This window comes from Leisingera aquimarina DSM 24565 (assembly GCF_000473165.1).
GTDB lineage: Bacteria > Pseudomonadota > Alphaproteobacteria > Rhodobacterales > Rhodobacteraceae > Leisingera > Leisingera aquimarina.
In genome coordinates this window covers 2,016,819-2,073,684 of record NZ_KI421504.1, presented here as the reverse complement: position 1 = coordinate 2,073,684, position 56,866 = coordinate 2,016,819, and the positions used below count along the sequence as shown (strand labels likewise).

The following is a 56,866-nucleotide window of genomic DNA, read 5'->3' as shown; positions in this document are numbered from 1 at the left end:
GGACCTCAGGCGGACTGGGCCTGAGGCGCATCCTCTGCCGGGGGCCAGACTTCGCTGCCATCATTGAAATCCTCCCAGCGGGTGCCGTCAAAGCCGACGTCATCAGCATCCGCCACCGGCTGCGGCGGATCCGCTGGCGCCGGCACTGCGGCAGCAGGCTGATCCGCCCAGGAGTCCGCCGGGCGAGCCGGTTGCGCCGCCGGCGGGCCGTCGCGCAGGACAAACTGGCCGACCACCTGGTTCAGCCCCACGGTCTCATTGGTCATGGCGCGGATCGCGGATCCGGATTCCTCGACCATTGAGGCATTCTGCTGGGTTACCGAATCCAGCTGGGAAACGCCGATGTTGATCTCGTTCAGCCCCTGTGCCTGTTCGGCGGACTCACTGGAGATACCCGAAACCAGATCAGCAATATTGGTCACCTGGCTGACGACGGTCGTCAGCGCCTTGCCCGCGCCGTCCACCTTCTGCACCCCGTCCTGCACATGCGCCGTGCTGGCACTGATCAGCGTCTTGATTTCATTGGCCGCATCCGAGGACCGCTGTGCCAGCGCCCGCACTTCGGAGGCCACCACCGCAAAGCCGCGTCCGACCTCGCCTGCCCGCGCGGCCTCAACCCCGGCATTCAGCGCCAGCAGATTGGTCTGGAAGGCAATGTCGTCAATCACACCGATGATCTGCGATATCTGGTTCGAAGAATTTTCAATCTCATTCATTGCAGCAATTGCGCCTTCGACCACGCGGCCGCTGTTTTCGACATCCGAGCGCGCGGTTTCCACCGCGGATTGCACCTCCTGCGCATTGCGCGCCGAAGAATTGACACTCGCGGTCATTTCTTCCAGCGCTGCTGCGGTTTCTTCCAGCGTGGCGGCCTGGCTTTCGGTGCGGCCCGAAAGCTCCTCAGAGGCGGTCTGAATTTCATCGGACTGCCGCTGAATGCGGGCGCCTGCCTGAACCACGTCGGCCATCAGCTCATTCAGCTTGTCGACGGTCTCATTAAAGTTCACCCGCAGCGGATCGTAATCGGCGCTGAATTGTTCAGTGATCCGGTCGCTGAGATCGCCGTCGGACAACCGCTTGAGACCACTGCGCAACCGGTCGATGACCTGTTCGCTTTCTTCGCGCCGGGCGTTCTGTTCGTCCAGCGCAGCAATAACCCGGCCCGACACAGCGTCGATGTCCTTGGCAATTTCACCGAAATCATCCGCGCGCATCCGGTCGGCAACCTTAAGCCCCAGATCACCTTCTGCCACTTCCCGCAGAACCCCGCGCAGCCGGCCAATCGGGCGCTCAATCGTCAGGGTCACCTGCCGCGCGTTCCAGGCAATCACCAGCAGCCCCGCTGCGGAAAACCCGATCAGCAGGTAAAGCAGCTGCATGTCATGGGCCCGCGCCTGCTGCGCCGTTTTCTCAGCAAATGTCTTTATGTCCTTGCCCAGCGGCGCCAACAGCTGATTGAGAACCTCATATTGTTCTTGCAGCTTGGGCAGCGCTGCCTCAGCTGCGGCAGGATCAGTATAGGCCAGGCCTTCAACGGCCTGAGCCGCTTGAATGAAGATTTCCGCCGACGGAGCAAGCTCTGCCACTTTCTGACGGATTGAATCGGACATTTCGACCTTTTGCAAGGCCGCCACCGCATCCCGGAGGCTTTGAATGTCGCGGACAAGCTTGTCCTGCAAGCGTTCCTTTTTGGCGGCCGGCCCGTCCGGTCCAACAAGCAGCGCGTGCATCGTGCCAGCCTCGATCGCATCGTGCATCTTGTCGGCCATCAGCTCATGGCGGACGACCGCCGTGGCACTGATTTGCCGTTCAAGTTCAAGTTCGCTTTGCCACAGGCTGTAGACGGACATCGCCGCAAGCACCAGGACAGAAACAGTCGAAACCACACCGGAAATGACCAGCCGTGTTTTTATCGGAAGATTACGGAACATCACTAACACACCATTGAGTTGCCTGAGACTCACCTTATGAGGGAGTTCTTAAGAAAACATTGGACCTTCAGAATTGCAAAAGCGCAGGGTGTGCCAGGCAGAGTGCACAAGCGTCGCGGCGGGGGGCGGCGCAGCGGGTTTCCCGGCCGCTGGCGGATACTACCGCACTGCCGCACTGGCCTTCCGGCGCCGCCTCTGCCATAGCTGGGCCAGCAGAATATTCACGCGCGAGAAGGCCCGGCCATGACCCAAATCATCAACTCCCTGTCCGAAGTCTCCGGCCGTTACAAGGCGCTGTTTGTCGATCTCTGGGGCTGCGTGCATAACGGGATCACCGCCTTTCCTGACGCCGTAGCAGCGTTGCAGGCCTACCGGAAGCAGGGCGGCATCGTGGTGCTGGTGACCAATTCACCGAAACCGCGCGCAGGCGTGGCGGCGCAGCTGGGACAGTTCAACGTGCCGGATGATGCCTATGACACCATCTCGACCAGCGGCGACAGCGCCCGGGCGGCGATGTTCACCGGCGCGGTTGGCACATCGGTCTATTTCATGGGGGAATGGGAGCGGGATGCAGGGTTCTTTGAGCCGCTGCATGTGATCCATGAACCGGTGGAAATCACCCGGGTGCCGCTCAAAGAGGCCGAGGGCATTGTCTGCTGCGGTCCGTTTGACACCATGGCAGACCCGGAGGTGAACCAGGCGGATTTCCTTTACGCCAAGCAGATGGGCATGAAGCTGTTGTGCGCCAACCCGGATATCGTGGTGGACCGCGGCGAAAAGCGGGAATGGTGTGCCGGTGCCTTGGCGCGGCTCTATACAGAGATGGGCGGCGAGAGCCTGTATTTCGGCAAGCCGCATCCGCCGATCTATGATCTGGCGCGGCGGCGTCTGACCGAGTTGGGCCATGACTTTGCTGATTCCGAGATCCTAGCGATCGGCGACGGGCCGCATACGGATATTGCCGGCGCCATGGGCGAAAGCATCGATTCCCTGTTCATCACCGGCGGGCTTGCGGCCAGAGAAACAAAGACATCAGTCCAGCCGGACGCGGACGCGCTGCAGACCTATCTGGCGCATGAACAGTCCGCACCCACATATGCCATTGGCTTCCTTCGGTAAAACTGCCTGCGTCAACCACCTGCCCAGTACGGAACACGCTCTGCTCTGAGCAAACCTCGCTCAAACCGGCAGGGTTTTCTTGTGTCAGAAACTTCTTGATTTTCTGCATCTGCAAAGTAATAAAGTTGCGCAAGCGGCCAATCCGGCGCGCAAAAGTTACAACGCCAAGCGGTCACACCACACGATCGGGCCAGGTGATCAGGCCCGAAGATCAGGACCAGGCGAATGGAGGATGAGATGTTGGACAACATGCCGCGCGGAACCATCTGCATTGAAGACATCGAAATGGGCATGGTGCGTTACCTGCGCAAGGTCATCACCGATGAGGACATCGAGAAGTTCGCCGAGGTCTCGACCGACCGCAATCCGGTGCATCTGGATGATGAATACGCCCAAGACACCATTTTCGAGGGCCGGATTGCCCATGGGATGCTGACTGCGGGACTGATTTCGGCGGTGATCGGCGAACAGCTGCCCGGCCATGGCACCATCTATATGAGCCAGTCGCTGAAGTTCCTGGCCCCGGTGCGCCCCGGTGATCTGGTGCTGGCGGAGGTCGAGGTGACCGACATCGTGATCGACAAACGCCGGGTGAAACTGGAGTGCCGCTGCATCGTCGGCGGCAAGAAGGTGCTGGTGGGCGAGGCCATGGTGATGGCACCGTCGCGCAAATTCGACTGAGTCCACCTCTCTTTGTCAACAGGTTCAGCCGCCGGGGGCCGTTGCCCTTGGCGGTTTTGCTTATCTGGACTTGTTCATTTCGTTCGTTCCGTTCGGTACTGCGCTGAACCCCGTTTAGGGTGGCGCCGCCGCCGGGTGGGGGTGGACAGACCCTCTCTCGAGGCCTGCTCGAACAGGATATCCTGAACGACTCCATTTTTATCAGGGCCGGTCTCCAGGTGTTACGCGGGCAGCCACACTGAAGTGGCCCCAGGAAACCGGACAGTTGGCTAAAGTGTATCCCAAACCTTTGAAGGGATACGAAAATGGCGCAGCGGCGGAACTTTACAGATCAGTTTAAAGCCAAGGTTGCGCTTGAGGCGCTGCGCGGTGACAAGACCGTTCAGGAGATCGCAGCGAAGCATCAGCTGCACCCGAACCAGGTCAGCACCTGGAAGCGGCAGGCCATTGATGGGATGGCGGACGTGTTCTCCGGTGGTAAGCAAAGCGGCCCAACGGAAGCGGAGGTCAAAGAACTGCATGCCAAGATCGGGAGGTTGGCAGTCGAGAATGATTTTTTGTCAGAAGGGCTCAAAAGGTGAGCCCCGGCAAGAAGCGCGCCATGATCCGTCGCGATCACCCGAAGCTCAGCATCAGCCAGCAGTGCAAGCTGGTTCAGCTCAGCCGCTCCGGGTTCTATTACACGCCGACCGGGATCAACCCTGACACGCTTGCGATGATGAATGAGATCGATCGCGTGTTCACGAAGTATCCGTTCTTCGGGTCGCGCCAGATCGCGGCATATCTGCGCCGGGAAGGCAAAACTGTTGGGCGCCATCGCGTGCGCCGCCTGATGGCCAGGATGGGTCTTGAGGCGATTTACAAGCGGCCGCGAACCAGCCAGCCGCATCCGCAACACCCGATCTTTCCGTATTTGCTGAGAAAGAAAAAGATCGACCGGCCCAACCAGGTCTGGTGCGCCGACATCACCTTCATCCCGGTGAAGCGCGGCTTCCTCTATCTGGTCGCAATCATGGATTGGGCCACGCGCAAGGTGCTAAGCTGGCGGCTGTCGAACACGATGCACGCGGACTTCTGCGTTGACGCTTTGAAGGAGGCCATCGCCAAATTCGGTCCGCCCGAGATCATGAATACCGATCATGGCTCCCAGCTCACCGGATTGGCTTGGATCACTTCACTGACCGAGGCCGGGGTGCGTATCTCGATGGATGGCCGCGGACGGTACATGGACAACATCTTCATCGAACGCCTGTGGCGGTCCCTGAAACAGGAAGCGGCCTATCTCGAGGAAATCCAGGACGGCTTTCAGGCCCGGCGGGTCATCAGCAACTGGATGGCATTTTACAACACCGAACGGCCCCATTCTTCCCTTGAGCGCAGAACGCCGAAGGAGGCATATTGGCGCGGTCGAGATCAGAAATTGGCGGCATGAAAACTAACCGGGATACACCTTAGATCAGCCGCTGACCTGTCCAGAAAACCGGGACCACTTCAGACAGATGCCTGCGCATCGTATCATGGCCCCGCGCGCGGGAACGTGGCGGGTGATCTCGACCGTCTGGCAGTCTGGCAAAGCGGGGTGAAGATTGTATGAAGGGGGCGAACGGTGGGGGCGCAACGGGGGAAATAGTATAGGCGCAACGGTATTATTTTGCTTACCTCTCCTGCCCGTACGCTACCTCTCGCGTGCCATTTTCATCCCTTCCGAAGTCAGCACGAAGTTGAACCGTTTTCGTGCATACACGCCATGTTTAAAGTAGAACGATTGCGGCAGTTCGAACTCTGGATTGGCGCCCCTCCTGCGGTAATCCCCCCGTTTTTGCGGGGGCTTGGTCGTAGAATTTACGCGGCCATCTTCAGTTTCTGTGCAGGTGTCATCCCGCCGTTGCCCATGTTCGGGCGTTCATGGCTGTAGGACCAGAGCCACCCGGTGGCAATCTGCTGGACCTCTTCGATGCTTTCGAAAATGTATAAGTCCGGATGGAGTGGATGGCTCCTGCTCCCCCGGCGTCGCAATGCGCCATAATGCAGTTGTCATGGCCTGCCAGGAGAGGAGCCACCCTATGACAGTTAAAACAGTCGGCCTGGATTTGGCCAAGGATGTGTTTCAGGTTCACGGAATTTCCGAGAATGGACGCGTGATTTTCAAGAAGACAATTAGGCGGGCGAAGCTGCTGACATTTTTCGAAACCCTGCCGCGCTGCACCGTTGGCATGGAAGCGTGCGGATCGGCACATTACTGGGGCCGTGAGCTGCGCAAGCTCGGGCACGATGTCCGCCTGATGCCAGCGTTCTATGTCAAACCTTATGTGAAGCGCGGCAAGACCGATGCGGTTGATGCTGAGACGATCTGCGAAGCAGTCCGGCGGCCATCAATGCGGTTTGTTGAGATAAAGTCGAAGGACCAACAGGCATTCCTTACCGTGCATCGCACCCGCGACCTCGTGGTCCGGCAGAGAACTCAGGTTGTAAACACGATCCTTAGCATCCTGCGAGAATTTGGGCATGTTCTGCCGGCAGGCGTAGAAGCCGTGAACCGCTTTTCGCAAAGCCATATGGATGGGGATCAATTGGACATGCCCGAGTTAGCCAACGGTATTCTGGGAACGCTGTGCTATCAGCTGCTGGGGCTCAATGCGCGGATCGACGGATACACCCAGCTCATCAAACGACATGCGTTGCTTGACGCAAACTGCCGCCGCCTGACGCGCATACCGGGTGTCGGGCCAATTACAGCGTCAGCCATGGTCGCGACAATTGGCGACGGGCACCAGTTCAGAACTGGTCGGGATCTTGCTGCATGGCTGGGCTTGACCCCGCGCAACAAGTCCAGCGGTGGCAAAGAGAAGCTCGGCAAGATCACGAAAATGGGCGACAGGTACCTCCGCAAGTTGCTGGTCGTTGGTATGACGTCGCGCGCCTTGCAAGCCAAAACCCATCCCGAGCGCGCCGACCGGTGGACCGCTAATATCCTCGTACAAAAACCATTCCGGCTGGCGACCATTGCGATGGCCAACAAGTCAGCGCGGGTTATCTGGGCAATTCTGACAAAAAAACAGAACTACCGGCAGCCCGTCGCATAACGCGGCAGCGCCGCCACGAGATGCAAGACGAAAGAAGTGATGACGCGGAACAAGTCAACCAAGAGCCAGGACACTCCGGCGAATGGCGTGAACCTCAGAGTTCGTTAACCCGATTGGAACCTCGCTTGCGGAACACATCAGGGCCAGCAGTATTTTGAAAATGCTGCGCAAACAGGCCGGACAGACGACTGTACTGACAGACCACCGTTGAAGTCACAATAAACTCTTGCAATGCAGGAGCCATCCGCAGAAGCCATTCGTGCCGGACCGTCCGGTTGCAGCGCTCGACATAGGCGTTCTGCTGGGGCTTTCCGGGCTGGATGCAGGCCAGGGTGATGCCCCGGTTCTCGGCCCATTCCATGAGGGTGCCACTGACGTATTCCGGGCTGTTGCCGGCTCGAATTGTCCCAGGGGCACCACGCCATTCGATGATCTGGTTCAGGGCTCGAACAACCCGTTCCGCAGGCAGTGAAAAGCCGATCTCAATGCCCAACCCTTCGCGGTTGAAGTCGTCCAGAACGTTCAGCAGCCGGAATTGCCCTCCACCCCCCAGCCTGTCGGCCATGAAGCCCATCGACCGGACCTCATTCGGGGCCTCAGGCACAGCCAGTTCGTCCGGCTTTTCCCGCTTCAGACGCTTGCGCGGCTTGATCCGCAGGTTCAGCTCCAGCTCGCGGTAGATCCGGTAAACCCGCTTGTGGTTCCACCTATGACCCTGCACGTTGCGCAGATACAGGAAACACAGGCCAAAGCCCCAAGTCTTCCTTGCAGCCGTCAGTCCAAGAAGCAGGTCGGCGATTTGCTCGTTCTCCTCGTCCAGTTCCGGGCTGTACCGATAGCACGTCTCACTGACATCGAACGCCCGGCATGCCAGCGCAATGCTGACGCCCTTCATCGCCACCGCTTTCACGGCCAACTCTCGGCGTTGACCCTCTCGGGACATTGCTTCGCAATGCCCTGCCGGGCAATGGATGGCCGGATCGTTCGATCCTTCTCTCGAACCAGTGGCGTTCAGGATCTTACTTATCCGAGCGCCTCCTTCCAGGTCGTTCTGCATGCTGACGTCAGCGTACATGCGCTTCAGCCGCCGGTTCTCCTCGGCCATCGCCGCTCGCCATTGCCCTCGGATCAATGGCGGACAAAGGCTCGCTCTCACTGATGAGACTGGCGTCCATGCCGCCGTACTTCGCTCGCCACTTGTACAGCGTGGCGCTGGTTCGGCGGGGAATTGATCCACTGGATCAATTCCTATTCCACCTCACTCCCGTGCTCGCGGCACAGCTCGGCGGCAGGCACACCGCCCTCCATCTGGCGCAGCACACCCATGATCTGGGCTTCTGTGAATCGGGTCTTCTTCATCGGAATCTCCTCGTTCATCCTGCCGAGAAAATTCTACTTCCGCATCCCCTTAAAATCGGGGGATGACCCTGCCATCAATCGTCTTTGCCGACTTCGGCCGGTATTTGGGATTATACACACCTGACACAGCAAGTTTTCCATCGACACTGATCCAGCCCCCGTTTAACCGGACACCTAAGCGGTTTCGGTTTTGGCTCTAATGAACTCGCGGGGCGAGCGCCATTTCAAGCCGGAATGCGGATGGTTTTTGAACCGCCCCGGGTTTGCCAGAGGCTGATTTCAGTTAGTTACGCGGCAATGTCCTCAGTTTCCAGGGCGGCGTAGAAATTGGCCTCTGCTTCTGCCGGCGGAATGTTCCCGATAGGCTCGAGCAGGCGGCGGCTGTTGAACCAGTCCACCCATTCGAGTGTTGCGTATTCCGCTGCCTCGAAGTTGCTCCAAGGGCCGCGGCGGTGAACGGCCTCGGCCTTGAACAAGCCGTTGATCGTCTCGGCCAAGGCATTGTCGCAACTGTCTCCGGCGCTGCCGGCAGAGGGCTCGATACCAGCTTCTCCCAACCGCTCTGTGTATTTGATCGACAGGTATTGGCTGACCCACTGCGTGACAGGCGATGCGAGCATCGCCGAGAACGGCGGCCGGAGTGGTGAACAAGCCCCATCGCCTTTGCGGGCCGCCGCTCGTGAACAGCCTGCTCCAGAGCATCGAGAACGAACCCGGCATGCGCCGGGGTGCTGACACGACCCATTGACCGGCAGGCGATTTGGCCATGCCAGATCTGCCGGGAGGGGGCCGGCGATCTTGCGGGCATAGGCATCAATGAGCGAGCCTTTGTCCGCCATTGGTCCGAGCGGCAATGGCGAATGCAGATCGGCTCGCCCCCATGCTCCGCGCGATGCATGCCGGTAAATGACACCATCACTTCGACCGGCGGCCGAGCGCCGCCATCGCAAAATACGCGGAGGCTTTGCGGAGGATCTCGTTCGCCCGGCGCTGCTCGCGGTTCTCCCGCTCCAGCGCCTTCATCTTGCCGGCTGCATCTGTTGGCACGCCCGCCCGCTTGCCGCTGTCGGCTTCTGCCTTCTTAACCCACTCATTCAGCTTATGCGCCGAACAGCCGGTCTTTGCGGAGCTCGACATGATCGCCTGCCAACGGGAACTGTGCTGGCCGTTCGCCATTGGGCGCGAACCAATGGCGCCTCAATGGCTCACTTGTCCAGCACCAGCCGCACCGCACGCTCGCGGACCTCAGGAGAATACTTGTTTGTTGTCTTGCTCATTGTGGCTTCATCCTAATCAGGAGGTGAAGCCTCCGGCAAACCCGGGGCGGTTCACTTCGTTATAGTCTTCGATCCATTTTCCTATCAATGACAGAACAGTTTCAGCGTTAGGCAGTGGATTGACCCGGACGTAGTCTCGCTTCAACGTAGCGATCATACCAACGGTAGAAAGCCGTGCGCGGAATGCCCTGCATGTCGAGGGTCATTCTGGTGGGCAGATGTGATCCCTCAACCGTGCGGATGATCTCCAGTTTTTCGGACGCTGGGTATCTCATTCCTCGAACTCCCCAGCCCCGGTCATGCTATTTTCAGCAAACGGTTTTCCAGGGTGAGGTCAGCCACGCATTCTTTCAAAGCCAACGCCTCGGAGCGCAACTCCTTCACTTCAGCTGAAGTCGCCTGACGCGCCGTATCGCCAGAAAGCCGCCGTTTCCCGGCTTCCAGGAAGTCTTTCGGCCAACTGTAATACAGGCTTGCAGAGATGCCCTCGCGGCGGCACAGCGCCGAAATGCTTTCCTCGCCACGCAGACCTGCCAAAACCACGCGGATCTTTTCTTCCGCAGAATAGGTCTGGCGGGTTTTTGCGGCGGATGTTTGTGACAAGCTTGTCAGCGCTGTCCTTCGATGTTCCGGGCTTCTTATTCATCTTCGCTCCTTGAAAGCTACGATGAACCAGAACCCCTCCGGTGTTCAAATCCTCAAATCCGTCCCAAAGGTGCTGACGTCAGACAGCCGCTACTGCAAACACGCTTCTCATCGGCCCGCTCCTATGCACACGATAACACTACCAGATGAAGTGCTGCTACGTCCCAGATCAATCTCAGAGCATGCTGCTTAGGTGGCAGTCCGGCGTTTTCACGGACCGGGCTTTTCGTTGATAAAAATTTCGAAATGGCGCCTGTCCGTGCGGTTGAGCGGACAGGCGCTTGCCCGGCGCCCGCGGTTAGCGTCCAGGCGGGGTCACCCTCGCTCCTTCCCGGCCCTGCCACTGGCCGCTTGAACCGCCCGGCGCATGGCGCTACGGATGCGCCATGCGTATCGTCAGAGATTATGAATTCGTCGAAGACCAGGACCGGGGCGCCACCGTCGCCATCGGCAATTTCGACGGCGTGCACCAAGGCCATCAGTCGGTGATCGAACTGGCCCGCAGCGCAGCCCCCGGAGCGCCGCTGGGGGTGATGACGTTTGAGCCGCATCCGCGCGAGTATTTTGCGCCCGATGCGCCGCCGTTCCGGCTGATGCGGGCCGAGACCCGCGCCCACCGGCTGGAGAAGCTGGGGGTGACGCATCTCTACGAGCTGAATTTCAACACCGCATTGTCGAGCCTGACGCCGGAGGAATTTGCCCGCGACGTGATTGCCGGGGGGCTGGGGCTGGCGCATGTGGTGGTGGGCGCTGATTTCTGCTTTGGCAAAAGGCGCGCGGGCAATGCCGAAGACCTGCAGCGGTTTGGCGCGCAGTATGGTTTTGGCGTCACCATTGCGCCCTTGATGGAATATTCCGAACATGCTGTGTCCTCGACCGCGATCCGCAATGCACTGAGCGAAGGCCGCCCTGCGGATGCCAAGGAAATGCTGGGGCACTGGCACCGCATTGAGGGCGTAGTGATCGGCGGCGAGCAACGCGGGCGCGAGTTGGGTTTTCCCACCGCGAATATGTCAATCGAGGGGCTGCACCAGCCGCGGTTCGGGGTCTATGCGGTGCTGGTGGACGTGCTGGACGGGCCGCATGCGGGCAGTTATCTGGGGGCCGCCTCGATCGGGGTCAGGCCGATGTTTGACGGTGTAGTGCCGAATATCGAAACCTTCCTGTTTGATTTTTCCGGCGATCTCTATGGCGCAACGCTGTCGGTTGCGCTGGTGGCCTTCCTGCGGCCGGAGCTGAAGTTTGACGGGCTGGAGGCGCTGATCGAACAGATGGATGCGGATTGCAGCCGGTCCCGCGAACTGCTGGTGGCGCTATGAGACCTGGCAAGGACGTGATCGACCGGTCGGGTCTGGCCAAGCGGTTCTGGGAGAAGAAGCCGCTTGCGAAGCTGAACCAAAAGGAATGGGAAGCGCTGTGCGACGGCTGCGGCAAATGCTGCCTGAACAAGCTGGAGGACGAGGAGACCGGCGCGGTTGCCCTGACCCGTGTCGCCTGCCGCCTGCTGGATGATGACAGCTGCAGCTGCGCGCAGTATCCGATCCGCCATCAGTTTGTGCCCGAATGCATCGTGCTGAAGCCGGAGAACCTGGATACCCACGCCTATTGGATGCCGGAAACCTGCGCCTACCGGCTGTTGTGGCAGGGCAAACCCTTGCCGGAATGGCACCCGCTGGAGACCGGCACACCGGACAGCGTGCATGAGGCCGGGGTGTCGGTGCGCGGCTGGACCGTATCCGAATTCGAAATCTCTGAAGACGAGTGGGAAGATCACATCATCGAAGAGCCTTTGGGCTGACAGCGGCTTGGGATGGGGCGCATCCCGGGCAGGAGTTGCAGCGCATCCCGCTCAGAAACAAGGATCAAGCCTAATGCACTTTGCCTCTGATAATTCCGGCCCGGTGCCGCGGCAAATCCTGGATGCGCTGGCCAGGGCCAACCAGGGCTATGCCATGGGCTATGGCGCGGATGCGGAAATGGTCGAAGCGGCGGCGAAAATCCGCGATATTTTTGAAGCGCCTGAGGCCGAGGTCTATCTGGTGGCCACCGGCACGGCGGCCAATGTGCTGGCATTGTCGACCCTGGCGCAGCCCTGGCAGACGGTGTTTTGCACCCGTCCCGCGCATATCCTGCAGGATGAATGCAACGGGCCGGAGTTCTTCACAGGTGGCGCCAAGCTGACACCGGTGACGGATGCGGACAAGATGACGCCGGACACTTTGCGCGCAGCGATTGAGGGTGAGGAAGTCCGCGGTGTCCACGGGCCGCAGCGGGGGCCGGTGTCGCTGTCGCAGGTCACCGAACTCGGCACGGTTTATTCGGTACCGGAAATTGAAGCGCTGGGGGCCGTGGCCAGCGACTACGCGCTGCCGGTCCACATGGACGGCGCCCGGTTCACCAATGCGCTGATCTCTCTGGGCTGCACGCCGGCCGAGATGACCTGGAAGGCCGGCGTGTCGGCGCTCTCTTTTGGCGGCACCAAGAACGGCTGCCTGGGGGTTGAGGCAGTGATTTTCTTCGATCCCGGCCACGCGCAGGAATTCGAGTACCGCCGCAAGCGCGGCGCGCATCTGTTTTCCAAGCACCGTTACCTGTCGGCGCAGATGCTGGCCTATCTGACCAATGACCTGTGGCTGGAAAACGCCAGTGCGGCCAATAGCAACTGCGCGATGCTGGCCGAAGGGCTGCAAGCGGCGGGCGCCCGGTTCACCCATCCAGCCCAGGCCAACATGATTTTTGCCGCCCTGCCCCGCAGCACCCATCAGCGGCTGTTTGCCGCGGGCGCGGTCTATCATCTGTGGGATGGGCCGTTGCATGGGCCGGAAGATGAGCTGGTCACCGCCCGGTTTGTCTGCGACTGGTCGGTTCCGCAAGAGAATATCCGGGCCTTTCTGTCGCTGCTTTGAGGTCATAAGGCGGCTTTACCCCAGCCCTGACAGATCGGGCGCCGCCCGTTCGGGCCTGAAAGGTCCCTCGGGCCCGTTCCCGGACGGCCCTCACCCCCGAGTATTTGAACCCAGAAAGAAGCAGCAGGTGCGGTTTCAGCCGCCGCCTTGCGCCCAGAGCAACGCGTCCTCCAGCCGGTCATCGCCCCAGAAAATCTCGCCGCTAACGGCAAAGCTGGGGGCGCCGAAGATGCCTAGCGCCATAGCCTCCTCTGTCGCCTCTGCCAGCGCCCGGATGACCGGCTCCGATTGCGCCGCCGCGATCGCGCGGGCCGGATCCTGACCGGACGCCTCCAGACTGGCGGTCAGGTTCGGGTCTTCGCCGGCGGGCTGCCCGGCCTCAAACCAGCAGCGGTAAGCGGCCTGGGTATAGGCTTGGCCCCAGCCTTCGGCCGCGCCCAGGGCGGCCACTTGATTGGCCAGCACCAAGTCCGGCAGCGGGTAAGGCGCCGGCAGCCTGGGATGAAATCCGTAGTGCTGCGCGCGGCGTTCGATGTCGCGCCACATGTAGGCGGTCTTTTCCGGCTTGTCCTTGAAGGGGACGTTGTTCTGCACCGTCATGACGTGGCGGACGTTGAAGGGGCGCCAGCGCACGAGCACGCCGGCCCGGGCGGCCGCATCCGTGATCCGCATCACTGTGAGGTAGCTGTAAGTGCTGCCGATCGAATACCAGAATTCCAGTTCAGGCATGTAACCCTCCCGCCAATTAACCAACTGGCACTCAGTATAGGACCGGACCTCGCAGAACGAAAAGGGCGGCGCAGGCGGACGCGTCAGAACTTGCCGTTATCATTTTTCCATTCACTGCGCGGCGGGATGGTCTCAACCGTGTCCCAGTGTTCAGCGATCCTGCCGGACTCAATACGGTAAAGGTCATAGAAGCTGGTATGGGCGCCGTTCAACCGGCCCTCGCTGGCACAAAGCACAAAATTGCCCTCGGCCAGAACCCGGTGGAGGTGCTGGTACCGGATACAGGGTTTGCCGTTTTCCACAGCTTGCAGCGCGTCTCGCAAGGCCGGCAAGCCGTCCGGCAGGTCCGGGCTATGCTGGATAAGATCTGCAGCGGCATACTGCGGCAGCAAATCCAGCTGCCGCTTGATCAGCACCTGTTCAGTGAAATTCCGGGCCAAGGCGCGGGTGCTTTCTGTCTGGTTCAGACCGGTGATTTCGGTGGTGCCGTCCTGCATGCCCCGCCCCGACGGGTTCGGCCCGCGCAGAGGCTGGATATTGTCCCAATGCTCCACCGCCCGGCCGTCCTCAAAACGGAAGACTTCAAACGCCGCCCGCAGCGAGGAGAAGTCGTATTCGACATGCGCAAAGACGAAATCGCCATCTTCGAACACTCGTTTGAAAGCCACCTTGGGAGAGGTTCTGGCAAGGCGCGCGAACAATTCCGCCAGACCTTCGCTGCCCTCGTGGGTCTGCGGGTTGTGCTGGATATATTTCGCCTCGTTAACGACGGCGGCAGCGGCGGGGTCGCCGGTTTCAAGCCCTTTGAGGAGCGTTTTCAGCAGGTTCTTTTTCGATGCCATCCGTGTCTTCCCTTCGGTTGCTTTCCCGGTTGCTGCCTTCTGCCTAGTTTTGCAACAGCGGTATAAGCGGATCAGCCCGGCTGCCAGAACTGCCGCAGCAGCTGCGCCGTTTTCTGCGGATGCGTCACCGGCAGCATATGGCCCGCGCCGGGCACCGATACGGCACGGGCATTGGCCATCCGACGGCTGAACCCCCGGACAATTTCCCCGATCACGTCCGGGCTTTCACTGCCGTGAAGCAGCAGCACAGGCATCGCAACAGGATCCAGCGCGCCGGGGGCCAGGGTGCCGTTTTCGTCGTCAAAAAGCACCGGGTGGCAGGCCGGAACCACAGGGATTGCACGTATCATCGCAGCGCGGGCCGGTTCGGGCAAGTCGGGCCAATTCGGCTCTCCCGGCCCCCACATCCGGTTGAACAGCCGCGCCATCAGCGCGAGATCCCCGGCTGCCCAGGCCGCATCAATGGGCCGGTTGGCGGCTTCCAGGCCGGCGAATGCCGCCGGGGCATCGGATTTTGCCACGGCAAACAGCACCGGTTCGATCAGCGTCAGGCTGCGCACCAGATGCGGCCTGGCCATCGCCATGCGCAGGGCCACGGTGGCGCCGAAGGAATGCCCGATCAGATCCGCCGGTTCGCGCAGCAAGGCAAGGCCTGCGTCAGCGTTCAGCAGCTGATAGTTGCCCGTGCCGTCCCAGTCCGGGCTGCGCCCATGGCTGAGCATGTCGAAAGCGGTGAGGGTGATGTCCTCCGCCATATCCCCCGCCAAGCGGCGCCAGGCGCCGGAATGGGCCAGCGAGCAATGCACCGCCAGCACGTCGCGCGGCCCTTGGCCGAAGTTGCGCGAGAAGATCCCCTCGGGCCGTCCGGTCTGCCTGCCTGTCACGCGGCCTGCCCCGCCAGATGCGCGTCCAGGTCTTCCAGCCGGTCCTGTCCCCAGAACTTTGCCCCGTCCGCGGTCAGCCAGAACGGCGCCCCGAATACACCGGCATTGACTGCGTCCTCGAGGTTTTGCGCATAGGTCTCTGCGCCGGCCAAAAGGCCGCTGTCCGCCAGCGCGGGGTCGAAGCCGGCGCCGTCGAGACAGGTCCGGATCACCGCGTCCTCGGCAATGTTCTTCTCCTCGGCCCAGCAGGCGCGCAGGATGGAATGCACCAGCTGCCCCATGTCGCCGCCGCCAGCGGCTTGCGCCGCAATGATGGCGTATGAGGAGGGTGCAGCGTTGGCGGGCCAATGCGCCGGTTTCAGATTGACGGGCATGCCCAGCTTGACCGCCTGCCGCTCCAGCTCAACCAGACGGTATTCCTGGCGCGCGGGATGGCGCGCGCCCGGAGGTGTGCCGCCGGTGCGGGCAAACAGCGCCAGGATGTCCAGTGGCTTGCAGGTTACCTCCGCCCCGTGGCGGGCGGCAATTTCCCAAGGCCTTGTGCCGGCCAGATAGGCAAAGGGCGACAAGGTTGAGAAGTAGAAATCGAACGCTGCCATAGGCTGTATCTCCCGCTTAGAACTTTGCGCGAGGGTAAGTGCATGATAAGCGGGGTTCAATATCACGAATCTGACACATTGCCATTGCTGCCTGGGGATATCAGCCAATGCCGACTTTGAACGAACCCAAGCTTATCGCTGGGAACGCCAACCTCCCTCTTGCCCAGACCATCGCCCGCCGAATGAGCATGCACCGCGGTGTTGACCAGGGGCTGGTGGATGCCCGCGTCGAGCGGTTCAATGACGGCGAGATCTTCGTCGAAGTCTATGAGAACGTCCGCGGCGAGGACATGTTCATCATCCAGCCGACCTCCAACCCGGCCAATGACAACCTGATGGAGCTGCTGATCATCGCTGATGCACTGCGCCGGTCCTCGGCCCAGCGTATCACCGCGGTGATCCCCTACTTCGGCTATGCCCGCCAGGACCGCCGCACCAAGGCGCGCACGCCGATCTCGGCCAAGCTGGTGGCAAACATGCTGACCGGTGCCGGCATCGAGCGGGTGCTGACCATGGATCTGCACGCCGCGCAGATCCAGGGCTTCTTTGATATCCCGGTGGACAACCTTTACGCTTCGCCGATCTTTGCACTCGATGTGAAGAACCAGTTCAAGAACAGCATGGACGAGCTGATGGTGGTGTCTCCGGATGTGGGTGGTGTGGCCCGCGCCCGCGAGCTGGCCAAGCGCATCAACGCGCCGCTGTCGATCGTCGACAAGCGCCGCGAAAAGGCCGGCGAAGTGGCCGAGATGACCGTAATCGGCGATGTGAAAGACAAGATCTGCCTGATCATCGACGACATGTGCGACACTGCCGGCACCCTGTGCAAGGCGGCGCAAGTGCTGCTGGACAACGGCGCCAAGGAAGTTCACGCCTATATCACCCACGGCGTGATGAGCGGCCCGGCGGTTGAGCGCGTCACCAATTCGGTGATGAAATCGCTGGTGCTGACCGATTCCATCCAGCCGACCGAGGCCGTGGCCGCCGCGCCCAATATCCGCATCCTGCCGACCGCGCCGCTGTTCACCCAGGCGATCCTAAACATCTGGCACGGCACATCCGTGTCGTCGCTGTTCGAGGACAAGACCCTGGTGCCGATTTACGAGAGCCTGACGTCCAACGGCGGCTGAGGCTGCTGTTTTTCCGGATGTTCAAAAGCCCCGCCCTTGTGCGGGGCTTTTTCTGTTTCACAGGGCAGCGCGGCGGCGGGCCGTGTTCAGGCTGATCAGAAGCGCCACGCCAGCCATCAGCGCCAGACCTGCCGCTGCGGCGCCGAACGTGGCGCCATAGCCCCATTGGCTGATGGCCGGTGTACTGACGAAGGGCGACAGAAATTGACCGCAGAACACCAATGCTGTCAGGATTGCGCCCGCCGTTCCGCGCCGCCCGGACGGGGCCAGCGCCAGCGTAATGGCGACAAAACCGGGCGAGACCGTGGCATAGCCAACGCCAACCGCCATGGCACCCGCCAAAGACAGCGCCGCGCTGCCCTCCTGCGCCAGAACCGCAAAGCCAAGCGCCAGCGCGCCATAGCCCATGGCAAAGATGGCCGCATGCGGCAGCGCGCCCTTGAAGCGGGCATAAAGCAGCGCGGTTATGCCGCCGCAAAGCGACAGCAGACCCAGCCCGGCCCCGGTCATCAGCGCACTGTTGAGCCCCTGGGACGCAAAGAAGAACGGCAGCTGGGTCGGCATCATAAAGAACAGCCCATTGGTCAGCATCTGCAGGGCGGAGACCGCGATCACCAGCCCCAGCCAGGACAGTTGCCCAGCCCCGTCCGGCTGTGCCTGCCCGGCGCGGCCGCGGGCCGGTTCGGGCGCGTAGCGCCAGGTGGCGTAAAGGCAAAAGACAGCCAGCCCGTAAATCAGAAACGGCAGCCGCGGTGACAGGGTGGCGGCCAGCCCGGCCAGCCCGATGAAGATCAGCCCTCCGAAATTGCGCGCCGAGATCTGCAGCCCGGTCAGTGCCTGACGCCGCGCGCCGGTGAAATAGTCGCCAATCAACGCGGTTTGCGCCGTCATGATCAGCGCCACCGCTACCCCGAGGCCAAAGCGGCTGGCCAGCATGATGTGCAGGCCCGGCAGGTAAAACCCGGCGGTGCCGCACAGCATGAACAGCCAGATCCCTGCCAGCAGCACACCGCGCCGCCCGGCGCGGTCCGTCAGCCAGCCCGCCAGCGGGGCCGTCAGCATCACCCCCAAGGATGGTGCAGTCACCAGCAGCCGCACCAGAAGGCCCGCATCGGACACGCCTGCGAATTCCTGTTCCAACCCGGCCAGCGCCGGGCTGATGGTGGCATTGGCCATCACCGTAAGGCTGGCGGCCATCAATAGCGCAATGGCTTTTAGGTCCTGCCAGAGAGATGTTTTTTCCGTGTTCATCCGGGAATGTCCTTGTTCAATCTGTTCCGGAGTGGCAGCCTGCCAATTAAAGCCAGCTTGAGGTCAAGGATGAAACTTCTGGATATTGGCGAGGTCGCGGAACGCTCGGGCGTGGCGGCCTCGGCGCTGCGGTATTATGAGGAAGTCGGGCTGATCACTTCGATCGGACGCAGGGGGCTGCGGCGGCAGTTCGGCCGGGAGACCCTGCTGCAGCTGTCGCTGATCACGATGGGCAAGGCCGCAGGATTTTCGCTGCGGGAGATTGCGGGGATGTTTGGCAAGGACGGCCAGCCGGATCTGCCGCGCGGCCAGTTGCACGCCCGCGCCGATGCGCTGGAGGCGCAGATCCGCGAGCTGACAACGCTGCGCGATGCGCTGCGGCATGTGGCGGACTGCCCGGCGCCCAGCCATCTGGAATGCCCCAAGTTTCAAAAGCTGCTGCGGGCCGGAACCCTGACCGCCAAAGTCTAGCGCCGCGCCTTATTCGACGTCCCAGTCGTCGACATGGGGCAGCTCGCCGATTGCCAGCCAGCCGGCGCGCAGGCGGGCGGCGCGGCTGTCGGCCCAAGTGCGGAAGACGATCTCAAACCCTTCAACAGTGACGTTTTCCGCCACCAGTTCCGCCCGGATCGCGGCGGAGGTGTCCATATCCCAGAGCGACACCGACACATGCACCGATGGCGGGCTGGCAAATACTGCGCTGAAGTCCACCGACCGGCGCCGCTCGCGCGGGCCGGAGCCGGTCCACATTTCACCGTTGTCTTCGAAATCCGAAAAGACTTCGATATCCCCCTGATCGACCCCTGTACGGGGGTTGCGCAGTCTTTTCATTCCGGTTCCCAAACGGTTAGTCAAAATTGAGATTAAGCCATCCATCAGGATTATCCAGAAACCTGAAACAAAGACCCTGCGGATGTTGCCTTTAGGCAAGGCAGTGCCGGCTTGGCAAGTTGCAGTTGCCGGATACCTTGCAGGCGATCCCTGCCTTCCCAACAGGGAGAAATCCCCTTCATAGCCCAACATTTCCCTGATCGGGGATATTTCCCCGATTGTCGCAAACGCTGTGCATTCCGGCGCGGCAGCGGCGAGTCCCCGCGGCCGATTTCTGGTGTGTATCCGCATCCGCCTTTGACAGGCGATTTGATCCAAGGGAGGAGATACCCGTGTCACCAAATGATCCGAATATCGTGAAGCCAGGCCTGGCGATGGCGCTTTTACCCATCGTGCTGACACTGGGTGTTCTGGGCGTCCAGCTGTTCTATTTTGGGGATTTCACCCCGCATATCCCACTGGCCATCGGCATCGCCATCACCGCGCTGGTGGGGCTGAAGCTGGGCCACAAGTGGGACAACATCGAGGAAGGCGTGTTCCACGTCATCAACATCTCGCTGCCGTCGGTGTCGATCCTGATCACCGTCGGCATGATTGTCGGCATCTGGATTGCCAGCGGCACGGTGCCGACGCTGATCTACTACGGCCTCAAGATCCTGTCGCCCGAGTTGTTCCTGGCGGCCGGCATGGTGCTGTGCTCGATCGTGTCGGTGTCGCTGGGCACCTCCTGGGGCACCGTGGGCACCGTCGGCCTGGCACTTATGGGGATCGGTGCGGGCTTTGGCATTCCGATGTACTGGACCGCGGGCGCCGTGGTTTCGGGCGCGTTCTTCGGCGACAAGATCTCGCCGCTGTCGGACACCACCAATCTGGCCCCTGCCGTCACCGGCACCAACCTGTTCGACCACATCCGCAACATGCTTCCGACCACCGTGCCGTCGATGCTGATTGCGCTGGTGATCTATCTGGTTGTGGGCTTCACCCTGATCGATACCTCGCAGGTGTCGTTCGAGCGGATCAACGCAATTACCGAGGCGCTGGACGGCGCATTCTGGATCTCCCCGCTGATGCTGCTGCCAGCGCTGCTGGTGATTGCGCTAGCGGTAATGAAACAGCCGCCGATCCCGTCGCTGTTTGCCGGTGCTGTCGTGGGCGGCATCATGGCGATGCTGTGCCAGGGCGCGGGCCTGCATGAGACCTTCACCTTTGCCAACAGCGGCTATGCGATTGAGACCGGTGTGCCCGAAATCGACCCGCTGCTGAACCGCGGCGGCATCCAGTCGATGATGTGGACCATTTCGCTGGTGCTGCTGGCGCTGGGGTTCGGCGGCGCGCTGGAGCGGACCGGCTGTCTGCAGGCCATCATCGAAGTGATCATTGCGCGGGTGAAGTCCTTTGCCGGCATCCAGACCTCGGCAATCCTGACCTCAATTGCGACCAATACCGTGGCGGGTGATCCCTACCTGTCGATTGCCCTGCCCGGCCGGATGTATGCGCCTGTGTATCGCGGCATGAAGTATTCGCCGCTGAACCTGTCGCGCGCGATTGAGGAAGGCGGCACGCTGGTCTCGCCGCTGATCCCCTGGAACGCGGGCGGCGCCTTTGTGATCTCGGCGCTGGCGCTGGGGATTGCTGACGGCAACTTCGAGAACCTGCTGTACATCCCGCTGGCCTTTGCCTGCTGGCTGTCGCCGCTCATCGGCATTTTCTATGCGATGACCGGGCTGTTTTCACCCAAGGCCAGCGATGAGGAAGTCACTGCCTGGGAAGACAGCGGCGAACCGGTGGCCAAGCTGACCGCCTGATAGAACAGCGCGCCGCGGACAAAAACCTGCGGCGCGCATTTTGCAGTAAACATCCCATCTGGTAGGGTAACGATATGAATCTCCGCAGCTTTGTCCCGAAGGGTGCGGCCAGTTTCCGGGTTGATTACGATGGGCCGCCCAAAGACATCTATTTTGTGCTTCTGCCGAAGCTGACCATGCTGGCCTTCAGCGCGGCGGTGGAGCCCTTGCGGGTTGCCAATCAGGTGACCGGCAAGGAGCTGTACCGCTGGTTCCTGATGAGCGAGGACAGCGCTCCGGTGGCCTGTTCCAACGGCATCGGCATCAATTCCGACCTGCCGCTGGAGGACCTGCCGCGCGGCAGTTTTGCCTTTGTCTGTTCCGGCATCGAACCCTCGGACAGTGCCAATCCCCGCACCCTCGCCTGGATCCGGCGCCAGAACGCCCATGGCGGCCGGTTCGGCGGCATCTGCACCGGTGCCTTTGCGCTGGCACAGGCCGGCGTCCTGCAGGATCAGCGCTTTACCTTGCATTGGGAAAACCAGCCGTCGTTCACGGAGTATTTTCCGGGGCTGGAGCCCTCTGCCAACCTTTATGAGATCGACAACGGGCTGATGACCTGCGGCGGCGGCAATGCGGCCACTGATATGATGCTGGAGATGATCGAGACCGAGCATGGCAAGGACCTGGCGGTCATTGTTTCGGACATGTGCATCCACTTCCGCTCCAACAACCGTGAGGCGCTGCAGAAATCGGCCTATTCCGTTGCCCTCAGCAGCCGCAATCAGCACCTCATCAACGCGATGCAATTCATGCATGACACCATCGAGGAGCCGGTGGAAATCGGCGTGGTGGCAGACCGGGCACAGATCTCGCGGCGCCAGCTGGAACGGCTGTTCCAGCGCTATGTCGGCACTTCGCCGGTGCAGTTCTATATCGAGCTGCGGGTGGGCCGGGCGCTGGCGCTGCTGAATGAAACCAACATGACAGTCGCCGAGATTTCCGCCGCCACCGGGTTCAGCAGCGCCACGCAGCTGTCGATCCGCTTCAAGAAACGCTACGGCCAGTCGCCTGCATCCTTCCGCAAAAGCTGGACTGAGGCGGCGGCAGAGGAGTAACCCCGAGCGCCGGTTACTTCTCCTCGGATGCGAGCGCTTTGCTGAGTTCGGTGATCTTTTCCAAACGGGCGGATATCCGGTCCTGGAACTGCCCCAGTTCATCAATGATCGAGTTCAGCGACTCTCCGACGTTGCCCAGCCGGGCGCATTCGATCTTGCACAGCACCCGGGTGGTCGTCAGCGCCATGAAATGGCGGTGCAGGGTCAGGCAGGCCTTCAGAATGCGGTCGGCCTCGAACCGGACGTCGTGCAGGCTGGCCTTGGCCTTGGTGAACTGGTCTTCGGTAAGCTGTGCCAGAATGGCCTGTTCATGATTGATATCAATGGCTGCGGCGCCGTCTTCCTGGTTGAGCTGATGGCCGCATTCGGTGAGGATGCGCGCCAGCCCTTCGACAAAAATGGCTGCTGTCACGGTACCCTTGATGGCCCGGAAATTGCTGTTTTTGCCCCAGACGTGGGCCTCGAACCAGTTGGACATATCACGCGACATGGAATTGTAATTTTCGGACAGAACAGTAACCGGCCCGCCGGCCGGTTCGATCCTTGAGGCGATGACGCGCAGGTTATGAGGGATGGTGCGCATGGATTCGAATTCCTGCACCAGCGCCTCGGTCTCCTGCACCAGATCCCCGGCTGCGGCATGCATCGCCCGGCGTTCCGCCAGACGGCTGTCCGCGGAGCGCTTCAGGCCAGCATCGCGGGCCATGAGCTCTTCTGCCAGGGCATGGCCGGCAAAATCGTTGTAGGTGGCAAAGCCAAGCCCTTGCAGTCGTGCCAACAGCAGCGCGGTGCTATCGTTGGGATCAAGCCCTTCGTCGCGTTCGGCCTGGAGCAGAAGGGCATATTCCTGCTCGACCGTCTTGAGCAGCGGGCTGGTCGGTTTAATCCTCGCTGACAGATAACCGCCCTCACAGGGGGTGACGACCGCAAAGACCCAGTAATAACTGCCATCGCAGGCCCGGTTCTTGACATAGGCGCCGACGGTGCCGCCGTCTTTGATCGTCTCCCACAGCAGCTGGAACACGGCGCGCGGCATGTCCGGGTGGCGGATCACCTTGTGCGGTGCTCCCAGCAAATCCTCCATCGCGTATTTGGCGACACGGCTGAACACAGCATTGCCGGCCTGGATCACACCGCGGGAGTCGGTGCGGGAAAAAAACACTTCGTCGAGGGCAAAAGGCGATTCCCTGCCCGTTGATCGGGCAGCCAGCGTGCGGTCTTCAAAGGACACGTGTGAATTCCTGTCAGTGAGTGTAAAGGGCCGCCTTCTGTTTAAGCGGCACAGCTTTTCAAATTGCTAATGCGGCGGCCCAAGAGAGCGGATTTCCAAACTGCCGGCGGAGTCGGCCGGCAGCCCCCCGAATGCTTCGGGATCACGCCGCAGTGCCCTGCGCCAAGGGCTCTGTCTGGTCCTGCGACTGGATCTGCCCGGTGCCCTCCAGCGTCAGGCCCAGGCTTTCGAACAGCGGCAGGCGGCGGGCCGCGAAGTTGCCGGCTCTGGCCCCTAGCAGGGCAAGGTTTTCTTCCTCTGTCTCCAGCACCCGGCCTTCGTGCTGCAGCCGCTGGCCCTGCGGCGCCAGAATGCGCCAGGCCAGTGCGGCCCAGTCCGCGGGTGTCTCCTGGCCTTCGCTGCGGGCCAGCAGGAACAGCTGTTCGAACCGGTCGGCCTCAACCCCGCCGCCGGTGACAGGCGAGGCCAGGAAGCGCAGGGTATCGCTGTCCTCGGCCCGCTTGCAGACCGCCAGGTTAAAGGCGCGGCAAACAGCCGCCCGTTGCGCCAGCCCGTCCTGCGGCAGGCAGGGGGTGATGCAGCCGGTACCGGCAAGCGTCGTCAGCATCCGGGCGATGCTGCCCCAGTCCATGGCGCCGAACACCCCCTGATCGAGCAAGCTGCGCACTGTTGAGGGTCCTTCGGCCAGAGATTTCAGGACAGGCGCGTACTGTTCCTGCTCCAGAGGCACCTCCCTGCCGCGGTGCTGGAATTTCAAGGTTCCGCCGCTGTAGGGACGGGTCAGAGCAAAAGAGGTCGCAAACCAGGCGCCGATTTCACCGCGGGAGGTATGCGCCAGCTTGCCCTTCACAAAAATATCGGTGCGGAAATGCTCGTTCAGCAGCACATCGCGCAGGCCTTCGCGGCGGTCGGGATCACCCTCGCTGTCCAGCAGGGCCTGCTGTTCCGGTGTGAAGCGGACGCAGTCCAGGTTATCCAGCGGATGCACGGAGCCTGCAAAATTCAACTTGGCGCCGCCCAGTTCACCCGCCAGGTCCTCGAAATAGAACGGAGTCCAGTCCTTGTTGAAATACTCATGCGCCAGATAGTTGGCCGGCATTGATTTCATATGATCCAGACGCTTGGCCGCCGCCGGGTTCTTACCGAAATACGCCGCACCCGTTGCGCCCAGCTGGTGCGCAAACGCCATAGCGTCGCCAATCCGGTCTGTCAACGGCCCGCTGCCCTGTTCTGCCCGGCTGGCAAGAAGACGGCGCAGGGGCATGGCAGCAGCCCAGCCGGGCTGGGTGTTATAGCTGACATAGACCAGGCCGCCCGGCCGCAGCCGCTGCGAAATGAACCGGGTGATATACTGTCGGTTTTCCTCGGACACCCAGCTGAAAACACCATGCAGGGCGATAATGTCAAAGGTTTCAGGCAGACCTGGCGCGGTGCCGAAATCCCCAAAGGAGCGCTCGTGGAAATGCATGTTTTCCAGCGTCGCTTCCTGCGCCAGCTCCCGGGCTCCGGCGATATGCGACGGGCTGAAGTCCATCGCATGGAAATCGATATGCGGGTTTGCTGCCGCCAGAAGATTGGCCGAAAACCCCTGGCCGCAACCCAGTTCGCAATAGGTGATGCCGTTGCCCTCCAGCCCGTGCCGGTGGCCCTGGCTCATCGCGCCGAAGCCCAGCAAGGCGGGCGTCAGCTGGCTGTGGAAATCATGGGTGTAGTCGATGCCGGCAACATAGCCGGAGGTCCAATCGGTCACGGGGAATCCTGCTGGTTAGGAACATGTCATGCAGGGCAATTTTTCTAAAATTTGTGAGAATAGCGTTAATGCCAGAGAAATTGGCACGGTCAGCGAAGGAAGGCAGTACCGTGCGTGAAGAGATACCAGTTGGTCCGCAGTTCAGCCGCGCACTTCAACCCGAGCCAAGGTCAGGTTTGAGGCCAACCTGTGAATTGGCTTTTTTTGCTGCGTTCGCGCAGCGGAAGATTTGTTGCAGAAGCACAATATTCGGCGCGGCTAAGTGACAATGAAGCAAGCCTTTCATTTGAGATGCAGCAAGGTTTCGTGCGTAATCTCACGAATCGCGGACGCAAGCAGATGTACGGGTAGTGTTTCAACGTCAGAAAAGTGCTGATGTTTGGGTATGGAGGGCGGCATGGAGGGCAAAGTGGTCCCAAAGTGGTCCCTATGTGTAGTGGTTCGGATGTGATCTGACAGTTGGCCGTTTTTCCGGCGGCGTCTGTCAGGTCCAGTTCAGTTCACGAACTTTTCCTTCCAGATCTGCTTGCCCTCAATCATGGTCTGGAACGGCGTTTTGCCGCAACACATTTTGCCCTGATGAGTGCGTTGGTGGTTGTAGTGATGCAGCCATTCGCCGAGGTCCGTTTGCAGCGCACCGATGCTGTCGTAGAGCTTTTTGCGGAACGCGACCTGATAGAACTCCTGCAAAATGGTCTTGTGGAACCGCTCGCAGATGCCGTTCGCCCTACAATCGATCCACTGGATCGATTGCTTTACGGTCTCACTCTGGGGCGATTTCACCTTGGTCTTGGAGTGGTCGATGTCATTGATGGCCAGGAGGAGCTGGCAGTCGTGCTTGTCGGCCCGGCCGCAGTATTCCGTGCCCCGGTCCGTCATGATCCGCAGCACCGGCAGGTCGTGTTCATCGTGGAATGGCAGGGCGCGATCATTGAGCAGATCAGCGGCAGTGATCGGGGTTTTGGTCGTATAGAGCTTGGCATGGGCGACCTTGCAATAGGTGTCGACATAGGTCTGCTGGTAGACCCGCCCGCCGCCCTTCAGCGTGCCGACATAGAACGTATCCTGTGACCCCAGATAACCGGGGTGAGCGGTCTCGATCTCGCCGCAGTCGTCCGGTTTCTTCTTTTCCAAGGCCTGCACCTGAGCCTTGGTCAGGATGCCCCCTTCTTCGGCAACCTTGGCTTCCAGAGCTTTCAGGCGAGCCTTGAAGTTCGTCAGATCATGTCGCAGCCAGATCGACCGGACGCCGGATGGCGAGACAAAGATGCCCAGTTTGCGCAGCTCGTTGGAGCTGCGGGCTTGGCCACAGGCCGGGAAATCGGTGGCGGATTTGATGACCGCCTGTTCGGTCGCCTTGTCAACCCGATTGGCCAAGTTGGGCTTGCGCCGGGTGCGCTCAAACAGGGCTTCGACGCCCCCGTCCTAGACCGCTGATTTATAGCGATAGAACGTGTCACGGCTGCAGCCCATCACCTGGCAGGCTTTGCTGACATTGCCCAGTTCCTCGGCCAAGTTCAGCAGACCGGTTTTGTGTTTGATGATCTTATCGGTAGAGTTCAGCATTGTGGTTGCCTCGTTTTGCGGTTGGGTTTGCACCACCATAAAAACGGCCAGCCATCATCTCCTTCAAGAGATGCGCCACCCCCAGTTCAGCGTGCTGAGAAGGGGGCGGTGTCAGATCACATCGAGACTAATTCGCCTTATGCAGCTCGTTTTTGACCAGCGCTGCCAGACCGTCATGCCCCTTGCGGAGCGAGCCTTACCTGCCCATTGCCCCGGGCGGTGCAAATCTGTTCTTCTAACTGGTGAATGCCCGTTACGAAAAGGGGGCAATGATCCTGGCATCCAACCGAGGCTTTGCCGGATGAGTTGATGCCTTCGGCGACCCCGTCGTGGCCACAGCGCTATTGGATCGGCTGTTGCATCACGCCTCCGTCATCCAGATCGAAGGCGCCAGCTACCGCCTGCGCGGCCACATCGATCTGATACCCGAACACACCCGCAAAAATGCCCCCATCACACCGCCGCCACGGTAATCCCCCATTTTTGCGGGGGCTTGGTCATAGAATTTTACGCGGCCAATCTTAGTTTCTGTGCAGGTGTCATCCCGCCGTTGCCCATGTTGGGGCGTTCGTTGTTGCAGGACCACAGCCACCCGGTGGCAATCTGCTGCACCTCCTCGATGCTTTCGAAGATGTAGAGGCCAAGCCATTCGTGCCGGACCGTCCGGTTGCAGCGCTCGACATAGGCGTTCTGCTGGGGCTTGCCAGGCTGGATATAGGCCAGGGTGATGCCCCTGTTCTCAGCCCACTCCATGAGCGTTCCGCTGACATGCTCCGGGCCGTTATCGACTCGAATTGCCCTGGGTGCGCCGCGCCATTCGATGATCTGGTTCAGCGCGCGTACAACCCGCTCAGCCGGTAGCGAGAAGTCCACCTCTATGCCCAGCACGTCTCGCTGATGCCGAACGCCCGGCACGCCAGCGCGATGCTGACCCCCTTCATCGCCACCGCTTTCACGGCCAACTCTCGGCGCTGAGCTGGCCGTATCATTTTTTTCCAAGAGCCTCCTTCAGCAAGTCGTTCTGCATGCTGACGTCGGCGGACATGCGCTTCAGCCGGCGGTTCTCCTCGGCCATTGCCTTCATCTCGCTGATAAGGCTGGCAGCCATGCCACCATACTTGGCGCGCCATTTATAGACGGTGGCGCTGCTCATGCCGTACTCCCGGCACAGCCCGGACACCGGCCCCCCATGCTCCATCTGCCGCAGGATGCCCATGATCTGGGCCTCAGTGAAACGTGTCTTCTTCATCGGAAACTCCTCAGTCATCCTGCCGAGAAAATTCCACTTCCGCATCCCCCTAAGATCGGGGGATTACCCCCACCGCCAAACGGCGCGGTCGTCCACCAAAAAACGGAGCTGCAAGTCACTGAACCGGCTGACAACCAAAACCGCAAAACTGGGGAACTATAGCCTGCCTGTTTTTGGGAAATGTGAGATGCCATTGATAAGTGATACGCATCCCGAAGCTTCGTATCCGGTTCTTGACTCCACCTTCATGATAGCTGCTTGATCTGCGAGTCCGTTTCCACGTGTAGATCCCGTTGTGCGGACAGCCGCAAGACCGCGCATTAAAGGATGTCCAGGTTAAAATGTCATTCCACCGCGCAGCTCTCCGTTGCAGGCACACCTCTCCGAACAGCCTTCCCCACAAAAAAACCGACCCCCAATGGGAGCCGGTTTCAAAATCGTCCAATCCGCAGATGGATCAGAGGGACATATGGGTGCCTAGGGCTTCCATGTCGGCGAGCAGCTTGGCCGCGTCCTCGACCAGGCCGTGCGGCTGGTCTTCCTCTTTTGCGGTCTTGTACATCTCGCGGGCGTCCTCGATCAGCGTGTTCATCTGATCACGGGTCATTTCAGCCATCGGGATCGCACGCTCGGCCAGAACCGACAGGCTGTCGCCGCCGATTTCAGCAAAGCCACCGGTAACCACATACTCCGCGTTGCCTTCCGGGCTTTCGACCTTCAGCACGCCAGGGCGCAGGGTGGTGATGGTGGGCGCGTGGGCCGGCATTGCCGTCATGTCGCCTTCCGCACCGGGGATCTGGACCGCGCTGGCCTGCAGCGAAGCAAGGCTCCGCTCCGGGCTCACGAGGTCGAATTGCATCGTTTGTGCCATTGGGGCCTCCGTTCAGGGTCTCCCCTGCACCGGCAAGGCGCAGAGGAATATCCAGTCTTAGGCGGCTTCCGCAGCCATCTTCTCGGCTTTGGCGATCACTTCGTCGATGCCGCCAACCATGTAGAAGGCGCCTTCGGGCAGGTGGTCGTATTCGCCGGCCACAACAGCCTTGAACGACGAGATGGTGTCTTCCAACGGAACCTGCACACCGTCCGAGCCGGTGAAGACTTTTGCCACGTCGAACGGCTGGGACAGGAAACGCTGGATTTTACGCGCACGCGCAACGGTCAGCTTGTCCTCTTCCGACAGTTCGTCCATGCCGAGGATCGCGATGATGTCCTGCAGCGACTTGTAGCGCTGAAGGATCTGCTGAACGTCGGAAGCCACTGCATAGTGCTCTTCGCCAACGATCTGCGGGTCCATCAGGCGCGACGAGGAGTCGAGCGGGTCCACAGCGGGGTAGATGCCGAGTTCCGAGATCGCACGGTTGAGAACGGTGGTCGCGTCCAGGTGGGCAAAGGTGGTTGCCGGAGCCGGGTCGGTAAGGTCGTCCGCAGGCACGTAGACGGCCTGGATCGAGGTGATCGAACCGTTCTTGGTGGAGGTGATGCGTTCCTGCATGGCGCCCATGTCGGTTGCCAGGGTCGGCTGGTAGCCCACAGCCGAAGGAATACGGCCGAGCAGAGCGGACACTTCGGAACCGGCCTGAGTAAAGCGGAAGATGTTGTCCACGAAGAACAGAACGTCGGTGCCGGACTGGTCGCGGAACTGTTCGGCCAGGGTCAGGCCGGTCAGCGCAACACGAGCACGCGCACCCGGAGGCTCGTTCATCTGACCGTAAACCAGGGCAACCTGCGATTCTTCCAGGTTATCCGGCTTGATCACGTTGGATTCGATCATTTCCCAGTACAGGTCGTTGCCTTCACGGGTCCGTTCGCCAACACCCGCAAACACCGAATAGCCCGAGTGCACTTTGGCGATGTTGTTGATCAGTTCCATGATCAGAACGGTTTTACCCACGCCGGCGCCGCCGAACAGGCCGATCTTGCCGCCTTTGGAGTAAGGCGCCAGCAGGTCGATAACCTTGATGCCGGTCACCAGGACTTCCGACTCGGTCGACTGTTCGTTGAATTCCGGTGCGGGCTGGTGGATCGCCCGGGTCTCGGTTGCGTTCACCGGGCCCTTTTCGTCGACGGGCTCGCCCACGACGTTCAGGATGCGGCCCAGGGTGGCGTTGCCGACCGGGATCGAGATCGGCGCGCCGGTGTCTTCCACGGCCTGACCGCGGACCAGGCCCTCGGTCGCATCCATCGCGATGCAGCGGACGGTGTTTTCGCCCAGGTGCTGGGACACTTCCAGAACCAGGTTCTTACCGTCGTTTTCGGTGTTCAGTGCGTTCAGAATTGCGGGCAGGTGGTCGTCAAACTGGACGTCCACAACGGCGCCGATGATCTGGGTCACCTTGCCTTTTGCTTGTGCCATTTGTTGGTCTCCGGTTGTCTCTTAGAGCGCCTCAGCGCCCGAAATGATTTCAATCAGCTCGTTGGTGATCACGGCCTGGCGGGAGCGGTTGTACTGGATCGTCAGCTTGTCGATCATGTCGCCCGCGTTGCGGGTGGCGTTGTCCATCGCGCTCATCCGGGCACCCTGTTCGGATGCACCGTTTTCCAGCAGCGCCGAGAAGATCTGCGTAGCCACGCCGCGCGGCAGCAGGTCCGCAAGGATCTGCTCTTCGCCGGGCTCGTAGTCATACACCGCAGATGCGCTATCGGCGTCACCTTCGCCGCCCTCGTAAGAGGCCGGGATGATCTGCTGAGCGGTCGGGATCTGGGTCACAACGTTGACGAACTCCGCAAAGAAGATCGTGGCAACGTCGAATTCGCCAGCATCGAACCGTGTCAGGATGTCCTTGGCAACGCCCTGCGCATTGGCATAGCCGATGCGCTTGACGTCGCTGAGGTCCACATGGCCGACGAAATCGCCGCCCAGGTCGCGTTTCAGGGCGTCACGGCCCTTTTTGCCGACGGTCAGAACCTTGACCGTCTTGCCCGCGGCCTTCAGCTCGGCCGCTTTTTGGCGGGCAAGCTTGGCGATATTCGAGTTGAAGCCGCCGCACAGACCGCGCTCGGCGGTCATAACGACAAGCAGGTGGGTCTGGTCGCTGCCGGTGCCGCGAAGCAGCTTGGGGGCTGACTCGCTGCCGCCGACCGAGGCCGCCAGCCCTGCCATCACGGCGTTGAACCGTTTGGTATAGGGACGGGAGTCCTCGGCAGCTTCCTGGGCGCGGCGAAGTTTCGCCGCGGCCACCATCTGCATGGCTTTTGTGATCTTGCGGGTCGATTTGACCGACGCGATCCTGGTTTTAAGGTCCTTAAGGTTCGGCATTGCCTGGGATCCCCCTTAAGCGAAGCTAGCGGCGAACTCGTCCAGCGCAGCTTTCACTTTGTCCGCCAGCTCGTCCTTCACCTTACGGTCGTTGTTGGTGATGTCCGCCAGCAGGTCGGCATGTTTGCCGCGCAGGTGGTTCAGCAGGCCTTCCTCATAGCGGCCGACTTCCTTGACGTCGACTTTGTCGAGGTAGCCGTTGGTGCCGGCGAAGATCACGCAGACGATTTCAGCGTTGGTCAGCGGCGAGTACTGCGCCTGCTTCATCAGCTCGGTCAGACGGGCGCCACGGGCCAGCAGCTGCTGGGTGGCGGCGTCCAGGTCGGAGCCGAACTGCGCGAACGCAGCCATTTCGCGGTACTGGGCCAGCGACAGTTTCACTGGGCCTGCCACGCTCGACATCGCCTTGGTCTGGGCCGAGGAACCCACACGCGAAACCGACAGACCGGTGTTCACAGCGGGGCGGATGCCCTGGTAGAATAGTTCGGTTTCCAGGAAGATCTGGCCATCGGTGATCGAGATCACGTTGGTCGGAATAAACGCCGACACGTCGCCGCCCTGGGTTTCAATGATCGGCAGCGCGGTCAGCGAGCCGGCACCGAAGTCTTCGTTCAGCTTGGCCGAACGCTCCAGCAGGCGGGAGTGCAGGTAGAAAACGTCGCCCGGATAGGCTTCACGGCCCGGCGGACGGCGCAGCAGCAGCGACATCTGACGGTACGCCACAGCCTGCTTGGACAGGTCATCATAGATGATCAGCGCGTGACGGCCGTTGTCGCGGAAGAATTCCGCCATTGCGGTTGCGGCATAGGGGGCCAGGAACTGCAGCGGTGCCGGGTCGGATGCGGTTGCAGCCACAACGATGGAGTATTCCATCGCGCCGGTTTCTTCCAGCTTCTTCACCAGCTGGGCCACGGTGGAGCGCTTCTGGCCAACCGCGACGTAAACGCAGTAAAGCTTCTTGCTCTCATCGTCGCCGGCGGCGTCGTTGTAGGATTTCTGGTTCAGGATCGCGTCCAGAGCCACGGCGGTCTTGCCGGTCTGACGGTCGCCGATGATCAGCTCACGCTGGCCGCGGCCGATCGGGATCATCGCGTCAACCGATTTGAGGCCGGTCGCCATCGGCTCGTGCACCGATTTACGCGGGATGATGCCCGGTGCCTTGACGTCGGCAACGCCGCGGGTGACGTCTTCGATCGGGCCCTTGCCGTCCAGCGGGTTGCCAAGGCCGTCCACAACGCGGCCCAGCAGGCCGTTGCCGACCGGCACGTCCACGATGGAGTTGGTGCGCTTGACGGTGTCGCCTTCTTTAATGTCCCGGTCCGAGCCGAAAATCACGATACCGACGTTGTCGCTTTCCAGGTTCAGCGCCATGCCCATGATGCCGCCCGGGAATTCGACCATTTCACCGGCCTGAACATTGTCGAGGCCGTAAACGCGGGCAATACCGTCACCGACGGACAGCACGCGGCCGATTTCAGCCACTTCTGCTTCTTGACCAAAATTCTTGATCTGGTCTTTCAGGATCGCAGAAATCTCTGCTGCTTGGATACCCATTTATCCGACCTCTTTCATTGCATTCTGTAGGGAGTTGAGCTTGGAGCGGATCGAGCTGTCGATCATCTTCGAGCCCACTTTAACGACAAGTCCGCCGATGATGGAGGCATCGACGGAAGCATTGATAGTAACTTTCTTGCCCACGCGCTCGGCCAGGGTCTTGGCCAGCTTTTCGCTTTGGGTCTTGGTCAGCGCCTTGGCGGATACCACGTCGGCGGTGACTTCGCCGCGGGCTTCGGCCAAGCGGGCGCGCAGCGCGTCGAGCAGCGCGGGCACCACAAACAGACGGCGCTTGTCGGCCATCAGAGCCAGGGTATTGCGCAGGACGGGATCCAGTCCCATCTTGTCAGCCACCGCAGCGATTGCGGCGCCCTGTTCGTCGCGCGACACCAGCGGCGACTGGATCAGGCTGTTGAGGTCGTCGCTGTCAGCCAGCGCGGCTGCCAGGTCATTGATGCTGGTTTCAAGGCTGTCGAGCGCCTTGTTTTCTTCCGCGATGTCGAACACCGCCGTGGCATAGCGCGCGGCAATGCCTGCAGAAATCGAAGCTGGTTCGGACACGTCCACCCTTCCGATATGTTATTGGCCCCGGTTGGCGTACCCGGCCACAGGCGGCGTCCGGGGGCGTGAGTCATCCCCCATTGGCAGCGGGGCGTTGAAATCAGCGTGGGTCTAGCAGAGCGGATGCGACCTATCAACTGCCTATAACGGTAACAGGAAGAAGCATGTTTCCAATGTTTTCAAAGCATTAAGACAAGTGCGGCCCTTTGACCACAGTCGATAAATAAAAAAGTGCGGCTGAACTGCAGGATTTGGCGATTCCGGAAACCTGCATTTGCGGCCAAAATGGTCACATATCGGACCAGAACCCGGCTTTTCCGCCCCTCCGGGCGCCAAACCCGCAGTTTCAGGGAATCGAAATCCGCCGCGAATGGGCCGGATCGGCCCTGGATGGGTCAGGCCGGTTCCGGCATCGGGTTCGACAGCCCCTCCAGCACCCGGATGCGGCTGGGGGTTTTGGTGCGGGTCATGTGACCGCGCTGCGAATGGGTTTGCTTACTGACCTCGACCATGAAAACGCCGCCCGCCAGCATTGCAGGCAGTTTGCGGCCCATTTTTTCCAGCATCGCACCGGATTTCAGCCAGAACCGCTTGTGGCTGGGAAGCCTGTAGAGCGCGGCGGTGTGCTGCTCGATGGCGAACTGGTGCTCGCGCAGCTGGCCTTCGAGCTGGCGCAGCGTGTAGGGGCGGCCAAAGCCGAACGGTGTCAGATCCGATCGCGCCCAAAAACCGGCCCGGTTTGGCACCACGAAAATCGCCCGCCCCCCCGGCCCCAGCACCCGCCAGCATTCTTCCAGCAGTTTTGTGGGCCGCTCCGAGGTTTCCAGGCCATGCATTACCACCAGCCGATCGATCCTACCGGTGTCAACCGGCCAGCTGGTTTCCTCGCACAGAACTGAGACATTGGGCATCCCCGCAGGCCATTGCATGACCCCCTGCGGCCCCGGCATCAGCGCCATCACCCGGCGTGCCTCGGGCAGATAGGGGCGCAGCAGCGGCGCGGCGAACCCGAAACCTGCCACCGTCAGCCCTTCGGTGCCTGGCCAGATGTCCAGCAGCCGGCCACGGATCGACGCCTGCGCCGCCCGCCCCAGGGTGCTGCGATAGTAGAAGTTCCTAAGATCCTGAACATCAAGATGCATTGCGGGTGCCTGCTGCTTCGGCCAATCTGGGCGCAGTTTAGCAATGTAAAGGCGAATGACCATGCCTCTTGAGATCATCACACTGCCCTGCCTGTCGGATAACTATGCCTTTTTGATCCGCAATCCCGCGTCGGGCGAAACCGCGCTGGTGGATGCGCCCGAGGCCGGCGCTATCAAGGCAGCACTATCGGCGCGCGGCTGGGGGCTGGACTGGATCCTGCTGACCCATCACCACTGGGACCACGTGGACGGGGTGGCAGAGTTGCAGGAAACCTACGGCGCAAAGGTGGCCGGCGCCGCAGCCGACGCGCACCGGCTGCCGCCGCTGGATCTGGCGGTCGAGGATGGCGGACAGTTTGCACTGCTGGGCGAACAGGTGCAGGTGATGGATGTCTCCGGCCACACCGTTGGCCATATTGCTTTCTATCTGCCAGGTTCAAATGCGGTGTTCACCGCCGACAGCCTGATGGCGCTGGGATGCGGGCGTCTGTTCGAGGGCAGCCCGCAGCAGATGTGGGCCAGCCTGTCGCGGCTTGCCGCGCTGCCGCCGCACACTATGGTTTATTCAGGACATGAATACACCCAGTCCAACGGTGCCTTTGCAGTCACCGCAGACCCCGGCAACCCGGCGTTGCAGGCGCGTATCCGTGATATCGCAGCGGCCCGGACAGCCGGCGTTGCAACGGTTCCGTCTTTGCTCCAGCTGGAGCTTGACACTAACCCGTTCCTGCGCGCCGGTGACAGCGCCGTGAGAGCACATCTGGGCATGGAAGCTGCTGAAGACGCAGAGGTTTTTGCCGAAATTCGCAAACGCAAAGACAATTTCTGAGCAAATCAAGGGCATCCGGGCGCAACAGGGAGAAAATAATTGTGACCCCAAAATGAAGAAAAGCCCTTGAAGCTGGCGCGCTATCAACCAAACTCTAACCTTATAAGCACATGGTTGAACTGCGGGGTTGGTTAATACCGCCCCATCCGGCCAACCCAAGATCAGAGGAGCACGCCCGTGCCTTCATTCTCGAGCACCCTGGAACAGGCCATTCACGCAGCGCTGGCGCTGGCGAATGAACGCCGTCATGAATTCGCAACCCTGGAACATCTGCTTCTGGCCCTGATCGACGAGCCCGATGCGGCCCGTGTAATGCGCGCCTGCAGCGTCGACCTGACCGACTTGCGATCCTCGCTGGTGGAATTTGTGGATGAGGATCTTGCCAACCTCGTGACCGACATCGACGGATCCGAGGCGGTGCCGACCGCGGCCTTCCAGCGGGTCATTCAACGGGCCGCGATCCATGTTCAAAGCTCGGGCCGCACCGAAGTGACAGGCGCCAATGTGCTGGTCGCCATTTTTGCCGAACGCGAAAGCGACGCGGCCTATTTCCTGCAGGATCAGGAAATGACCCGCTATGACGCAGTGAACTTTATCGCCCATGGCGTGGCCAAGGATCCGGCTTTTGGGGAACCCCGCCCGGTCTCCGGCGCACCTGAGCAGGAAGAAGACAGCATCACAGCCGCCCCTGAGGGCGAAAAAAAGGAAAGCGCGCTGGCGAAATACTGCGTGGACCTCAATGCCAAATCCCGCGAAGGCGATATTGACCCGCTGATCGGTCGCGATCACGAGGTTGAGCGCTGTATCCAGGTCCTGTGCCGCCGCCGCAAGAACAACCCGCTGCTGGTCGGCGACCCCGGTGTCGGCAAAACCGCCATCGCCGAAGGCCTCGCCCGCAAAATCGTGTCCGGCGAAACCCCTGAGGTGCTGTCCGAGACAACCATTTACTCGCTCGACATGGGCGCGCTGCTGGCAGGCACGCGCTACCGCGGTGATTTCGAGGAACGGCTGAAGGCCGTGGTGAACGAGCTGGAAGACCACCCGGACGCAGTTCTATTCATCGATGAAATCCACACGGTCATCGGGGCCGGTGCCACCTCCGGCGGCGCCATGGATGCCTCCAACCTGCTGAAGCCTGCGCTGCAAGGCGGCAAGCTGCGCACCATGGGTTCCACCACCTACAAGGAGTTCCGCCAGCATTTCGAGAAGGACCGCGCGCTGTCCCGCCGGTTCCAGAAAATCGACGTGAATGAGCCTTCGGTGGAGGACTCCATTGAAATCCTGAAAGGCCTGAAACCCTATTTCGAGGACCATCACGGCATCAAGTTCACTGGCGATGCGATCAAGACCGCGGTGGAGCTGTCGGCCCGTTACATCAACGACCGCAAGCTGCCGGACAAAGCCATCGATGTCATTGACGAGGCCGGCGCCGCGCAGCACCTGGTGATTGAATCCAAGCGCCGCAAGACCATCGGCGTCAAAGAGATCGAGGCCGTGGTGGCCAAGATCGCCCGCATCCCGCCGAAGAGCGTGTCGAAAGACGATGCCGAAGTGCTGAAAGATCTGGAGAAGTCGCTGAAACGCGTGGTCTTCGGCCAGGACGACGCGATTACCGCCCTGTCCAGTGCGATCAAGCTGGCCCGTGCCGGCCTGCGCGAACCGGAAAAGCCGATCGGCAATTACCTGTTTGCAGGCCCCACCGGTGTCGGCAAGACCGAGGTGGCCAAACAGCTGGCGGATACGCTTGGCGTGGAACTGCTGCGGTTTGACATGTCGGAATACATGGAGAAACACGCGGTCTCCCGCCTGATCGGCGCGCCTCCGGGCTATGTCGGTTTTGACCAGGGCGGCCTGCTGACAGACGGCGTCGATCAGCACCCGCACTGCGTGCTGCTGCTTGATGAAATGGAAAAGGCGCATCCGGACGTCTACAACATCCTGTTGCAGGTGATGGACAACGGCCAGCTGACCGACCACAACGGCCGCACGGTGAATTTCCGCAACGTGGTGCTGATCATGACCTCGAACGCCGGCGCGTCGGAACAGGCGAAAGCCGCTATCGGCTTTGGCCGCGACCGCCGCGAGGGTGAAGACACCGCCGCGATCGAACGCACGTTCACGCCCGAATTCCGCAACCGCCTGGATGCGGTGATCTCCTTCGCGCCGCTCGGCAAAGAGGTGATCCTGCAGGTGGTCGAGAAATTCGTCCTCCAGTTGGAAGCCCAGCTGATGGACCGCAATGTCTCGATCGAGCTGACCCGCAAGGCAGCTGAATGGCTCGCTGACAAGGGCTACGACGACCGCATGGGCGCGCGGCCTCTGGGCCGGGTGATCCAGGAGCACATCAAGAAGCCGCTGGCCGAGGAGCTTCTGTTCGGCAAGCTGACCAAAGGCGGTATCGTCAAGGTTGGCATCAAGGACGGCAAGCTGGAGTTGCGCCTGGAAGGGCCAAGCAAGCCGCGGATCTCCGGCGACAAGCCGCCGCTGCTGACTGCAGACTGATGCGCCTTGCAGCGCTGATCACCGCAGTATCGCTCGCCGCGCCCGCCGCGGCGGGCGATTTTCTTTTGCAGTTCCCGCTGGACTGCACTTTGGGCGACACCTGTCACATCCAGCAGTTCGTCGACCACGATCCCGGCCCCGGTGCCACGGATTTCACCTGCGGCCCGCTGAGTTATGATGGCCACAAAGGAACGGATATCGCCCTGCCCTACCTGTCGGACATGCAGGCAGGCGTCGCGGTGCGGGCGGCAGCTGGTGGTGTAGTCCTTGGCACCCGCAACAGCATGGCGGACCAGTATGCTACCGATGATAATGCCGCAGAAATCGACGGTAAGGAATGCGGCAACGGGGTGGTCCTGCGCCACGGCAACGGATGGGAAACCCAATACTGCCACATGAAGCGCGGTTCGGTCCGGGTGCAAAGCGGCATGAAGGTCAAGCCCGGCGATATTCTGGGCGAGGCCGGTCTCTCTGGCAAGACCCAGTTCCCGCACCTGCATTTGTCTGTGCGCAAGGACGGCGCGGTGGTGGATCCTTTTGCGCCGGAAAGCCTTGATACCTGCGGCGCCCCTGCCGGTAAGACACTCTGGGCGGATCCGCCGGCCTATCAGCCGGGCGGCGTGCTGGGGACCGGTTTCAGCGCGGCAATCCCTGAATACAGTGCGATCAAGGCGGGCACCGCGGACACCGCACCGCTGGCAGCAGATGCGCCTGCGTTTGTATTCTGGGCCTACGCGTTTGGCGGTCTGGCAGGCGACCAGCTTGACCTGACGGTGAGAGGCCCTGGCGGCGAACTGGTCTCTCACAGCGAAGCACTGAACAAAAACCAGGCCCAGTTTTTCCGCGCCGCCGGCCGTCGGCTGCGCGGCGGGCAATGGCCGGAGGGCACGTATACCGGCACGGCCCGTCTGTTGCGGGACGGCCGGCAGGTTGACAGCTTTACCCGCAGCATGGTGATCGCGCTGCCGGAAGACCCCGCCTCCCAGTAACCGGCCTTACAGTTTTCCGCTTCATAGTGACCGGGTTCATAGTATCAGGCCTTATCCAGATACGCGGCCGGGGCGCACGCGCTGGCCGCTGCCGGGTCCAACGGGAACGGTTGCCCTAGGGGCAGTCAGAGCCGGAAGGGAGACCTCGCCTGCGGATCCAGCGACCGCATCTGTACTGCATATTTCAGTACCTGGATTTGATAACTCCCGAAATTGCAATAGATTTAAGGTTGCCCTGCTGCCCGGTGGGGCCGCAACCCGTGCGTAACTAGTAGCTTGTCTCCATTAGTGAAGCGGGTTGCACATTGCAGGCAACGGGTCTGCCGGTGACGAACGTACAGCTGATCAACCGCGCGCAGCGACGCACACGTTCCTCAACCGAATTTCCAGCTATTTTTCCGTGAACTTCAGCTCGATCCGCCGGTTCTGGGCGCGCGCTTCGGCTGTGTCCGACGGGTTCACCGGCTGGTATTCGCCAAACCCGTTGGCCGCCAGCCGCGACGGCGGCACCCCAAGCGCCTCAACCATGTAGCGCACCACCGACAGCGCCCGGCCTTGGCTGAGTTCCCAGTTGTCGGCGAATTTCGGATGCCCCAGCAGCGGTGACGAATCGGTGTGCCCATCCACCCGGATGATCCAGTTGATCTCCTGCGGGATCGCTGCCACGACGCTTTGCAGAATTGAAACCACCTTGGCAATTTCAACCCGCCCTGCGGGAGACAGGGTTGCACTGCCCGGCGCAAACAGCACCTCAGAGGCAAAGACAAAGCGGTCTCCCTGGATACGCACCCCCTCCTGGCTGCCCAGTAAATCCCGCAGGCGGCCAAAGAATTCCGAACGGTAACGTTCCAGATCCTGCGCCTTGCTGGCAAGGGCCGCAGCCTCCATTTCCAGCCGCTTGCGCTCTTGCTCTTCCAGCAAGCGCCGCTTGCGCTCTTCCGAGGCGGCACGGGCCAAGGCTGCGTTCAGGTCCTGGCCGAGGTTTTGCAACTGCACCTGCTGCGCCGCGTCCCGGCCTTGATAGTCATCCAGAATGGCCTGCAGGCCGCCCAGCTGTTCGCGCAAGGCCGCCACCTGCTGGTTCAGCAGCGCGGTTTCGCGGCGAGCCTCTTCGGAGATGGCCTGCTCCTCAGACAAGGCCGAACGCGCCTGCGCCAGTAGGGCTGCGCGTTCTTCGGCCAGGCTCAACTGCTCCGTGGCGCTGCCCTCTGCGCTCTGCTGCGCGGCGACTGCCGCAAGCAGTCGCTTGCGCAGAACATCCAGCTCCCCGGCTTGGATCTCTGCTGCAGCCAAAGCGGCCTTGGCTTCGGCCAGCTCTGCCGCCAGCTTTCCGGCCTCTGCATCAGATCCTGCATGGGCGGCCTCCAGTTCAGACAGTTGCGCGTCCAGCTGTGTCCTGGCCGCTTCGGCGGCGGCCAGCAGGGTCAGCGTATCCTCCGCCTCCTGGCGCTGCGCCTCCAAGGCCAGTGTCATTGCGGTGAGTTCGGCGTCGGCATTCTGCAGTTTTTCCCGCAGGGCTTCGGCGGCAGCGGCCTCAATCAGGCGGGCGGCTTCTTCATCGCCCAGTTGGGCCTGCAATTCGGAAATCCGGGTTGTTTGCTCGCTGCCTTCTGCCTCAAGACTGGCGATCAATGCCTTCATCGCCTCGCGCTGTGCTGCCGCCAGCCGGGCTGCCTCTACCTGCACATCAATCTCGCCGCGGGCTTGCGACAGGGCCAGGTTCAGGGCCTCTTGTTCTCTCAACAATTCCGCGCGCGCCGCCTCCAGGTCTTCGCGTTCGGCGCTTAGATCCGCGACCCGCGTCCGGGCGGCATCGCGGCTTGCGATCAGGGCCGCCACCTTTGCCTCAAAACTGGTAATGCGGCTGGCGGCCTCGGCCAGTTCACCTGCCTGCCGGTCACGGTCCGCAGTCAGGGAGGTGATCAGGCTGCGCGCCTGGTCCAAATCCTGTTCAGCAGTATTGAGGGTTGACGTCAGCGCCCCAAGCCGAGCGTTCAGCTGATTGTTCTCGCGCTCCTCCAGCCCCAGGGCCGAGGCCAGCGCGCTTACCTCGGCGGACAGTTCATCCAGCTGGCTTTCCTGGCCGGTAATCGTCTCGCGCAGGACAAATTGCACCACCATGAAGATGGTCAGTACAAACATCAGCACCAAGAGAAGCCCGGTCATCGCATCGACGAACCCCGGCCAGATCGAGGCCTGGAACCGCTGTCCTGTGCGCCGGGAAAGGGCCATCGCCTATTCCCCCATATCCCGGGCAGAGGTACCGCCCCGGGCCAGTCCGCGCGGGCGCGCGAAGGCCTTGATCAAAAGTTCAATGTCCTTGCGCAGCTCGGTCAGGCTTTCCTGCCGGCCGGCTGAGATTTCCTCAAGGATGCGCAGCATCTGCACATCGATCGAACGCAACCGCATCCGGCTTTCGGCGTCGATACCGCCCTGTTCGCTATGAGCGCGCAGTATCTCGGTCAGTGCTTCCTGCCCGACGGCCACCCGGTCCAATGCTGCGGTGACGGTGCCGGTCTGCTGCTGGCGGCGGTTCATCTCCTGAATAGTTTCCACCAGATCGCCCAGCTTTTGATCCACCGCGGCACGGCCTTCAGAGGTTTCGGCAAACATCGCCTGCAGCGCGTCCATCTGCTCGGCCATGTTGTCGAGCACCTGGGAAACGACACCGCTGTCGCCGGCGCCATCCTCGCCCGAAGAAAAGCTGACGCGGGTGATGGAGGACAGCCATTCCTCCAGTTCGCGGTAGAACCGGTTCTGGCCGTGGCCGGCAAACAGCTCCAGCAATCCGACAATCAGTGATCCGGCCAGGCCCAGCAGCGAAGAGGCAAAAGCAACGCCCATGCCGCCCAGCTGTGCCTCCAGCCCGGTCATCAGGCGATTGAAGACAGAAAGCCCCTCCTCGCCCTCCTGCGGGGCCAGGCTGCGGATGGTGTCAACGACGGCGGGAACGGTGGTGGCGAGACCATAGAAGGTGCCCAGAAGGCCAAGGAAAATCAGCAGGTTGACAATGTACCGGGTGATTTCACGGTCTTCATCGATCCGGTTGGCGACCGAGTCCAGAATGGACTGTGTCGAGGCCGACCCCAGCTGCATCCGCGCTCCGCGCGAGCGCAGCAGCGAGGCCAAGGGCGCCAGCATCGAGGGCGGCCGGCGCTCATCCGAAGTGTCGCCGAATGCAAACCGTTCGATCCAGCGCACCGAACCGATGAGCTGCACCACCTGCCAGAAACAAGCCAGCACCCCGATCACAAAGACAAAGACGATGAAACCGTTCAGCCACGGATTGGCCTCAAACACCGGCAGCACCCGCGGCAAGGCGACAAAGGCGCCAAAGGCCGACAGCCCCAATGCGATCAGCATCATGATGATCTGCCGCACCGGCTGCGAAAACTGCGGCCGGGTTTTGCGGTCTGGCTGCGCCATCTTGCTGGCTCCTGACACGTTGACTGCTCTTATTGGGTCGCAGCCTATAAGCAAAGTGTCAAAAGCGCCAAGGCTTTATGCGGTGATTTCCCGCACCCGGCCTGCAAGCCAATCCAGATCGTGATCGTGCAGGCCGATCTCCGCCAAGTGTTCGGCAGTGTTATAAAGGTATTCAGTATTGGGACCGCGCCCGCCCACCGCATGGGCGATCATCTGCGCCTGTTTTTCCAGGCTGAGACCGCCGCAATACTGCACATGGTGGGGGTCGATCACATAGGTGACGGCGACTACAATGCTGCCATCCGCCAGCTCCACTTCCAGATCCCGCTCAAGATAGGCAGAGGAGATCAGCTCTCGCTCGCGCAGCTCAGCCAGGGTCTGTTCTTCGTGGCCTGCTTCCACCGACAGCGCCAGCCCCTTGCAATGGGCGCCTTCGGTTGCGTCCAGCGCCAGCACCAGACCGGGATGATCCTCAGTGCCGCGGTGATGGATCGAGGTCATGCAAAAGGATCTCGCATAGCCGTGCAGCACCGCTACCTCGCGCCGTGACACCGGAAAGCCAGGGTTCCAAAGAAGCGATCCGTATCCGAATACCCACATGGTCATGTTGTCTGGCCCTTTCTGCTCCCCCTCTATAAACAGCAATCCTGATCCGGACAAAAGAGGCTATCCGATGCGCCTGGCAAAACTGCTGATTGCCGCCCTGATGGTGTGGAGCCTGTATTGGGCCGCAGCGTCCTGGGGGCTGCGCAGCGGCATCGCGGCTTGGTTTGCCGAGCAAGAGCGGCGGGGCTGGCAGGCTGAGTTCTCTGCTCTTGAAACCAGCGGCTACCCTATCCGCCATATGACCCGGATCAGCCGCCCGGCGCTGGCTGATCCCGGCACCGGCACCGCCTGGCGGGCCGACTGGCTGGATCTGGCAAGCCCTGCTGCCTGGCCGGGCAAACTGGACCTGCACTTCCCTGCCTCGGCCCAGCGGCTGTCCTATTTCGACCAGACCGCGGTGATCACGGCTCAAGGCCTGCAAGCCAGCCTGCATCTGGCGCCGGGTGCGGCGCTGGAATTGGAGGAACTGGCGCTGATCTCGGCCCCGTGGCAGATCGCACGAAGCGGCGAGACGGTGCTGAGCGGCGCGTCGCTGGACCTGCGCATGGTGCAGTCGGACAGGCCTGAGGTCTACCGGGTTACGGCAGAAACCGCTGAGCTTGCCCCGCGCGCCGCCTGGCGGCGGCTGCTGGCGGCCAATTCCGCACTTCCGGAACAGTTTGACACGCTGGCATTGGAGCTGACGGTTGCCTTTGACGCGCCCTGGGACCGGGCCGCACTGGAACAGCGGCGGCCGCAGCCGCGCCGGATCGATCTGGAACTGGCAGAGGCCGGCTGGGGCGACCTACGGCTGAAGGCCGCCGGAACGCTGACAGTGGACACCCAGGGCCTGCCAGAGGGCGGAATTACACTGCAGGCGGAAAACTGGCGCGGGCTGGTGCTGATGGCGGTACGCAGCGGCGCGCTGCCTCCCAGCCTGCGCAGCTCTGTCGAGCGCGTACTGAGCCTCCTGGCTGAAACGAGCGGCAACCCGCGGAACCTGGACATCACGCTGGGGTTCTCCGGCGGCTACGTGACACTTGGCCCCCTGCCCCTGGGCCGCGCCCCGCGGCTGATCATCCGCTAAAGAAGCCTGCAAGCGCAGCCTGCCAAAGGCCGCCGCTGCCCTTTGCAGACCATGAATAACAAAATTGAACAGGCGCTTCGGGGCCAGCCCAACCTGACGCACGTCTCAGCAATTCCACTTCGCGCGCGCAGTATGCCCGGCCCAAGACTGTAATGTGCCCGTGGGCACTTTCAGGCGCAGGAGCACGCCGCTAGCGGCAATACGAACCGCCGCGGTGGCGCGCTACATCCAGGTGGAAATGGTCGCGGTGATAGCGGTCGGCCTCCGGCCCCAGCACAGTGCCGAAGGGTCCGCAAGCTGCGCGCCAGACCTTTTTCAACGTCTTGCGGGTCTTGCGGTTCTGCCAGCCCTTCAGCACCGTCACCGTCTCACCGCTGGCAAGGGTGAAGCCGGAGATGTCGATTGCCTGCCCTTTGCCATGTTCCGAAATCTTGGCACCGGGGCGGTTGTTGCGGGTGCGGCACGCATAATGCGCGGCGACGCGCAGGGAGACCACCTTGTTGCGGCGGCCAAAGGCGGTTTCGACCTCGCGGTTGATCCAAGTCTTCAGCGCACGGGCTGTGTTGCAAGTCATCAGCGAGGCCTGGCTGAGGCGCACCCCGGCAATCTCGCGCACCCGCACCGCATCTTTGGCGCCGCAGCCGGGCAGCATGCCTGAAACGTGGCCAACGCTATCGCCCTGAATGTCGATATCGCCGCAGACCGACCCCTTGCGCCGCTTGCGGCGCTTGAACAGCACCTGCTCTGCCAGGCTGTCCGGCCGTGCAAAGGGCAGCAGCGACGATCCCGGCCCCAGCAGCGGCCGATCTGCGGGGCGGGCTGCTGCCGCCAGGATCTGTTCCGATTGCGGCCACGAAACCGGGCGGAATTCTGGTGCAGGGACTATGCCAGCGGCCTCTAAGCCCGCGTCAGCCTGCGGGCGCGCAGGCGGCTCAAGCGAGGTTTCCGGCGCAGCGGCCAGCGCGGCACCGCCAAGCAGTGCTGCCAGCAGAAGGGCGCCCGCGCGGATCACTTCTTCTGCCCCCGGCCAAAGTCCGGCGCATCGGTGTCCTGGCCGGCCTCGATAATACCGCGGCGGATGGCGCGGGTGCGCGTGAAGTAATCGTGCAGGTGTTCGCCATCGCCGGTGCGGATGGCACGCTGAAGGGCAAACAGCTCCTCGGTGAAGCGGCCCAGGATTTCCAGCGTGGCGTCCTTGTTGGTCAGGAACACATCGCGCCACATGGTCGGGTCCGAGGCGGCGATGCGGGTGAAGTCGCGGAAGCCGGCGGCGGAGTATTTGATCACCTCGCTGTCGGTCACCCGGCGCAGGTCATCGGCGACGCCCACCATGGTGTAGGCAATGAGGTGCGGCGTGTGCGAGGTGACGGCCAGAACCAGGTCGTGGTGATCGGCGTCCATCTCATCGACATTGGCGCCCATCCCTTCCCACAGGGCACGCAGGCGGGCGGTGGCTTCCGGATCGGTGCCCTCGACCGGCACCAGCAGCGACCATCGGTTGTCGAACAGCTCGGCAAAACCCGATTCCGGCCCCGAATGCTCGGTCCCGGCCAGCGGGTGGGCGGGCACGAAATGCACACCTTCGGGAATATGCGGCAGCACGGCGTCGATCACATGGCGTTTGACCGACCCCACGTCCGAGACTGTGGCGCCGGGCTTCAGCAGCGCGGCGATGTCTTCCATCACTGGGCCCATGGCGCCGACGGGAACGCAGAGCACCACTAGGTCAGCATCCTGCACAGCCTCCCGCGCGCTGTCGCAGACGCGGTCGCAGAGGCCGATGCGGCGCGCCGTGCGGCGGGTTTCTTCGCTGCGGGCATAACCGGTGACCTCACCCGCCAGCCCTGCGCGTTTCATCGCCCAGAACATCGAGGAGGCAATCAGGCCAAGGCCGATCAGCGCAACACGGCCGTAGACTTGCTCGCTCATACTTGCCCCTCTTTGAAAGCCTTGACCCCTTGCGCAATGCGGCGGCAGGCGTCTTCGTCGCCAATGGTGATGCGCAGCGCGGTGGGCAGGTTGTAGCCCGCTACCCGGCGCACGATCAGGCCCTGCGCTTGCAGGTAAAGGTCGCAGGCCTCTGCCTCTGCCTGGCTGGAGAAGCGGGCCAGGATGAAGTTGGTGCTGGAGACATCCGAGGGAACGCCCAATTCCGCCAGTGCATTTGCCAGCCAAGCGCGCCATTTGGCATTCTCGGCTCTGCACTGGCCCACATATCCCACATCGCGCACCGAGGCTTCAGCCCCCGCAAGCGCGGTGCTGGAGACGTTGAAGGGGCCGCGGACCCGGTTCAGCACATTGATGATCTCCCGAGGGCCATAGCCCCAGCCGATCCGCGCGCCGCCCAGCCCGTAGATCTTGGAAAAGGTGCGGGTCATGAAAACATTTCTGCGCGCGCCCATCACCGCGGCGCCCGCATCAAAACCTTCGACATATTCGGCATAGGCGCCGTCGAGCACCAGAAGCGCGCCATCAGGCAAGCCATCGGCCAGCCGCGCCACCTCAGCCTCGCTGATCATGGTGCCGGTGGGGTTGTTCGGGTTGGCGATGAACACGAGCCTGGTACGGTCGGTGCAGCCCGCCAGCAGTGCGTCCACGTCGGTAACGCGCTCGCGCTCTTTCACCTCCACAGGTGTCGCGCCAGCGGCCAGTGCGCTGATGCGGTACATGGCAAAGCCGTGTTCGGTATAAAGCACCTCGTCGCCCGGGCCGGCATAGGCCTGACACAGAAAGGCAATGATCTCGTCGCTGCCCGCGCCGCAGATGATTTGCTCCGGCTCCAGCCCGTGAACTTCGCCGATCGCCTGCCGCAATGCGCCATGATCCGAGCTGGGATAGCGGTGCATGGTGGCCGCCGCGTCCTGCATCGCCTGGATCGCGCGCGGACTGGGGCCAAAGGGGTTCTCGTTCGAGGAGAGCTTCACAACATTGCTCACCCCATTCACATGGGCAGCCCCGCCCTGGTACAGAGCGATGTCCATGATACCGGGCTGCGGTGTGAGTTGGGTCATAATACGGGCTCCTTAATTCCTGCCCGTTCTAGCGGCCCAAAGGCTGGTGGGGAAGCACCAAGATGACGCTTCCCCCATGCTGCCGCCCCCCAGCGGCAGCCCCCAATGACGGTGCAGCCGGCGTTAATGCGCCGCTGCCGACTTGGGCATCTTGCGTTTGGCTTCGGCCATGATGATTTTCTGGATCTGCTTACGCAGCTCCATGTCCTTGCGCATCGCCTCGTTGGCCTGCTTCTGCATGGTCGAGGCTGATTGCGAGCCGTCCGAGCTGGTCAGAACCTCGCCTGCATATTTGCTGAAGGTCTTGCCACTGATTTGCTTGGCAATCTCGCCATAGATCGCGTCGCCGTGCAGCTTGATGAAATCCTCGGTGGCCTTGGTGCCGTATTTGGCGATCAGATCCTTCTTGACCGCGCCTTCCATGGCCGCGGGCGCCAGCTTGGTCTTGAGGAACTTCTCCGCAGCACCAGTGAAACCGGAGGAGAATTTGTCCAGCGCCTTGCCTGCGCCCGCCGACATGATGCCCGCGGTCAGGATCTTGGCGATGCTTTCCTTGATCTCCTTGGTGTTCGGCGGGCGGCCCTTTTCGATCAGGGGCTTGGCCAGGCCGATGGTTTCCTTCAGGGCCTCGGTCACCATGGCCTCGCCGGCCTTGGATTTCAGGAACTTCTCAAAGAAAACCTTCACCGCCTTTTTGGGGAACTCCCGCGAAAGTTTCGAGGCTGCGGCCTTGGCCAGATCATCCGCGAGGCCGGCTGACAGCTTGGACGTCAGCTTGCCGCCGGCAGCGCCTGCAAGGCCTGCGATGAAACTGTCGATGAAGACCTTCTTGGCGGCACCGTCCCAAGTGACCTTGTTGCCCGCCAGATGCTCGCCCAGCTGGCCGGCGCTGGATTTCAGCGCTTCGGTGCTGGCGGCGGCAATGGCGTGGGCCTTGGCCGGTGACATGCCCTTGGTCGCCACCAGACGGGCGGTCATGTAGGTTTCGACCACGGCAAAGGAAACCTCGCGCACCACTTCCAGCTTCCAGACAATCCCGCCGGCAGTGGCGATCCGCTGGTCAATGAACTTCTTGAAGGCCTTGCCGCCGGTGTTATAAGCTTTTGAGGCCTTAACATCCTGTTTGTAGACCTTTTTCCAGTCGGGCTTCTTCTTGGTCGTCAGCGTTTTCAGCAGGCTGGATTCGGAACGGGCATTAAGGATTGGCGTCCAGGGCGGGTCGGTCTTGTCATTGACAACGCTGACGGCGAATTCCGTCAGGGCGTTCAGGAAAGTGTCGTTGCCCTGGCGGGTGCTTTCGACCTCATTGCAGAAATCAACCCAGGATTCCGCCTGGCCGTACATCATGTTGGCCTTGGCCAGAAGTTTGCGCCGCAGCTCCTCCTGCCCGGCTTCAAACTCCGCCACGGTGATCAGCTTGGTCTTGCCGTTTTCGACGACCTCAACCCGTTCGATCTTGGTATCAGTGGCATATTGCGCCGCCAGTTTGGGCAGACCTGCGTTCCAGGTGCGCATGCCGGGGTCGACAATGCCGTCGGGCTTGCGGAAGCCCAGTTTCTTCTTCTGAAAGTCCTTGATGGTCTTAATCAGCCCGGCGTCGCATTTGGTGCTGACCTCGATGGAATAGCCGTTTGCTTTGAGCATCAGGCGGACCAGCTCTACATCTGCGGGGGCATTTTTGACCGGCTTGAATTTGCTCTCGCCAGTCTTGGGGTCCGGTTTGGTGATCCGTTTCTTGTCACCAACAGGGGCGGAAAGCTTTAGGGCCATAACAGTGCTCCAATCAATAAAATACTGTTAAAGCGTGCCACGCACCCGTTCGCGCTGTCGCGGGGGATTTGACCGGCATATTCCCCCTTTAAATACAGGGATTCGATACCTACATGTCACGTGTATGTGAGGTGTTTCCTAGCCCCGGGAAAGCACCCCGCCCGTTTGTTCCTATGCAACCAGCGCCTTGAACCGCGCGGTTTCCGGATCGACATTGTAACGGGCCGCAAGCTCCCCTGCCCTTTGGGTCAGATCGTTGACGCAATCAATGATGTATCGCGCGCGTTCCTCTTCCATCAGGTATGAGAAGTTGAGCCGGACCCAGCCGGGTTTCTTCATTTCCTCGCCTGCCTGCAGGTCGGCAAACAGCCTTTCCGACTCAGGCTGACCAATGCCCAGCAGCCGGTGCGCATAGGGTCCCGCACAGGCGCAGCCGCCGCGGGCCTGGATGCCGTAGACATCGCTCAGCATCCGGGTGAACAGCTGCTGATGGACCGGATTGCCCGCCCCGTCCGAGACCAGGAAGGAGAAGATCGGTAGCCGGTGCGCGTCGCGATGGCCAAGGATCTGCAGCCGCGGATTGGACGACCAGCCCGCCCAGGCCATGCCTGCAAACTTGGCTTCACGGGCTTCGATCTGATCTTGGCCGACCGCCTCCTTCACTAGAAATGCCAGCGCTGCGCGGATGTCGCCGATCACATTCGGCGTGCCGGCTTCTTCGCGGGTCGCCAGGTCCAGGCTGTATTCATGCTGCCAGGGGGACACAAAGCTGACTGTCCCCCCGCCCGGCCAGGACGGGCAACTGCGGCGTACCGCGCCTGTGTTGACCACCAGCACACCCGAGGCACCGGGACCGCCCGGAAACTTGTGCGGCGAGACCACGACGGCATCCTTGCGCTCTGCCCCGTTGCTACCCATGTCTATCGGCAGGTACGGGCCGCCGCCGGCATAGTCCCAGACCGCCAGCGCACCGTGTTCATGCAGCAGGCAACTGATGGGATCAGGATCGGTCAGGATGCCGGTGACGTTAGAGGCCGCCGAAAAACTGCCGATCTTCAGGTCACTGTCGGCGTGCTGCTTCAGGGCAAGCTCCAGAACCGCCAGATCCGCCCCGCCCTCGGCGGCCTCGGGGATTTCCACCACCACCGCCTTGCTTTCGCGCCAGGGAAGGATGTTGGAGTGATGTTCATAAGGGCCAATGAAAACAACCGGCCGGACAGCCTCGTTCACGCCAAAAAGGCTGACCAGCCGGTTGAGACCCGCGGTGGCGCCCGATCCGGTGAAAATCACCGCATCATCGCCAGTGGCGCCGGTCATGCGGGCGATCTCAGCTCGTGCCTCGCGGCGCAGGCGGGTCATCTGCGTGCCGCAATAGGAGGCCTCGGTATGGGAGTTGGCATAGAAAGGCAGCACCTGGACTGCCACGAAATCCTCGACCTGTCGCAGCGCCCGGCCGGAGGCAACGTAATCGGCATAGACCAGCGGCACCTCGCCATCGAGGCCCGGAATCATCACCCCGTCGCCGATCACGCTGCGGCCCAAGGCGCCGCTTTGAGCCGCCTGCCGGATTGTGTTTTTGAATGCTGCCAGGGTCATATCGCGCCTCCGTGATCTGCTAAAGTCAGCATGAACGGAATTTGTCGCGTTTTCTTTATCATTTCTTGAGTGGATTACGCTTTCTTTGTGTCATATGATCCATAGATGAGCAAAATCGCCGATCAAATTGACAGAAACATTTTGCGTGCGCTGCAGCAGGATGCCAGCTTGTCGCAACGGGAGCTGGCCGATCAGGTGGGGCTGTCGCAGAACGCCTGCTGGCGGCGGCTGAAGGCGTTGAACGACAGCGGGCTGCTCAAGGGCTCGACCGCGCGGCTGGACCGCAAGCAGCTGGGCCTGGATCTGGTGGTTTTTGTGCTGCTACGCACAAGGCATCATTCAGCAGACTGGCTGCAAAAATTCCGCCGCCATGTGCTGACCATTCCCGAGGTGGTGGATTTCCACCGCATCGGCGGCGATTACGATTATCAGCTGAAAGTGGTAACCGAGGATATGGCCAGCTATGACAAGGTGTATCAGCGGTTGATTTCAGGTGTCGAGCTGGACAGCGTAACCTCCTATTTCGCGATGGAGGCCATCGCCGAGGGACGTCCGCTGCCGTTGTAGGAGAACGGGTTAAAAGGGGGCGCCGCCCCCAGCCCTGCGGGCTTCCCCGGAGTATTTTCAACCAGAAAGAAGCTGCGGTCGTTTAATGCCCGAAGGCGCTGTCTTTCATCCATTTTGGGCGCTTGCCGTCCGGACCCATGCGCATGTGCAGGCAGGCGGTGCCGAGGCGCTGAAAGTAAAGGATGTCGACCGGATACCAGCCCGCAGACGGCACCTCTACTTCTGTCAGGATGGTGCTGTCGCAGGACTGCCGGCCGTCGTATTCACCCACCACCTGGCCGCCGACCCTGGCGCGCAGCCCGTCATTGGTGAGGAAGTCGATATTGTGGATGCCGGGCTGGTCAATCTTCACATAGCCGGTGATCCGAGCCACAACGTTCAGCGCCCGTTTGGAAGTGAGCGTGTTCTGCCCCTCCTCCGTGTCGCGGTTATCCAGGCCCTCGATGGGTTGGCCCGGCTCGCTGGAGATCTTCAGCGCCGAGGAGGCCTCAACCAGAGACTTCACATCATGCGGATAGGCATAAACCACAGACAGCCCCGGCTTGACGCCGGAGGGCTGCGGATCTGCCGGAGCCAGTTTAAGCGGCGCGGCGCCTGCGGAGGCGGCGGTCAATACTGCAATGGCGGCGGCGGCCTTCAGATAGGTTTTCATCACTTACTCCCTGTCGTTTTACAGGCAGGATAGTGGCAGGCGGCGCGCAGGGCTACTGGGTTTTACCAATGTGGGCACAGCATTGCAGGAAACGAAAAAAGGCTGCCCCGCAGGACAGCCCTTTCGCCATGCGCCGTGACGGCAGCAGGCTTAGTTCTTGGCGTAGAATTCCACAACCAGATTCGGTTCCATCAGAACCGGGTACGGCACGTCGCCCAGGCCAGGGGTGCGCACGAAGGTTGCCTTCAGCTTGGAGTGGTCGGCTTCGATGTAATCAGGAACGTCGCGCTCGGCCAGCTGGGTGGCTTCCAGAACAGCAACCATCTGCTTGGACTTGTCGCGGACTTCGATCACGTCGCCCTCTTTCACGCGGTAGGAGGGGATGTTGACGCGCTTGCCGTTCACGGTCACGTGGCCGTGGTTCACGAACTGGCGGGCCGCAAAAACGGTCGCAACAAACTTGGCACGGTAGACAACGGCGTCGAGGCGGCGCTCGAGCAGGCCGATCAGATTTTCACCGGTGTCGCCGTTCACACGCACAGCTTCGCCGTAGATGCGGCGGAACTGCTTTTCGGTCAGGTCGCCGTAGTAGCCCTTCAGCTTCTGCTTGGCGCGCAGCTGGATGCCGAAGTCGGACAGTTTACCCTTGCGGCGCTGGCCGTGCTGGCCCGGGCCGTAATCGCGGCGGTTGACCGGAGACTTCGGACGGCCCCAGATGTTTTCGCCCATGCGGCGGTCGATTTTGTACTTGGCAGACGTGCGTTTGGTCACGGCTGATCTCCTTCGTTTATGGTTTCGAAGGGCGTTGTCCTCTTGCCTCGCGGCATGACAGGGAACCCCTTGCGGGGGCCACCAACACCAATGAAGCCGCGCTTATACAGGGGGGGGGGGCAGAGTCAACACGGCTTCGGCGCGTTCGGCTTGAAACCTTGCACGCGCAGCCCAGACCGGACCTGAAAAAGCGTTCTGCCTAGTATGCGTAAAGGCTCAGGCCGCCTCGTGGCCCAGAATCGCAGCCTCGGACGCGCTCAGATTGCGGCGGGCATAAGCGCCATAGGCCAGCGGGTTGCGCTCCAACTCAGGCTGCAGATGGAACAACCGTACCCGGTCACAGTCGCTGAGCGCCGTCAACGACGCATTAGAGGGGTGAAAGCTTTCGGTCTCGACCCCATTGGCCCAAAGCACCTGGTGGTTTGCCAGCATGATATGGATATAGGTCGCCTGCCGCACCGAGGCGTCGGGCAGAATGGTGCGGCCGTTGACCAGATCGCCGGCGGCGACCAGCACTTCGGGCGTATTGAACAGCGCCCGCACCCGGTCGCCGCGCAACAGCATCCGGTGATCGGGGGAGACCAGCAGCTCCTGCTCCGGCCGGTCGATACCCAAGGCCCCGGCGTGGATGCGGATCGGCCGCAGCCGCGGCATCACAAACAGCCGCGCGCCGCTGATCCGGCGGGACCCGATCCAGAGGATTTCCTGAGCACCGTTGTCGCGGGTCTGCACCTTTTCGCCCTCGCGCAGCTGCTCGACCCGTTTCGGGCCTCCGGGCGTTGCGATCAAAGTGCCCGGCGTAAAGCAGATCACCCCGGTCTCGCCTTGCGGACGATCCGCACCGGCCGTGCTCAGCGAATGATGCACGACCCAAAGATCAGCACCGCGCGGCGGGAGTTCATCGACGAACATCAAGAGCGGGCGCTGGCCCGGCCCGACTTCGATCAGGGTAACAGTGAAACTTTGCACGCCGTTGGTCACGACAAAGCTGCTGTCCATCAGCGGTTCGTCCACCTCGACCGCATCGACATCGGTCCGGTTCTGAACCGCTGCACCGACCAGCCGGCGCACCGACCGTGCTGCCCGGCGGCGCAAATCTGCCTCGCCATTTGCCATATCCAGCCGCAACAGCTCTGCCGGCCCGTCCACCCGCACAGCATCGCCATGCCAAGCCCAAGCCGCCCCTACATCAAGAGCGTCAACCGGTGCGGCCGGAAGGCCGTCAATCTCGGTTTGCGACCAGGAAACAACAAACGTGCCACGAAAGCCCGTTTTCATCTGCCTGTATGCCTGCCTAAATTCGTTTTTATTAACGAAAGCTTAACAACGCACTTTCAGGCCTGAAACCGCAGGGCCGTAAAATGGTTGTGAGCGTGCCCTTTACGCATCATTCCTCATGCGGTTGCAGCGGCTTTGGCAGCACTCAATCGCTGGGAAACAGCGCAGATTATTGTCCGCAAACGCACAACAAAGCCGTTTCAATTCAGCGGACTATAACTTGAGCGCAAAGCCTGTGCAGCCTGCCGCACCACCTCTGCCACCTGCAGAAGCTGCCGCGCGAGCGGGTTGCTGCGGCGCCAGATCATGCCAATTGTGCGGGCCGGCTGAGGATCCCGGAACCGCGAAACCGAGACAACAGCCGAGCGGGTCTCGACCGGGACGGCCATTTCGGGAATCAGCGTGACGCCGATTCCGGCGCTGACCATCTGCACCAGGGTCGACAGCGAGCTGCCATCCAGCAGCTCGCGCGGAGCCGCCGACTGCATGTTGCAGAACGATAGCGCCTGATCGCGGAAGCAATGCCCCTCCTCCAGCAGCAACAGACGCATTTCGCGCAGGCCATCGGGACCAGGAACCGGCTTTCCGGTGTCCTCGCCGGGACGCACCAACACAAAGTCCTCCTCGAACAGCGCAACTTCCTCAAAGGCGGGCTCGGAGACCGGCAGCGCCACAATCGCGGTGTCCAGCCGCCCCTCTCCCAGTTCTTCCAGCAGCCTTGGGGTCACGGTTTCGCGCACACGGATGTCCGCCTCGGGGTACTGCCGGGTCAGATTCCCCACGATGGACGGCAGCAGGTATGGCGCGATGGTGGGAATCACTCCGATCCGCAGCCGCCCCGCCAGGCCCTCACGGGAAGCGCGCGCCAGTTCACCCAGCTCATCCACCGAGCGCAGGATGCCGCGCACGCGCAGTGCCAGGTCCTCGCCAAGACTGGTGAGCCGCACTTGGCGGGCGCTGCGCTCGACCAGCTGCACCCCCAGCGCTTCCTCCAATTCCTTGATCTGAACCGACAAAGCGGGCTGCGACACTGCACAGGCACCTGCCGCGCGGCCGAAATGGCGGTGCTGGGCCAGCGCCTCAAAATAGCGCATCTGGCGGAGTGTCACGTTTGTCATAGTTTTTCATTATCACTGCGATGAATAAATGCAACTTAATCCAATGGAGTTTCCCTGCTAGCCTCCTCTGCAGGACGACAGGGAATCCCGGCAACAGCAGTCTTTGCCCCAAATGCATTTTCAGGCGGCGCCTGCGCTGCTGGACTGATCCGGGAACGTTTCTGCCACGACGCAGTTCAACTATTTGAAGCCACGATCGGAGAAGAATATGGACGGAAATACCCCCGCAGGAAAATGCCCGGTGATGCACGGCGCTGCGCTGAACACCGACAGCGGCGGCACCTCGAACCAGGATTGGTGGCCGAACCAGCTGAACCTGAAGATCCTGCATCAGCATACGCCCAAGTCGAACCCGATGGGGGCTGAATTCAGCTACCGCGAGGCCTTCAAGACGCTCGACCTGGAGGCCGTGAAGAAGGATCTGTTTGCGCTGATGACTGACAGCCAGGACTGGTGGCCTGCGGACTACGGCCATTACGGCGGGCTATTCATCCGCATGGCCTGGCACAGTGCCGGCACTTACCGCACCGCCGATGGCCGCGGCGGCGGCGGCACCGGCAACCAGCGCTTTGCGCCGGTGAACTCCTGGCCGGACAATGGCAACCTGGACAAGGCCCGGCGCCTGTTGTGGCCGGTCAAACAGAAGTACGGCAACAAGATCTCCTGGGGCGATCTGATGATCCTGGCAGGCAATTGCGCCATTGAATCGATGGGCGGCCCTGTCTTTGGCTTTGGCGGCGGCCGCGAAGACATCTGGGCGCCCGAGGAGGACATCTATTGGGGCACCGAGACCGATTGGCTGGGCGACGCGCGCTATTCCGGCGACCGCGATCTGGAAAACCCGCTAGCAGCGGTGCAAATGGGCCTGATCTATGTGAACCCCGAAGGGCCGAACGGAAACCCGGACCCGGCGGCCTCGGGGCTGGATGTGCGCGACACCTTTGCCCGCATGGGCATGAATGACGAGGAAACCGTGGCGCTGGTTGCGGGCGGCCACACCTTTGGCAAGGCGCATGGTGCAGGCGATCCTGAACTGGTCGGTGCCGAGCCGGAAGCCGGATCGATGGAGCAGATGGGCCTTGGCTGGATCAATGCGCATGGCTCCGGCAAGGGCGGCGACACCACGACTTCAGGTATCGAGGGGGCCTGGAAGCCGAACCCGACGACCTGGGACATGGGGTACTTCGACGTGCTGTTCGGTTACGAGTGGAAGCTGGAGAAAAGCCCCGCAGGGGCGCAGCAATGGCACGCGCAGGATGTGGCGCCCGAACATATGGTAGTGGATGCCCATGACCCAAGCAAGCGCCATGCACCGATGATGACCACCGCCGATATGTCGCTGCGGATGGACCCGGAGTACGAGAAGATCTCGCGCGAATTCCATGCCAGCCCGGAGAAATTCGCTGACGCCTTTGCCCGCGCCTGGTTCAAGCTGTGCCACCGCGACATGGGGCCGAAATCGCGCTATCTGGGCAGCGACGTACCGTCGGAAGATCTGATCTGGCAGGATCCGGTACCCGAGGTGGATCATGCGCTGGTGGACGAGCAGGATACCTCGCAGCTGAAGGCCAATATCCTGGCAACTGGGCTGTCGGTCTCTGAGCTGGTCGCCACCGCCTGGGCCTCGGCCTCGACCTTCCGCGGTTCGGACAAGCGCGGCGGTGCCAATGGCGGCCGTATCCGGCTTGCGCCGCAAAAGGACTGGGAGGTGAACCAGCCGGACCAGCTCGCCAAGGTGCTGAACGCGCTGGAGCAGATCCAGAGCGAATTCAATGCCAGCGCCTCTGGCAGCAAGAAGGTCTCGTTGGCTGATCTGATTGTTCTGGCAGGAGGCGCCGGCGTCGAAGAGGCTGCAAAGGCTGCAGGCCACCCGGTGGACGTGCCTTTCACCCCTGGCCGCACCGATGCCAGCCAGGAGCAGACCGATGTCGAAGGCTTTGCCGTGCTGGAGCCGGAGGCCGATGGCTTCCGCAACTACCAGAAGGCCGCCTACAGTGTGCCGGCAGAGAAGATGCTGGTGGACCGGGCGCAGCTTTTGACCCTTGGCGCGCCGGAAATGACCGCCCTGATCGGCGGTCTGCGGGTGCTGGGCGCCAATCAGGGCGGCTCCAAGCACGGGGTGTTCACCGACCGGGCTGGGGTGCTGAGCACCGACTTCTTCACCACTATCACCGATATGGGTGTGGAGTGGACCCCGGCAGAGGACG

The 56,866-nt window shown here is 61.7% G+C and carries 45 protein-coding genes, 8 pseudogenes and 1 other annotated feature (1 of these 54 running past the window's edge); of the genes and pseudogenes, 18 read left to right on the top strand and 35 right to left on the bottom strand.

All coding sequences use genetic code 11. The features are described from left to right. Nucleotides 1–5: 5 nt before the first annotated feature. Nucleotides 6–1,931 carry a methyl-accepting chemotaxis protein gene (locus AQUI_RS28065; RefSeq protein WP_035919996.1) on the bottom strand — a complete coding sequence of 642 codons (1,926 nt, stop codon included), beginning with the start codon at nt 1,929–1,931 and terminating at the stop codon, nt 6–8. A gap of 243 nt (nt 1,932–2,174) precedes the next feature. Between AQUI_RS28065 and AQUI_RS0114300 the strand changes: the two genes are divergently transcribed. The 3 genes from AQUI_RS0114300 to AQUI_RS0114285 all read left to right on the top strand — a co-directional run bounded on the left by AQUI_RS0114300 (nt 2,175) and on the right by AQUI_RS0114285 (nt 5,163). Continuing rightward, nucleotides 2,175–3,050 (top strand): TIGR01459 family HAD-type hydrolase, encoded by an 876-nt coding sequence (locus tag AQUI_RS0114300; protein ID WP_027258114.1) that lies wholly within the window; start codon nt 2,175–2,177, stop codon nt 3,048–3,050. Between the two features lie 237 nt (nt 3,051–3,287). Further along, nucleotides 3,288–3,731 carry a MaoC family dehydratase gene (locus AQUI_RS0114295; RefSeq protein ID WP_027258113.1) on the top strand — a complete coding sequence of 148 codons (444 nt, stop codon included), beginning with the start codon at nt 3,288–3,290 and terminating at the stop codon, nt 3,729–3,731. Between the two features lie 305 nt (nt 3,732–4,036). Beyond that, nucleotides 4,037–5,163 (top strand): IS3 family transposase gene (locus AQUI_RS0114285; protein WP_245596923.1). Its coding sequence is split into 2 segments (ribosomal slippage): nt 4,037–4,307 and nt 4,307–5,163, totalling 1,128 coding nucleotides; the frame shifts between segments, so codons are not numbered across the junction. A gap of 410 nt (nt 5,164–5,573) precedes the next feature. On the opposite strand, the pseudogene AQUI_RS30780 reads toward AQUI_RS0114285, so the two are convergent. After that, a pseudogene (locus AQUI_RS30780) lies at nt 5,574–5,702 on the bottom strand (IS3 family transposase); the annotation flags it as partial. A 92-nt stretch (nt 5,703–5,794) separates the two neighbouring features. Between AQUI_RS30780 and AQUI_RS0114280 the strand changes: the two are divergent. Continuing rightward, entirely contained in the window at nt 5,795–6,814 is a 1,020-nt protein-coding gene (locus AQUI_RS0114280) for an IS110 family RNA-guided transposase (RefSeq protein ID WP_027258110.1), read from the top strand. A gap of 94 nt (nt 6,815–6,908) precedes the next feature. On the opposite strand, the pseudogene AQUI_RS30065 reads toward AQUI_RS0114280, so the two are convergent. The 5 genes and pseudogenes from AQUI_RS30065 to AQUI_RS28040 all read right to left on the bottom strand — a co-directional run. Beyond that, nucleotides 6,909–8,173: pseudogene (locus tag AQUI_RS30065) on the bottom strand (IS3 family transposase). A gap of 287 nt (nt 8,174–8,460) precedes the next feature. Beyond that, nucleotides 8,461–8,912: pseudogene (locus AQUI_RS32500) on the bottom strand (integrase core domain-containing protein); the annotation flags it as partial. Between the two features lie 100 nt (nt 8,913–9,012). Next, nucleotides 9,013–9,131, bottom strand: a sequence feature (AL1L pseudoknot). Continuing rightward, nucleotides 9,089–9,310 (bottom strand): hypothetical protein, encoded by a 222-nt coding sequence (locus tag AQUI_RS32495; RefSeq protein WP_425411816.1) that lies wholly within the window; start codon nt 9,308–9,310, stop codon nt 9,089–9,091. (Overlaps the previous feature by 43 nt.) A gap of 156 nt (nt 9,311–9,466) precedes the next feature. Next, a pseudogene (locus AQUI_RS32490) lies at nt 9,467–9,604 on the bottom strand (IS3 family transposase); the annotation flags it as partial. Next, nucleotides 9,597–10,096: pseudogene (locus tag AQUI_RS28040) on the bottom strand (transposase); the annotation flags it as partial. The pseudogenes AQUI_RS28040 and AQUI_RS32490, both read right to left, overlap by 8 nt. 385 nt (nt 10,097–10,481) lie before the next feature. On the opposite strand from AQUI_RS28040, the gene AQUI_RS0114250 reads away from it, so the two are divergent. From AQUI_RS0114250 to AQUI_RS0114240, 3 genes are all read left to right on the top strand, one after another. Next, complete coding sequence (locus tag AQUI_RS0114250; RefSeq protein ID WP_027258108.1) at nt 10,482–11,414, top strand: bifunctional riboflavin kinase/FAD synthetase; 933 nt, start codon at nt 10,482–10,484, stop codon at nt 11,412–11,414. Beyond that, a complete protein-coding gene (locus AQUI_RS0114245) occupies nt 11,411–11,893 on the top strand; it encodes a YcgN family cysteine cluster protein (protein WP_035919992.1) in 483 nt (160 codons plus the stop codon). Before AQUI_RS0114250 ends, AQUI_RS0114245 begins: the two co-directional genes overlap by 4 nt. A gap of 73 nt (nt 11,894–11,966) precedes the next feature. Then, nucleotides 11,967–13,001 (top strand): threonine aldolase family protein, encoded by a 1,035-nt coding sequence (locus tag AQUI_RS0114240; RefSeq protein ID WP_027258106.1) that lies wholly within the window; start codon nt 11,967–11,969, stop codon nt 12,999–13,001. A 135-nt stretch (nt 13,002–13,136) separates the two neighbouring features. On the opposite strand, the gene AQUI_RS0114235 is transcribed toward AQUI_RS0114240, so the two are convergent. The 4 genes from AQUI_RS0114235 to AQUI_RS0114220 form a co-directional block, all read right to left on the bottom strand. Then, nucleotides 13,137–13,730 carry a 2-hydroxychromene-2-carboxylate isomerase gene (locus AQUI_RS0114235; RefSeq protein WP_027258105.1) on the bottom strand — a complete coding sequence of 198 codons (594 nt, stop codon included), beginning with the start codon at nt 13,728–13,730 and terminating at the stop codon, nt 13,137–13,139. 83 nt (nt 13,731–13,813) lie between these two features. Beyond that, complete coding sequence (locus AQUI_RS0114230; RefSeq protein ID WP_027258104.1) at nt 13,814–14,572, bottom strand: nuclear transport factor 2 family protein; 759 nt, start codon at nt 14,570–14,572, stop codon at nt 13,814–13,816. 71 nt (nt 14,573–14,643) lie between these two features. Then, on the bottom strand, nt 14,644–15,456 hold the full coding sequence (locus tag AQUI_RS0114225) for an alpha/beta fold hydrolase (protein WP_035919990.1): 813 nt from the start codon (nt 15,454–15,456) through the stop codon (nt 14,644–14,646). Beyond that, on the bottom strand, nt 15,453–16,055 hold the full coding sequence (locus AQUI_RS0114220) for a 2-hydroxychromene-2-carboxylate isomerase (protein ID WP_027258102.1): 603 nt from the start codon (nt 16,053–16,055) through the stop codon (nt 15,453–15,455). Before AQUI_RS0114220 ends, AQUI_RS0114225 begins: the two co-directional genes overlap by 4 nt. Nucleotides 16,056–16,162: 107 nt before the next feature. On the opposite strand from AQUI_RS0114220, the gene AQUI_RS0114215 reads away from it, so the two are divergent. Continuing rightward, a complete protein-coding gene (locus tag AQUI_RS0114215) occupies nt 16,163–17,185 on the top strand; it encodes a ribose-phosphate pyrophosphokinase (protein ID WP_027258101.1) in 1,023 nt (340 codons plus the stop codon). A gap of 57 nt (nt 17,186–17,242) precedes the next feature. Here the strand turns inward: AQUI_RS0114215 and AQUI_RS0114210 are convergent, their stop codons facing one another. Then, entirely contained in the window at nt 17,243–18,436 is a 1,194-nt protein-coding gene (locus AQUI_RS0114210; protein WP_027258100.1) for an MFS transporter, read from the bottom strand. Between the two features lie 69 nt (nt 18,437–18,505). Here AQUI_RS0114210 and AQUI_RS0114205 point away from each other — a divergent pair, with 69 nt between their 5' ends. Beyond that, nucleotides 18,506–18,907 (top strand): helix-turn-helix domain-containing protein, encoded by a 402-nt coding sequence (locus AQUI_RS0114205; RefSeq protein WP_027258099.1) that lies wholly within the window; start codon nt 18,506–18,508, stop codon nt 18,905–18,907. A 9-nt stretch (nt 18,908–18,916) separates the two neighbouring features. Here AQUI_RS0114205 and AQUI_RS0114200 read toward each other — a convergent pair whose 3' ends face one another. Beyond that, on the bottom strand, nt 18,917–19,267 hold the full coding sequence (locus tag AQUI_RS0114200; RefSeq protein WP_027258098.1) for an H-type lectin domain-containing protein: 351 nt from the start codon (nt 19,265–19,267) through the stop codon (nt 18,917–18,919). Between the two features lie 374 nt (nt 19,268–19,641). On the opposite strand from AQUI_RS0114200, the gene nhaC reads away from it, so the two are divergent. Continuing rightward, nucleotides 19,642–21,072 (top strand): Na+/H+ antiporter NhaC, encoded by a 1,431-nt coding sequence (gene nhaC / locus AQUI_RS0114195; protein WP_051371904.1) that lies wholly within the window; start codon nt 19,642–19,644, stop codon nt 21,070–21,072. Nucleotides 21,073–21,146: 74 nt separating this feature from the next. Further along, nucleotides 21,147–22,169 (top strand): GlxA family transcriptional regulator, encoded by a 1,023-nt coding sequence (locus tag AQUI_RS0114190; RefSeq protein ID WP_027258096.1) that lies wholly within the window; start codon nt 21,147–21,149, stop codon nt 22,167–22,169. 13 nt (nt 22,170–22,182) lie between these two features. On the opposite strand, the gene AQUI_RS0114185 is transcribed toward AQUI_RS0114190, so the two are convergent. From AQUI_RS0114185 to AQUI_RS28030, 3 genes and pseudogenes are all read right to left on the bottom strand, one after another. Then, complete coding sequence (locus tag AQUI_RS0114185) at nt 22,183–23,400, bottom strand: PAS domain-containing protein (RefSeq protein WP_027258095.1); 1,218 nt, start codon at nt 23,398–23,400, stop codon at nt 22,183–22,185. A 142-nt stretch (nt 23,401–23,542) separates the two neighbouring features. Then, the gene (locus tag AQUI_RS28035; RefSeq protein WP_035919985.1) at nt 23,543–25,150 is read right to left on the bottom strand and encodes a class I SAM-dependent methyltransferase; all 1,608 of its coding nucleotides are present in this window, start codon (nt 25,148–25,150) and stop codon (nt 23,543–23,545) included. Nucleotides 25,151–25,645: 495 nt separating this feature from the next. Next, a pseudogene (locus AQUI_RS28030) lies at nt 25,646–26,716 on the bottom strand (IS481 family transposase). Nucleotides 26,717–27,039: 323 nt separating this feature from the next. Here AQUI_RS28030 and AQUI_RS32250 point away from each other — a divergent pair. Then, nucleotides 27,040–27,189, top strand: a pseudogene (locus AQUI_RS32250) (ATP-binding protein); the annotation flags it as partial. 34 nt (nt 27,190–27,223) lie between these two features. On the opposite strand, the pseudogene AQUI_RS30050 reads toward AQUI_RS32250, so the two are convergent. The 7 genes and pseudogenes from AQUI_RS30050 to AQUI_RS0114125 all read right to left on the bottom strand — a co-directional run bounded on the left by AQUI_RS30050 (nt 27,224) and on the right by AQUI_RS0114125 (nt 34,478). Next, nucleotides 27,224–27,965, bottom strand: a pseudogene (locus tag AQUI_RS30050) (transposase). 457 nt (nt 27,966–28,422) lie between these two features. Beyond that, the gene (locus AQUI_RS0114150) at nt 28,423–28,836 is read right to left on the bottom strand and encodes a F0F1 ATP synthase subunit epsilon (RefSeq protein WP_027258092.1); all 414 of its coding nucleotides are present in this window, start codon (nt 28,834–28,836) and stop codon (nt 28,423–28,425) included. A gap of 57 nt (nt 28,837–28,893) precedes the next feature. Then, complete coding sequence (gene atpD / locus AQUI_RS0114145) at nt 28,894–30,318, bottom strand: F0F1 ATP synthase subunit beta (RefSeq protein ID WP_027258091.1); 1,425 nt, start codon at nt 30,316–30,318, stop codon at nt 28,894–28,896. A 21-nt stretch (nt 30,319–30,339) separates the two neighbouring features. Next, entirely contained in the window at nt 30,340–31,221 is an 882-nt protein-coding gene (locus tag AQUI_RS0114140) for a F0F1 ATP synthase subunit gamma (protein ID WP_027258090.1), read from the bottom strand. Nucleotides 31,222–31,236: 15 nt separating this feature from the next. Beyond that, entirely contained in the window at nt 31,237–32,775 is a 1,539-nt protein-coding gene (gene atpA, locus AQUI_RS0114135; RefSeq protein ID WP_027258089.1) for a F0F1 ATP synthase subunit alpha, read from the bottom strand. Continuing rightward, entirely contained in the window at nt 32,776–33,336 is a 561-nt protein-coding gene (locus tag AQUI_RS0114130) for a F0F1 ATP synthase subunit delta (RefSeq protein ID WP_027258088.1), read from the bottom strand. It lies immediately after the preceding gene. A gap of 395 nt (nt 33,337–33,731) precedes the next feature. Continuing rightward, entirely contained in the window at nt 33,732–34,478 is a 747-nt protein-coding gene (locus AQUI_RS0114125; RefSeq protein ID WP_027258087.1) for a class I SAM-dependent methyltransferase, read from the bottom strand. A gap of 55 nt (nt 34,479–34,533) precedes the next feature. Here AQUI_RS0114125 and gloB point away from each other — a divergent pair, with 55 nt between their 5' ends. From gloB to AQUI_RS0114110, 3 genes are all read left to right on the top strand, one after another. Beyond that, nucleotides 34,534–35,307, top strand: a complete 774-nt coding sequence (gene gloB, locus AQUI_RS0114120; RefSeq protein ID WP_035919983.1) for a hydroxyacylglutathione hydrolase — start codon at nt 34,534–34,536, stop codon at nt 35,305–35,307. 177 nt (nt 35,308–35,484) lie between these two features. Beyond that, complete coding sequence (clpA, locus tag AQUI_RS0114115) at nt 35,485–37,809, top strand: ATP-dependent Clp protease ATP-binding subunit ClpA (protein ID WP_027258085.1); 2,325 nt, start codon at nt 35,485–35,487, stop codon at nt 37,807–37,809. Further along, nucleotides 37,809–38,798 carry a M23 family metallopeptidase gene (locus AQUI_RS0114110; RefSeq protein WP_027258084.1) on the top strand — a complete coding sequence of 330 codons (990 nt, stop codon included), beginning with the start codon at nt 37,809–37,811 and terminating at the stop codon, nt 38,796–38,798. The genes clpA and AQUI_RS0114110 overlap by 1 nt, the downstream gene beginning before the upstream one ends. A gap of 390 nt (nt 38,799–39,188) precedes the next feature. Here the strand turns inward: AQUI_RS0114110 and AQUI_RS0114105 are convergent, their stop codons facing one another. The 3 genes from AQUI_RS0114105 to AQUI_RS0114095 all read right to left on the bottom strand — a co-directional run bounded on the left by AQUI_RS0114105 (nt 39,189) and on the right by AQUI_RS0114095 (nt 42,830). After that, entirely contained in the window at nt 39,189–41,030 is a 1,842-nt protein-coding gene (locus tag AQUI_RS0114105; protein WP_027258083.1) for a peptidoglycan -binding protein, read from the bottom strand. 3 nt (nt 41,031–41,033) lie between these two features. Beyond that, complete coding sequence (locus AQUI_RS0114100) at nt 41,034–42,224, bottom strand: biopolymer transporter ExbB (RefSeq protein ID WP_027258082.1); 1,191 nt, start codon at nt 42,222–42,224, stop codon at nt 41,034–41,036. Nucleotides 42,225–42,299: 75 nt separating this feature from the next. Continuing rightward, a complete protein-coding gene (locus AQUI_RS0114095; protein WP_027258081.1) occupies nt 42,300–42,830 on the bottom strand; it encodes a gamma-glutamylcyclotransferase in 531 nt (176 codons plus the stop codon). A gap of 67 nt (nt 42,831–42,897) precedes the next feature. On the opposite strand from AQUI_RS0114095, the gene AQUI_RS0114090 reads away from it, so the two are divergent. Next, nucleotides 42,898–43,896, top strand: coding sequence for a DUF2125 domain-containing protein (locus AQUI_RS0114090; protein WP_027258080.1), 999 nt, complete (start codon nt 42,898–42,900; stop codon nt 43,894–43,896). 190 nt (nt 43,897–44,086) lie between these two features. On the opposite strand, the gene AQUI_RS0114085 is transcribed toward AQUI_RS0114090, so the two are convergent. The 5 genes from AQUI_RS0114085 to AQUI_RS0114065 form a co-directional block, all read right to left on the bottom strand. Next, the gene (locus AQUI_RS0114085; protein WP_027258079.1) at nt 44,087–44,908 is read right to left on the bottom strand and encodes an extensin-like domain-containing protein; all 822 of its coding nucleotides are present in this window, start codon (nt 44,906–44,908) and stop codon (nt 44,087–44,089) included. Beyond that, nucleotides 44,905–45,825, bottom strand: a complete 921-nt coding sequence (locus AQUI_RS0114080; protein WP_027258078.1) for a prephenate/arogenate dehydrogenase family protein — start codon at nt 45,823–45,825, stop codon at nt 44,905–44,907. Before AQUI_RS0114080 ends, AQUI_RS0114085 begins: the two co-directional genes overlap by 4 nt. Further along, nucleotides 45,822–46,907 carry a histidinol-phosphate transaminase gene (hisC, locus tag AQUI_RS0114075; RefSeq protein WP_027258077.1) on the bottom strand — a complete coding sequence of 362 codons (1,086 nt, stop codon included), beginning with the start codon at nt 46,905–46,907 and terminating at the stop codon, nt 45,822–45,824. The genes AQUI_RS0114080 and hisC overlap by 4 nt, the downstream gene beginning before the upstream one ends. A gap of 123 nt (nt 46,908–47,030) precedes the next feature. Further along, nucleotides 47,031–48,677 (bottom strand): peptidoglycan-binding protein, encoded by a 1,647-nt coding sequence (locus AQUI_RS0114070; RefSeq protein ID WP_027258076.1) that lies wholly within the window; start codon nt 48,675–48,677, stop codon nt 47,031–47,033. Between the two features lie 171 nt (nt 48,678–48,848). Continuing rightward, nucleotides 48,849–50,273 carry an aminotransferase class V-fold PLP-dependent enzyme gene (locus AQUI_RS0114065; RefSeq protein ID WP_027258075.1) on the bottom strand — a complete coding sequence of 475 codons (1,425 nt, stop codon included), beginning with the start codon at nt 50,271–50,273 and terminating at the stop codon, nt 48,849–48,851. Between the two features lie 105 nt (nt 50,274–50,378). On the opposite strand from AQUI_RS0114065, the gene AQUI_RS0114060 reads away from it, so the two are divergent. Beyond that, nucleotides 50,379–50,840 carry an Lrp/AsnC family transcriptional regulator gene (locus AQUI_RS0114060; RefSeq protein WP_027258074.1) on the top strand — a complete coding sequence of 154 codons (462 nt, stop codon included), beginning with the start codon at nt 50,379–50,381 and terminating at the stop codon, nt 50,838–50,840. Between the two features lie 82 nt (nt 50,841–50,922). Here AQUI_RS0114060 and AQUI_RS0114055 read toward each other — a convergent pair whose 3' ends face one another. The 4 genes from AQUI_RS0114055 to AQUI_RS0114040 form a co-directional block, all read right to left on the bottom strand. Further along, nucleotides 50,923–51,492 (bottom strand): PA14 domain-containing protein, encoded by a 570-nt coding sequence (locus AQUI_RS0114055; protein ID WP_027258073.1) that lies wholly within the window; start codon nt 51,490–51,492, stop codon nt 50,923–50,925. 150 nt (nt 51,493–51,642) lie between these two features. Continuing rightward, nucleotides 51,643–52,263: a 30S ribosomal protein S4 gene (gene rpsD, locus AQUI_RS0114050; RefSeq protein WP_027258072.1), complete on the bottom strand. Its 621-nt coding sequence runs from the start codon at nt 52,261–52,263 to the stop codon at nt 51,643–51,645. 216 nt (nt 52,264–52,479) lie between these two features. Beyond that, nucleotides 52,480–53,541 (bottom strand): Hint domain-containing protein, encoded by a 1,062-nt coding sequence (locus AQUI_RS0114045; protein WP_027258071.1) that lies wholly within the window; start codon nt 53,539–53,541, stop codon nt 52,480–52,482. 200 nt (nt 53,542–53,741) lie between these two features. After that, the gene (locus AQUI_RS0114040; protein ID WP_027258070.1) at nt 53,742–54,659 is read right to left on the bottom strand and encodes a LysR substrate-binding domain-containing protein; all 918 of its coding nucleotides are present in this window, start codon (nt 54,657–54,659) and stop codon (nt 53,742–53,744) included. A gap of 208 nt (nt 54,660–54,867) precedes the next feature. On the opposite strand from AQUI_RS0114040, the gene katG reads away from it, so the two are divergent. After that, nucleotides 54,868–56,866, top strand: partial view of a catalase/peroxidase HPI gene (katG, locus tag AQUI_RS0114035; protein ID WP_027258069.1) — the 5' portion only. Its footprint extends 203 nt past the window's final position; only the first 1,999 of its 2,202 coding nucleotides appear in the window; it begins with the start codon at nt 54,868–54,870; its stop codon lies beyond the right edge, outside the window.

Bases quoted from the DNA above. Each gene is read 5' to 3' on its own strand.
- AQUI_RS28065 (WP_035919996.1), bottom strand. From the start codon at position 1,931: ATGTTCCGTAATCTTCCGATAAAAACACGGCTGGTCATTTCCGGTGTG.
- AQUI_RS0114300 (WP_027258114.1), top strand. From the start codon at position 2,175: ATGACCCAAATCATCAACTCCCTGTCCGAAGTCTCCGGCCGTTACAAG.
- AQUI_RS0114295 (WP_027258113.1), top strand. From the start codon at position 3,288: ATGTTGGACAACATGCCGCGCGGAACCATCTGCATTGAAGACATCGAA.
- AQUI_RS0114280 (WP_027258110.1), top strand. From the start codon at position 5,795: ATGACAGTTAAAACAGTCGGCCTGGATTTGGCCAAGGATGTGTTTCAG.
- AQUI_RS32495 (WP_425411816.1), bottom strand. From the start codon at position 9,310: ATGTCGAGCTCCGCAAAGACCGGCTGTTCGGCGCATAAGCTGAATGAG.
- AQUI_RS0114250 (WP_027258108.1), top strand. From the start codon at position 10,482: ATGCGTATCGTCAGAGATTATGAATTCGTCGAAGACCAGGACCGGGGC.
- AQUI_RS0114245 (WP_035919992.1), top strand. From the start codon at position 11,411: ATGAGACCTGGCAAGGACGTGATCGACCGGTCGGGTCTGGCCAAGCGG.
- AQUI_RS0114240 (WP_027258106.1), top strand. From the start codon at position 11,967: ATGCACTTTGCCTCTGATAATTCCGGCCCGGTGCCGCGGCAAATCCTG.
- AQUI_RS0114235 (WP_027258105.1), bottom strand. From the start codon at position 13,730: ATGCCTGAACTGGAATTCTGGTATTCGATCGGCAGCACTTACAGCTAC.
- AQUI_RS0114230 (WP_027258104.1), bottom strand. From the start codon at position 14,572: ATGGCATCGAAAAAGAACCTGCTGAAAACGCTCCTCAAAGGGCTTGAA.
- AQUI_RS0114220 (WP_027258102.1), bottom strand. From the start codon at position 16,055: ATGGCAGCGTTCGATTTCTACTTCTCAACCTTGTCGCCCTTTGCCTAT.
- AQUI_RS0114215 (WP_027258101.1), top strand. From the start codon at position 16,163: ATGCCGACTTTGAACGAACCCAAGCTTATCGCTGGGAACGCCAACCTC.
- AQUI_RS0114210 (WP_027258100.1), bottom strand. From the start codon at position 18,436: ATGAACACGGAAAAAACATCTCTCTGGCAGGACCTAAAAGCCATTGCG.
- AQUI_RS0114205 (WP_027258099.1), top strand. From the start codon at position 18,506: ATGAAACTTCTGGATATTGGCGAGGTCGCGGAACGCTCGGGCGTGGCG.
- AQUI_RS0114200 (WP_027258098.1), bottom strand. From the start codon at position 19,267: ATGAAAAGACTGCGCAACCCCCGTACAGGGGTCGATCAGGGGGATATC.
- nhaC (WP_051371904.1), top strand. From the start codon at position 19,642: ATGGCGCTTTTACCCATCGTGCTGACACTGGGTGTTCTGGGCGTCCAG.
- AQUI_RS0114190 (WP_027258096.1), top strand. From the start codon at position 21,147: ATGAATCTCCGCAGCTTTGTCCCGAAGGGTGCGGCCAGTTTCCGGGTT.
- AQUI_RS0114150 (WP_027258092.1), bottom strand. From the start codon at position 28,836: ATGGCACAAACGATGCAATTCGACCTCGTGAGCCCGGAGCGGAGCCTT.
- atpD (WP_027258091.1), bottom strand. From the start codon at position 30,318: ATGGCACAAGCAAAAGGCAAGGTGACCCAGATCATCGGCGCCGTTGTG.
- AQUI_RS0114140 (WP_027258090.1), bottom strand. From the start codon at position 31,221: ATGCCGAACCTTAAGGACCTTAAAACCAGGATCGCGTCGGTCAAATCG.
- atpA (WP_027258089.1), bottom strand. From the start codon at position 32,775: ATGGGTATCCAAGCAGCAGAGATTTCTGCGATCCTGAAAGACCAGATC.
- AQUI_RS0114125 (WP_027258087.1), bottom strand. From the start codon at position 34,478: ATGCATCTTGATGTTCAGGATCTTAGGAACTTCTACTATCGCAGCACC.
- gloB (WP_035919983.1), top strand. From the start codon at position 34,534: ATGACCATGCCTCTTGAGATCATCACACTGCCCTGCCTGTCGGATAAC.
- AQUI_RS0114110 (WP_027258084.1), top strand. From the start codon at position 37,809: ATGCGCCTTGCAGCGCTGATCACCGCAGTATCGCTCGCCGCGCCCGCC.
- AQUI_RS0114105 (WP_027258083.1), bottom strand. From the start codon at position 41,030: ATGGCCCTTTCCCGGCGCACAGGACAGCGGTTCCAGGCCTCGATCTGG.
- AQUI_RS0114100 (WP_027258082.1), bottom strand. From the start codon at position 42,224: ATGGCGCAGCCAGACCGCAAAACCCGGCCGCAGTTTTCGCAGCCGGTG.
- AQUI_RS0114095 (WP_027258081.1), bottom strand. From the start codon at position 42,830: ATGACCATGTGGGTATTCGGATACGGATCGCTTCTTTGGAACCCTGGC.
- AQUI_RS0114090 (WP_027258080.1), top strand. From the start codon at position 42,898: ATGCGCCTGGCAAAACTGCTGATTGCCGCCCTGATGGTGTGGAGCCTG.
- AQUI_RS0114080 (WP_027258078.1), bottom strand. From the start codon at position 45,825: ATGAGCGAGCAAGTCTACGGCCGTGTTGCGCTGATCGGCCTTGGCCTG.
- hisC (WP_027258077.1), bottom strand. From the start codon at position 46,907: ATGACCCAACTCACACCGCAGCCCGGTATCATGGACATCGCTCTGTAC.
- AQUI_RS0114070 (WP_027258076.1), bottom strand. From the start codon at position 48,677: ATGGCCCTAAAGCTTTCCGCCCCTGTTGGTGACAAGAAACGGATCACC.
- AQUI_RS0114065 (WP_027258075.1), bottom strand. From the start codon at position 50,273: ATGACCCTGGCAGCATTCAAAAACACAATCCGGCAGGCGGCTCAAAGC.
- AQUI_RS0114060 (WP_027258074.1), top strand. From the start codon at position 50,379: ATGAGCAAAATCGCCGATCAAATTGACAGAAACATTTTGCGTGCGCTG.
- AQUI_RS0114055 (WP_027258073.1), bottom strand. From the start codon at position 51,492: ATGAAAACCTATCTGAAGGCCGCCGCCGCCATTGCAGTATTGACCGCC.
- AQUI_RS0114045 (WP_027258071.1), bottom strand. From the start codon at position 53,541: ATGAAAACGGGCTTTCGTGGCACGTTTGTTGTTTCCTGGTCGCAAACC.
- AQUI_RS0114040 (WP_027258070.1), bottom strand. From the start codon at position 54,659: ATGACAAACGTGACACTCCGCCAGATGCGCTATTTTGAGGCGCTGGCC.